This is a genomic window from Methanopyrus sp., from assembly GCF_053997775.1.
This window is the reverse complement of the sequence record NZ_JBMXXF010000052.1, coordinates 1-55,196: the sequence shown is the minus strand read 5'-3', so window position 1 is coordinate 55,196 and position 55,196 is coordinate 1. Positions and strand designations below refer to the sequence as shown.

Here is a 55,196-nt window from a genome sequence, read left to right as displayed (position 1 = left end):
CGCTCGAGGGCGCGCTCGGCACGCGGGTGCGGCCGGATGGGCGAACCCCGGGATAAAATCGTGGTCATCGGCGCGGGCCCCAACCGCATCGGTCAGGGGATCGAGTTCGACTACTGCACCGTGCACGCGGTCTGGGCCATCCAGGAGGAGGGCTACCGGGCCATCATCGTCAACAACAACCCGGAAACCGTCTCCACGGACTACGACACGTCGGACAAGCTCTACTTCGAGCCCCTCACCCTCGAGGACGTGCTCAACGTCGTCGAGAAGGAGCGCCCCCTGGGCGTGCTCACCCAGTTCGGCGGGCAGACGGCCGTCAACCTCACCGTGCCGCTGGCGGAGCGCGGCGTCCCGATCCTCGGCACCGACCCGAAGGACGTGGACAAGCTGGAGGACCGGGACAAGTTCTCCAAGCTGCTTAAGCGCCTGGGTATCCCACAGCCCGAGAGCGGGACGGCCCGGGAGCCGGACGAGGCGGTCGAGATCGCGGAGCAGATCGGGTACCCGGTCCTCGTACGCCCGTCCTACGTGATCGGCGGCCGGGCCATGGAGATCGTGTACGACGAGGAGGAGCTGCGCCGGTACATCGAGGAGGCCGCGCGCGTCTCGCCCGAGCACCCGATCCTGATCGACAAGTTCATCGAGGGTGGGATCGAGTGCGAGATCGACGGGGCGCGCGACGAGGCCGGGCACCTCCTCGTCCCGCAGATCATGGAGCACATTGAGGAGGCGGGCGTGCACTCGGGCGACTCGGCCTGCGTGGTGCCCCCGCAGACGCTGCCCGAGCACGCGCAGGAGACGATCCTCGAGTACGCGCGCGACATCGCCGAGGCCGCCAGCGTGGTCGGCCTGATCAACATCCAGTTCGTGTACGACCCGGAGGACGACACCGTCTACGTGATCGAGGCGAACCCGAGGGCGAGCCGCACGGTCCCGTTCATCAGCAAGGCCACCGGGGCGCCCCTGGCCAAGATCGCCACGAAGGCGATCCTCGGCCGTGAGATCCCGGACATCGTGGAGGAGATGGGGCTGAAGTACCCGGGCGACGCCCGGACCTTCGACCTCGACGTCGTCGCCGTGAAGGAGGCCGTCTTCTCCTTCGAGAAGTGGCCGGGCGTGGACCCGGTTCTCGGCCCGGAGATGAAGTCGACGGGCGAGGTGATGGGCATCGACCGCACCTTCGGCGCGGCCTACTGGAAGGCCCAGCTGGCCGCCGGCCACGAGCTACCGCTGGAGGGAACGGTCGTACTCTCCGTCGCCGATCGGGACAAGCCGGAGATCGTGCCCGTGGCCCGGAAGCTCAAGGAGCTCGGGTTCGACCTGCTCGCCACCCGCGGGACGGCCAGGTTCCTGCGGAACCACGGGATCGAGTGCGGGGTCGTGAAGAAGGTCTCTGAGGGGCACCCGAACGTCGTCGACCTGATCCGCGAGGGTGAGGTCGACCTCGTGATCAACACGCCCACCCGGGGCAAGGACGCGCGCCGCGATGGCTACGCGATCCGGCGCGCCGCGGTCAAGTTTAAGGTCCCGTACATCACCACCGTCGCCGCCGCCAGGGCCGCCGCCGAGGCGATCGAGATGGTCAAGGAGAAGGGCGTCGCCGTGAACTGCCTGCACGACCTGCACGACGGGACCTGGACCCCGAAGCGCGTCAGCCCGGAGGAGCTCCGGGGGGCCTCCGATTGATCGTCCTCTCCACGGCCGAGGGGAACCGGCTCGCCCGCCGGCTGGCCGACGCGCTGGACGCGGAGCTCGCCCCGGTGGAGGAGGACCGGTTCCCGGACGGGGAGCAGATCGTCCGGGTGCCGCCGGAGCTGGAGGGGACGGCGATCCTGGTCCACTCGATGGTACCGCCCCAGGACGAGAACCTGGTCAAGGGCCTCATCGCGCTCGACGCCGCCCGCGAGAACGGGGCCGACCGCGTCATCGCCGTGATCCCCTACGTGGCCTACTCCCGACAGGACCGGCGCTTCGAGCCGGGCGAGCCCGTGTCCTTCCGCGCCGTGGCCCGCGCGATCTCCGCCAACGCCGACGCGTTCGTGACCGTGGACCTGCACGAGCCCCGCACGCTCGAGTTCTTCGACGTGCCCGCCGAGAACGTGACCGCGGCCGAGGAGATCGGGAGGCACCTGCGGGAGCGGTTCGAAGGCGAGGAGCTCGCGGTCATCGCCCCGGACGAGGGCGCCCGGGAGCTGGCGGAGCGCGTCGCCTCCGTCTGCGACGCGGAGCACGATCACCTGGAGAAGGAGCGGATCAGCGGCGAGGAGGTGCGCATTCACCCCAAGGAGCTGGACGTGGAGGGGCGGACGGTGGTGCTCGTGGACGACATGATCGACACGGGCGGAACCATGATCGAGGCCGCCAGGGCGCTGCGGGAGCAGGGGGCCGGAGAGCTCTACGCCGCCTGCACGCACGCGCTGCTCACCCGGAACGCGGCGTCCCGGCTGCTGGCGGCCGGCTTCCGGGACATCATCGCCACGGACACGGTCCCCACGCCGTACGAGCGGGTCAGCGCCGCGGGCCCGGTCGCGGAGGCGCTCCGCCGCCTGACGGGGTAAACCTTTAAAGCCTCCGTGGGGCACCCGGGGACGGAGGACGCCGGGGCGGCCGAGCCCGGTCCAAGGCGCGGGACTGCTAATCCCGTGGCCCGTATGGGCCGCCCGGGTTCAAATCCCGGCCCCGGCGCCACCCGGGATCGTTATGACAGACATAACGTTTGGATGGGGGTGTCCCCGATGGCCCTCAAGGTGGGTGACTACGCCCGCTACGTCCGGACGGGCACCGTGGGCAAGATCGTCGACGTGAAGGAGGAGGGCGGACGGCGCTGGTACAAGCTCGACTCCACGGGACTGTACTACCGGGAGGACCAGCTGGAGCGCGCGGAGCGGGTGAAGCGTAAGGAGCGCCGGGAGGACGTGCAGGACGTTCTGAAGAAGATCAAAGAACTCGAGGAGGCGTTCAGCGAGGCGACGGGCGACCACGTCTGCGAGGGCGGTTAACCGCCCCGCTCCTGCCGGAACCTGATCTTCTCCTCGTCCGCCAGGATGTACTTGCCCACGGCCAGCACGGAGCTCCACGGCACCTCCACGAACCCACGCCTGCCGGACCTCTTTTTCAGGTACTCCTTCGAAGGCTCGACCAGCAGCGCCCGAATGCACTTGTCCTTCCACGCCAGCTCCACTTCCGTCACCACCCCCAGATCGTTCCCCTTGTTCGTGATCACGTGCTTCCGGATGAGCTCAGAAACCCTCATCTCCCGCTTCCTGTTCGTCAAGGCCGAGGAACCCCCGCACGCGGTTTAGGTCGTGAACGGTGTTAACGTTGCACGCGAGCCTGGGATCGTCGATCAGCACGCGATCCTCCGGGGTCTCCCGGACGCCACCCACCACGTTGATCCCGGCCGGGACGGCCGGCACCCCTCCCACCCGGTCCGGGAACCGGCCCCAAAGGCTGAGCCCCAGCCGCACGACCCGCCGCACCGGGACCCAAACGGACATGGACGGGCGCGGGAGCGACGCCCACAGCCGCACGATCCGCTCGACGAGCCCGGGCGTCAGGGCGGGCAGGTCCGACCCGACCGTCAGCGCGGGCGTCCCGGTCCGATCGAGCGCCTCGCGCAGGTCGCGCACGTACCCGCGACCGGGGGTGAGCACGACCCCGACCCCCAGCTCCTCCGCGATCCTCCTCGTGACCCGGTGCCCGGGCGTGGTGACCACGTACACCTCGGACACGAGCCGACACCCGTCGAGAGCCCGGAGGACGCGGGCCAGCAGCGGCTCTCCACCCAACCGCACCGCCGGCTTTTCAACTCCGCCCATTCGACGGGCTCGTCCCCCGGCCATCACCAGGGCAGGCAGCTGAGGGGGATCCCACTCAACGCCCGTGCGAGCCATACCGCGGCACCCAGCACGTCCCCGTTCACGCCTCCGACCACCCGCTCCGCCAGCAGCAGGGAGAGCCACGAGGACGCGAGCGCGCACAGCGCGCAGACCAGCGTCGCCTCGGGCGAGTAGGGCAGGGAGAGGAGGATGGACACGACGCCGCCGAGCAGCACCTGGTCCGCGTCCACGTGCTCCGTGAAGACCCGCCCGGAGACGCTGTACCTCGGGGGTTCGCCCGCCGCGGCCAGGGGCAGCGCCGCGTACCGGGACCACACCTCCAGCGGCACCAGCGCGTAGAACGGGATCGAGGAGAGGCACGCCGACAGCGTGATCAGGGCCAGCGCGCCTGCGGCCAGCCCGCCCACCCCGACGCGCGCGTCCTTCATCGCCCGCTCCGGATCCCCGCCGGCCATCCAGGCCAGGATCGCGTCCCCGAGATCGACCAGGCCGTCCAGGTGCTGCGCCCCTTCCAGCAGGACGAGCGCACCGACCACCGCCGGGCCCGCGGCCGGGCTGCTCCTGAGCAGCCAGGCCACCACCCCCGCGATCAGGCCGCTGATCAGGCCGACGGTCGGTAACCCCAGCCACGCGCGCCTGCCGACCTCCTCGGGCTCCGGATGGGGACCGAGCGGGAGCACCGTCAGGAACCGGATCGCGCCCAGCGGCATCGTCCGAGCCCCTCACTCCCGCTTGAACGCCGCGGCCATCGCTCCCCCGATCAGCCCGGCCAGCACGTCGTCGAGCGTGAGCCAGCGCTCGTCCACCTTCCTCAGGATCCCGGGCTTCTCCCGATCGTACCGACCGAAGTTAAAGAGCCCCGCGAACCCGCCCAACTCCATCGCCACGAACTGCCCGAGCACCTCGTCGAAGTAGATCCACCCGGGGTCCTCCTCCACCCCCTCGCACTCCCGCGGTCGGGATCCCAGGCGCAGGAACCGATCCACGATCACGGCCGCGAACACCGCCAGGGCCACGTTGGGGTTCCTCAGGGCGCGTTCGAGCTCCTCCCGCACCCGCTCCTCGCACTCCTCCGACCACTCTCCCACGAAGAGCGCCCGGCCCGCCTCGACGAGATCGTCCAGCGTGATCCCCTCCCGCTCCAGCAGCTCGGCGACCGACGGGGTGGGCGAGTACCCGGCGCGCTCGGCCGCGGTGACCACCGCCTCCTCCACGGCGCTCATCAGCCGCTCCCCGAGCCCGGTTGCGGGCCCGCAGAACACGTCCCGGTGCTCGCCCGGCGGGCACGCGACGAGGACGGAGTCCGTGGTCGTGCCGAGGCAGGGCCCCTCGTTCCCCAGCAGCAGCCGGAGGACCGCATGGCACTTGGCCTCCGTCGCCCACGCGAGCGCCTCGACCAGCGAGCGGCGGGAGAGCGGCCGCCCCACGACGACGATCACGTTCACCGTCCCGGGCCCGCACGACCCGGGCTTAGACCGGGAGCAGTAGGCGTTGCTGAACCCGGCCGTGGCCAGCGCGAAAACGTCACCCTTTTGAACCGTCGCCGCCCGCCCCACGTCCGCCGCGGTCAGGAAGGCGACGGTTTCTTCCGGATCCAGGTCCAGCTCCCGCAGCCGCTCCCGCACGTACGACCGCGGGTCCTCGTGCCTCCAGTCCCTCTCCACCCGCAGGTTCGCCACCCACCGGGCCCGACCCGTCCCCCGGGAGTAGAAGGCACTCGAAACGTACTTCACCGGTTGGTCGAACTCCACCACGACCGCGCGCTCGTCCTTCACCACGTGAAAGAACTCCAACGAGCGAGCCCCCTGGGGGTTAACCGCGTGGCCGAGTCCGAGCGGCCCGAGGACGCCGGCAAGGAGTACACCACCATTTCTGAAATCTCCGGACCGCTGATGGTCGTTGAGGGCGTCGAGGGGGCCAAGTACGGGGAGGTCGTGGAGGTCGAGCTCCCCACGGGCGAAGTCCGGCACGGCCAGGTCCTGGAGACGCGCGAGGACGCCGCCGTCGTGCAGGTCTTCGAGGGCACGTCCGGCATCGACGCCACCTCGACCAAGGTCCGGTTCACCGGTGAGACGCTCAAGATCCCGGTCTCCACGGACCTGCTGGGTCGCATCCTTAACGGTCGTGGAGAACCCATTGACGGCGGCCCCGAGATCGTTCCGGAGGACGAGTTGGACATCCACGGCGCCCCGATCAACCCGGCCGCGCGCAAGTACCCGAGCGACTTCATCCAGACGGGCATCTCCGCGATCGACGGCATGAACACCCTGGTGCGCGGTCAGAAGCTGCCGATCTTCTCCGGCTCCGGACTCCCGCACAACGAGCTCGCCGCCCAGATCGCCCGGCAGGCCACCGTGCCCGGCGAGGAGGAGGAGTTCGCGGTCGTCTTCGCCGCGATGGGGATCACGCACGAGGAGGCGGCCTTCTTCCGCCGAGAGTTCGAGGAGACCGGCGCCCTGGACCGGGCCGTGCTGATCCTGAACCTCGCGGACGACCCGGCGATGGAGCGGATCATCACGCCGCGGATCGCCCTGACCATCGCCGAGTACCTGGCCTTCGAGAACGACATGCACGTGCTGGTCATCCTGACGGACATGACGAACTACTGCTTCGCGCCCGGCACCAGGGTGATCACCGCGTCCGGCGACGTCGTCGAGATCGATGAGATCGTCGAGAGGGCCGTCGAAACCGCCGTCGACGGCGGTCTGAAGGAGGGGTCAACGGAGGTTACCGTCGGGGTGACCGACGTCAAGACCCTGGCGTCGTGGAACGGCGATCTGACCACCAACAACGTGGTGGCCGTGGAGAAGATCAAGGCCCCGAACCGCGCCGTCAGGGTGAAGACGAGGAGCGGCGCCGAGCTGGTAGTGTCCGAGGACCACAAGTTCCTGGTGGACACGGAGGACGGCCCCAGGATGGTCGAGGCGTCCGAGCTGAAGCCCGGCGACGAGCTGTACTCCGTGAGGGAGCTCCGGGTCAGCGAGAGGGTTCCAACGTACCTGGAGCTGCTCCTGGAGGCGGAGGACGAGTTCTACGTGCACCCGACCGAGGAGTTCGAGGAGGCCGTGGCCGAGCGGTACGGGAGCCTGGCCGAAGCGTGCCGGGAGGAGGAAATCCCGTACAGGGACAGGGAGGCCAAGGGACGGAGGTACTACGAGCTGTCCGAGTTCGCCAGGCTGGCGACGGCCGTGACCGAGAGCGTTGACGAGGCCACGGAGTACATCGACTACGTGACCGCCGGAGGCAGGAAGAAGGTCAGGTTCGCGTCGCCGAGGCCCGGAGAGGAGGTGATGTACGTCGCCGGATTGGTGGCGTCGGACGGGACCGTGGACACCGACCGAGGGTTCGTGATGTTCTCGAACACGGAGGAGGAGCTGCTGTCGGCGTTCGAGGAGATCGTGGCGGAGGAGTTCGACGTCGACGCCCTCGAGACGGAGAACCGGAACGGCGTGACGATGCTCCGGGTCAACAGCCGCGTACTCGCCCGGGTGTTCGAGAGGCTCGCGGACCCGAAGACGGTCCTGAAGATGCCCCGGAAGCTCGTCGCCGCTTACCTGGCCGGCTACGTGGACGGCGACGGTCACCTGAAGGACGGCAAGATCGTGATCACCACGGCCGACAGGGAGCGGGCCGGGGACCTACAGCTCCTGCTGAAGAGGCTCGGAGTGCCGAGCGTGCTGCGCGAGCGGGACGGCGTCTACGACGTTGTCGTGACCGGTCACGACGCCGCGGAGCTGGCCGAGGAGCTGCCGCTGAGGCACCCGCGGAAGGCGAAGGCCGCGGCGTCGATGTCACCCGGGCGAAGGTCGTCCAGGTTCGACCGGGTGTCGCGCAGGTTCGGCAGGCTGCTCCGGGAGATTAGGAGGAAGTACGGCGTCAGGGCCTCGGACCTGGGGCCGTCCAGCACGATCTCGCAGATCGAGGGCGGCGAGAGGCGCGCGACCCGGCGCCTCGCGCTGAGGATCGTGGAGAGGCTAGAGGAGATCGTCGGCGACGTCGAGGAGGTCCGTGAGCTGCGGAGGCTGGCGGAGGGCAACTACGTGCTGGACGAGGTGGTGGAGGTGGAGACCGTGGGGTACGAGCACGACTACCTCTACGACGTGACCGTGATCCCCGACCACACCCTGGTGGTGGAGAACGGCATCATCACGTCGAACTGCGAGGCCCTGCGTGAGATCTCGGCGGCGCGCGAAGAGGTGCCCGGTCGACGCGGCTACCCGGGCTACATGTACACGGACCTGGCCACCATTTACGAGCGGGCCGGCTGCATCCGGGGCCGGAAGGGCTCGATCACGCAGATGCCCATCCTGACGATGCCGCACGACGACATCACGCACCCGATCCCGGATCTAACGGGCTACATCACCGAGGGTCAGATCGTGCTGAGCCGGGACCTGCACCGGCGCGGTATCTACCCGCCGATCGACGTGCTGCCGTCGCTCTCGCGGCTGATGGACGAGGGTATCGGTCCCGGCAAGACGCGGGAGGACCACGCGGACCTGGCGAACCAGCTGTACGCGGCTTACGCGGAGGGTCGGGACCTGCGCGACCTGGTGGCGGTGGTCGGCGAGGAGGCGCTGACGGAGCGCGACCGGAAGTTCCTGAAGTTCGCGGACGAGTTCGAGCAGCGGTTCGTGAAGCAGGGCCGCGACGAGAACCGGGACATCGAGGAGACGCTGGACCTGGGTTGGGAGCTGCTCGCGATCCTGCCGGAGCGGGAGCTGAAGCGGGTGAGTGAGGAGTACATCAAGAAGTACCACCCGAAGTACCGGGAGAAGCGGGAGGAAGAGGAGGGGTCCGAGGGGTCGGAGGAGTAGTCCCGGCCCCCTCCCACGCTCCGTTTCCCGGGGGTGTTCCCGGTGACCCAGGAGGAGATCTTGGAGGACGTGAATCCGACGCGGATGGAGCTGCTTAAGCTCAAGGACCGAATTGAGCTGGCCAAAAAGGGCCACAAGCTGTTGAAGGAGAAGCGCGACGCACTCATCATGGAGTTCTTCGATTTGGTGAAAAAGGCCTCGGAGGTGCGGGAGCGGGCCGTTGAGAGGCTGATGAAGGCCTACGAGAAGCTCGCGGCGGCGAAGACCACGGTCGGCGCGGCGGGCGTGAGGTGCGCGTCGATGGCCGCGGCGGAGGAGGTGCGGGTCGACGTGGGGTCCCGCAACGTGATGGGCGTCGTCGTCCCCATCCTGGAGCGGGTGAGCGGGGACGGCGGGGTGCGGCTGGCCTACGGCTTCGCGGACACGTCCGGGGCCCTGGACGAGGCGGCGCGCGCGTTCCGGGAGGCCCTGGACGCCGTCCTGGAGCTGGCCGAGATCGAGGAGACGCTGCGGCTGATGGCGGAGGAGATCGAGCGGACGAAGCGGCGCGTGAACGCGCTGGAGCACATCGTGATCCCGCGGCTGGAGAACACGGAGAAGTACATCGAAATGAAGCTGGACGAGCAGGAGCGTGAGAACTTCGTCCGGCTGAAGCGGGTCAAGAGCCTGATCGAGCGGAGGCGCGTGGAGGAGCTCGAGGAGCGGCTGCGCGAGTCCGGGGCCGAGCTGCCGGAGCTGGAGTAGGGGGATCCGGCGTTGGTCTTCGTAACCGTGGCCAAGCGCCGCGTGGCCGAGCGCGTTCGGCGGCAGCGGGAGCCGTACGATTTCAGGACAGATACGTTCAAGGGCCAGTTCCGCCCGATCATCTCGGCCGAGGACGTGACCGTGGAGGAGGGTGAGGATCTGGTCATCGAGGTGGAGCCCATCGAGATCCCACCGCACACGATGGTGCTGCTGTCCCCGTACGCCCGTAACCCCTACGGTCACGTGATCGCCGTCGGCGAGGAGCACCCCAAGATGATGGAGATCGGGCGGAAGGTGGAGCGGGTTTACTTCGCCGCCGTGAGGCACGGGAGGATCCGGAAGGGCGACGTGCTGGGCGTGCTCATCCTAATCGACCTGAGAGGTGAGTAGGGTTGCGCGACTCCTCCCCCTCCTCCCGCGACGCCCTCGATCGAAAGTTGATTCAGGAGATACTGCGGATCAACCGGCACCTGCCGCGCCGCCGGAAGACCCTGGACGAGCTCCTGCGGGAGGAGCGACCCCACGTCGTCAATCGCGACGGGACCCGGCACTACTTCCGGCGCGAGGAGCTCGAACTGCTCGCCGAGCTGCTGCCGAAGTACCTGCACGGTCGGCTGAAGCTGCCCATACTCATCGAGCTCGGGTACTCCGGCACGGCCATCGTCCGCGGGAGGGCCGAGGTTCGCGTCGTTTGCGAGATCCTGGGGGAGGAGTGGAAGTTCGGCCAGGAGCGGGTGGAGTTGAACTACCTGGACGTTCGGAAGGTGCGCCGGAGGCTGCCCACCACGACGCAGTACATGTTCAGCACGGAACCGCTGAGGCGGGCCGATCGCGTTGCGCGAGAGGGATAAGCGGCGGCTGCTCGCGCTCGTGGTAAGGGTCGCTCCGCTGGCCGCCACGATCACGCTCGTGGTGGGTTTCCTCGTTCTGATCCTGCTGCTCCTAACCGGGCACGCGAAGCTGCCCGCGCGTTGATCGGGTCAGATCCGAACACCCCGGATACGGACGGAATGCACCCAAAACCTAAAGAACCCTGATTCCACGGAGGTACCGGACCCTGGCCCGGGAACACCGGATCCGGGGTGATCGTGATGGCCGTGGAACTACCCAAGGCCGCCATCGAGCGGATCTTCCGGCAGGGTATCGGCGAGAGGAGGCTGAGCCAGGAGGCTAAGGACGTGATCTACGAGTTCGTCCCGAAGATGGCCCGGTACGCCGCCGACTCCTCCAAGGCCATCCTGGACGCTTCGGGCAAGAAGACGCTCATGGAGGAACACCTGAAGGCGCTGACCCAGGTCCTGATGGTGGACGGGGCCGAGGAGTACGACGGGGAGCTGTTCGGCCGGGCTACCGTGCGGCGCATCCTCAAGGAGGCGGGCGTCGAGCGGGCGAGCGCCGACGCCGTGGACCTGTACAACAAGCTGATCTGCCGGATCACCGAGGAGCTGGGCGAGCGGGCCGCCGAGTACGCCGACGAGGACGACCGGAAGACCGTGCAGCGCGAGGACGTGGAGCGGGCCATCACCTGCATCATGCCGCGCGCCGACGAGTTCCTCTAACCCCCGCTCCCCTCACGCCCCCACAGGAATCTTCTGATCTTCCTGGCCCTCCGCTCGCCGATCCCCTCCACCCTCTTCAGCTCGCTGACCTCCGCCGTGACCACCCGGCCCACGGATCCGAACCGTTCCAGCAACCTCCTCGCTAGTTCCGGCCCCACCCCCGGGATGCACGAGAGCATCTCCACCCTCAGGTCCTCCACGTCCCTCCTGCGCCGGGGCTGCGCGGGACGCTCATCCCGGGCCACCCGGCGCGCCATCCGGTACAGCAGCTCGGCCGTCTCACCCGGGCCCGACGACTGCAGCACGGTCAATCCGAAGTCCACCGCCAGCGCCGCGAGCGCCCCGTCCACGGACTCCGGCTCCACCTCCCGGCGCGGGTTCCCCTCCACGATCAGCACCGGACGCTCGAACTCCCGGGCCAGCTCCCGCGCCTGATCCATCAACCGCCCGTCCTTTAGCGACTCCGCGAAGTCCCGCTCCGACTTCCGCTCCACCCCCACCCGCTCCCCGATCATGTAGTCCGCCACCTCCAGGTTATCACGCTCCAACCTCACCGGCCGCCGCCGAAGGTGCTCCACCACCCGCGTGTTCATCTCACGGGAATCCACCACGATCGTGGGCACGTGCGGCGGGACCCCGTCCTCCTCACCGCCCTCACGCTCCCCCGAGGTGCCTTTTTCCTTCAGGAACCGCGTCAGGGAGACCGCCCGATCGCCGCCCCGCCTCCGGACCCTACGACCGCCACCGGAGGGACGGTCCGATCGCTCGGACCGTAGCCGCCGCTGCACCCGCCGGACCGCCTTCAGCATCCTCCGCTCCCGGGCCCTGGACACGTGGAAGTAGATCTCGTCCAGCGTGGGGAACCGGCCCCGAGACACGAGCACGTAGGCCGTGCCCGAAGACCCGTCCCTAGCCGTGCGCCCGATCCGCTGCACGGTCCGTATCTCCGAGGGGACCGGCTCGTACAGGATCACCCGGTCGCAGGCCGGTAAGTCGAGCCCCTCCTCACCCACGCTCGTGGAGACCAGCACCCGGGCCTCCCCGGACCGGACCCGCTCGACCGCCTTCATTTGCTCCTCCTCGCCCATGTGCTGCTTGCCGAGCAGGAGCGATGCGGGCACGCCCTCCTCGCTCAGGAACCGGTGCAGGAGGCGGGCCGTGTCCACGTACTGGGTGAACACTAGGACCGTCCCCGACCCGCCCACCAGCTCCAGCACCCGGGGAAGCTTCGGGTGGTCCGGGCGCCCCCGGTTCACGGCCCGCTTCGCCACCCGCACGGCGCGCTGCAGGTCCGGGTCCCCGAGCACGCGCCGGAGTGCCAGGCCCCGCTGCCTATCCCTCAGCCGCTCCACGTACCGGAGGAATGGTCGCGTCCCCTGCGTCTCCAGGATCTCCCGGCCCTTGGCCAGCCGGATCGCCTCCGCCACCACCCCGAGCGCTCGGGCGTAGAAGTCCGACCGCTCCCGCCTTCGGGCCTTCAGCTCCCGCAGTTCCTCCCGCAGCGAGAGCAGGCGACCCGTCCAGACCCCGGAGATTCGATCCAGGACCCCCATGTCCCGGAGCGTCTCGAGCCGGCGCCGGTACGCCCGGTGCAGCCCCTCCCGCGCCTCCTCGAACCAGTCGGGTAGCTCCACGTCCACCCACTCCACCCGCACCCGGCCCAGGTAGGGCTTCACGTCCGGATCCTCCTCCGTCTTGACGATGATCCGCTCGATCCCGAGGTTCCGCACCACCTCGTTGATCCGGTCGACGTCGGAGCCGGGCGAGGCGGTCAGGCCCACGATCAGACCGTTCAGCTCCCGGGCCACGTACACGTACGGGTACCCTCCCACGGCCCGGTGCGCCTCGTCAAAGACCGCGACCGTAAACCGGTCCGAGGAGACCCGTCCCTCGATCACGTCGTTCCGGACGACGTGCGGCGTGGCGACCACCACGTCCGCCCGCTTCCATAGGGTACCGCGCTCGTCCGGCCGGACCCTCCCTGTCAGCGCCAGGACCTCCAGCCCCTTCGTCACCCGCTCGATGAGCCGGGCGTGCTGCTCCACGAGCGGCACGGTGGGGGCCAGCATCAGGGCCTGACCGCCGCGCTCCTCCAGCGCGCCGGCGATCGCCAGCACCCCTACGACCGTTTTCCCCAGGCCGGTGGGCATCACGACGAGGGTGTTCTCCCAGCTCTCCAGGATCTCCCGGGCCGAGTTGACCTGGTACCTGCGCCGTTCCAGCACGTCCCAGCGGATCAGTCTCCACCTGACCATCGTCTCAGGACCTCCTCCGCCCGCTCTCGAAACCGCCTCACGGCCTCCTCCGGGTCGTCGCACTCGGACGCGATCTCCCGGCGGATGCGGCTCAGGATCTCCCCCAGCCTTTGAGAGGCCTTCCCCTCCCTCGCGGCCCTTTTCATGATCTCACCCATCGCCCTCCTGGTGGCCCGGTCGACCTCGTCCACGGACTCCGGGTGAGGTCGGCGCTCGCGCTCCTCGGGCCGGTGCACCGAGAGTCCCGATCGGACGAACCTCAGGACCCGGTCCGTGACCTCCGGCTCGGTCAGTCGCAGCGCGCTCCGCTCCCACCACCGGTCCGGGTTCGGCGGCTCGAACCGCTCGTGCAGCCGGCGCACCACCTCGTCGGGGACGGGGCGGCCCCGGTCGGCGTTCCGCCGGAGGCACTCCTCCAGCGGCACGTCCAGCCACGCGATCCCCCACGGGACCTCCCGCTCCAGGGCCAGCCGGGCCAGCTCCCGGCGCATGCTGGCGTAGTAATTGGTGTCGTCGGCGATGACCAGGTCCAGCCCCTCCTCCAGCAGCGCTCCCACGGTGCGGAGGAAGGTCCTGCGGGCGACTCCCTCGAGCCGGGGCCTGAACCTGTCCCGCCAGAGGAACCCGCGGATGGCGTCCGCCTCGACGTGCGCCACGTCCCAGCCCCTCCGGCGGAGATAGGCGGCCAGCTCGGTCGCGAAACACGTTTTACCGGAGGCCGGTGGTCCCGCCAGGATCAGCAGCCTGGTCACGCGCCGTCACCCCGGGGTGGTGCGGCTTGGGCATTCGCGAGAGGCTGAGGGGCTCGCGCGACCCCCGGTACCTGTTCTTCGGCGGTAAGGGTGGCGTGGGCAAGACGACCTGCGCGGCCGCGACCGCGGTCTGGCTGGCGGAGCAGGAGGGTAAGGAGGTGCTCGTGGTCTCCACGGACCCGGCGCACTCGCTCTCGGACTCGTTCGACCAGGACATCGGCTCGGAGCCGACGCCCATCGAGGGCGTGGAGGGGCTGAAGGCGATCGAGATCGACCCGGAGAAGGCGGCCGAGGAGTACGTGGAGACGATGCGCCGCGTCTACGAGATGACGGACGACGAGAGCCTGAAGGAGATGTTCGGCGGCGAGGACATGCTGAAGGAGCAGGAGGAGCTGCTGAAAAGCTCGCCCGGTATCGACGAGGCCGCGGCCTTCCAGAAGTTCATGGAGCTCATGCGGGACGACTCGTACGACGCGATCGTGTTCGACACGGCGCCCACGGGTCACACGCTGCGGTTCCTCTCCATCCCGGACACGCTGGAGCGTCAGGTTAAGACGATGATCAAGGTGCGGAAGACGCTGCGGCAGGTTAGCAGGATGCTCAAGTCCATCATCCCGTTCGCGGGGGGCGAGGACGAGAGCGAGGAGGACGAGATCCTGGACAACCTGGAGCGGATGAAGGAGGAGATCGAGGAGGTGCGGGAGATCCTCAGCGACGCCTCGCAGACGGCGTTCCGGCTGGTCGTGACGCCGGAGGAGATGGCGATCTACGAGGCCCGGCGGGCCCTGAGGACGCTGAATCACTATGAGATCCCGGTGGACATGATCATCGTGAACAAGGTGATGCCGAAGCGGGCGGAGGAGTGCGAGTTCTGCCGGACGCGGCGCGAGATGGAGGAAAAGCGGTTGGAGCTGGTTGAGAAGTACTTCGGCGACAAGGACATCGTGCAGATCCCACTGTTCGCCGAGGAGGTGCGCGGGCTCGAGCGCATCCGCGAGGTGGCGGAGGTGCTGTACGGGGAGTAGGTGCGGGAGCGCCGTTGCGCCGGTACGAGCTGCACGTTCACACGTACCTTACGGACGGGGAGCTGCTGCCGGCGGAGCTCCTCCGGCGGGCTGAGGAGCTGGACCACGAGGTGCTGGTGTTCGCGGAGCACGTGGACCCTTCGAACCTGGAGGACGCGGTGACCCGGCTGGCCGAGGCCTGCGACCGGCTGCGTGGCCACTACAGGACCGAGCCGGTGCCCGGGGCGGAGCTGACGCACGTCCCGCCGGGTCTGATCCCGGACCTGGCGGAGGAGGCCCGGGACCACGGGGCCGAGCTGGTCCTGGTGCACGGAGAGACGCCGGCGGAGCCCGTGAAGGAGGGAACGAACCGGGCCGCGGCGGAGTGCGACGCGGTGGACGTGCTGGCCCACCCGGGGCTCATCGACCTGGAAACGGCCCGGATCGCGGCGGAAAACGGGGTGGCGTTGGAGCTCTCCACGAAGCACGGGCACTGCCTGGCCAACGGTTGGGTGGCTCGAGTCGCCCTCGAGGTGGACGCGCCCCTGGTGCTGAACACGGACGCGCACCGTCCCGACGACCTGATCTCGCCCGAGGAGGCCGAGGTGATCGCGCGCGGGGCTGGAATCCCGAGGAAAATGACGCGTTGGGTGCTGGAGGAGGTGCCCCGAAGGCTGCTGCGCTAGCCCTTGACCACGCCGATGGGTCGCAGCCGGACGACCGGGTCCGAGATGCCCGCCTCGTCGACCGCCCTCACGACCTCGTCCACGTCCTTGTACGCCGGTGGGGCCTCCTCGGCCACCACCGGCATGCTCGCCGCCTTGACCAAAATGCCCCGCCGCTCCAGCTCCTTGGCGACGTCCTCGCCCCAGAACTTCCGCTTCGCCGCGGCCCGGCTCATCGTCCGGCCCGCGCCGTGGCAGGTGCTGCCCCACGTCTCCTCCATGGCCTTCTCGGTGCCGATCAGGATGTACGAGCCCGTACCCATGTCACCCGGGATCAGCACCGGCTGCGGCAGGCCCTTGAACGGCACCGGCTCGCCGTGCCGCTTCAGCGCCTCCTCCGTGAACGCCCGCGTCGCACCCTTCCGGTGCACGACCAGCCACCGCTCCTCGCCGTCGACCGGGTGCCGCTCGATCTTGGCCATGTTGTGCGCGATGTCGTAGATCACCTCGATGCCCATGTCCTCCGCGTCCCCGTACTCGTCGCCGAACACCTCCACGAAGGACTCCCGCGTCCAGTGCGAGATCATCTGCCGGTTCGCGAACGCGTAGTTCGCCGCCGCGTTCATCGCGTTGAAGTACCGCTTAGCCTCGTCCGTGCCCATGGCCGCGCACGCCAGCTGCCGGTCCGGAATCCTCACCCCGAACCGCCGCTCCACGTCTCGCATCGACCGCTCCATGATCCTCAAGTGATCCGAGCAGATCTGGTGACCGAAGCCTCGCGAGCCCGTGTGGACCATGATCGTGACCTGGCCCTCCTCCTCGATGCCCATCTTCTCGGCGGCCTCCTTGTTGTAAATCTCGTCCACTACCTGGATCTCCAGGAAGTGGTTACCCGAGCCCAGCGTACCCAGCTGCGGCCGGCCACGCTCGATCGCCCGCTTGCTCGCCACGTCATCCCGCGGCCCGTACTCCTCCCAGCCGATCTCCTCGTACGCGTGCGACATGTTGCCCCGCGACTCGATCCGCTCCAGGTCCTCCTCGTAACCGTAGCCCTCCTCTACCGCCCACTCGGCGCCGTACAGCATCACCTGCCGCAGCTCCTGCGTGGTCAGCCGCACCTTCCGGTGCCGGGAGCCCAGACCGGCCGGTACGTTCCTGAAGATCGTCTCCAGCAGCTCCCTCAGCTTCGGCCGCACGTCCTCCTCCGTTAGGTCCGTCTTCATGACGCGCACGCCGCAGTTGTGCACCACGACGCCCTCGGCGATGAAGTTGTGAGCCTCATGGCAGACGCCGATGTCGTAGAACCTGTCGTACTCCGGCTCGACCCTCCTAACCTCCACCACCTCCTCGACGACGAACCCGCCCTCGAGCACCCTCTCCTCCTTGAACCTCTCGAACGTCGGGAAGTCCTTGGGCACCCTGACGCTTGAGATCCCTCCGTCGTAGACCACCCTCTCGACGAAGCGCCTGTTGACGACGTCCGCTACGGCTTCGTGCGCCTCCGTGATGCTCCCCGTCTCCTCGTACACCTCCATGGCGACCTCCGCGGCCTTCCCTCGGTCCCTCTTAACCCGCTCCTTAAGCTTCAGGTACGCGTAGGCGGCGAGCCCCTCGGTCTTCTTCCTCGGATCGTACTCGTAGCCGATCTTCCCTAAGAACCGCTTGATGTTCTCCTCGCCGACGATGGCCAGTCTGTAGACGACATTCTTCCTAGACTTTACCTTATACAGTGTCGTCTCGATTCCGAACTCCCTCAGAAGCTCCGCGACGTCATTCATGAACTCACGCAGGTTCTCCTCGAGCTCTTCCACCTTCGCTTGGGTGAGGCTGATCGGTAGCGGTGTGTAGCGCTTGAACTTGATCGCGCTGCCATCCGCCGCGAAGAGACCCGCCAGGAAGTTCCTCTTGACCCACAGGGGAGCCTCCTTGATCCAATCGGGCACCCTGTACGGCGTTTCGACCTTCCGACCCCTCGGCATGCCCAGCTTCTCCATCAGAAGGGCGAAGGACCTCGACGCCACCCTTAGCTCGGCCGAGGTCGCCTCGCCCTCGTAGCGCCCGCTGGTCGTCTCGATCTCGTACCTCCGCTCTCGAGTGTGGAGGCTGGCCTTCACGCCGAGGCTCTCCAGGTCCCTCTTCAGCTCCTGAAGCGTTCTCTCGTCGCCGTAGAAGGACAGCGTGAGCCTTCCGGCCTGCTCGCCCAGGTGACCGTCGCCCATGGCGAAGCCCAGGATCCTGGCGAGCGTACCCACCTTGGGATCGTCCCAGCGCAGCGGAATCAGGCCGCGTTCCTTGAGGTACCTCAGAACCTGCGGGTTCACGTCCTCGAAGTCGCTCTCGTCGAGTATCGTTCCCCTCTTCTCCTCGTACTCCACGCCTTCGAACGGGTACACGACGACCAGGTCTCCCTCCTCGATCTCACCCAGCTCGACGTACCCTTCGGGCGTCAGGACCGGGTGATCCTCGCTACCCTCGATGGTCAGACCGCTCTCCGTGACGAGCACTACCGCCCTTTCGCCCTCCTCGATCTCGCGCTCCATCACGAACTTAATCTCCGAGTCGTCCTCGCGTCCCTCGTCCACGTCGTACACCTTCAACTTCTGATCTGCTAACATCTTCGGGAGGTCCTCAACCTTCACCCAGCAACCGTGCTCGGTGAGGATCTTCGTGCCCGGCGCTAGGCAGTTAATGTCGTAGCCCACGCCTCCGGGACTGACCACACCATCCTCCACGTCGAACGCCGCGACGCCGCCGATCGGGAAGCCGTAACCGTAGTGAGCGTCCGGCAGCGCGATCGAATACTTGTAGATGCCCGGCAAACAGGCCACGTTCGCCACCTGGTCGAACACGCCCTTCTCCATCTCATCGATCAGCCGCTCGGTCGCGTAGATGCGGCCGGGAACCCTCATGCAGCCCTTGTAGTCCTCCGGAAGCTCCCAGACCACGTTGTCACGGATGTGCTTCAGCATCGACTTCGGGGCCATCTCGTCACCCCCGGGCCAGGATTTCCACCTCTCCGGAGGTCATGGCACGCGCGCCTTCTTTCAAATATTGAACGGCCCGCTCCAGCGCCTCCTTCAGGTACTCGGGCTCTACACCCGGCGCCCCGTGGGCCACCAGCAGCACCCGCTCCGTGTCCTCCCGCACCGCCGTCCGGCGCGAGTCCCGGTACGGCGAGACCGACACCGGACCCTTCTCGTCCGCCAGTACCACCATGTCCCTCGACAGCTCCACCTCCTCGCCGGCGATGTCCACCATCCGCTCGCCCTCACGCGCAGGTCGGATCACCAGGTCCCCGACCAGCGCGTCCCGGTCGAAGCAGCTGATCGGCACCCGGTACTCCGCGGACGCCAGGTTGTAGGAGTCCACCACCGCGTTAATGCGCGGGAACCGGCCCCGCAGCGCCCTCCGCAGCAGCGCCTCCCCGGCCGGCCGCGTCTTCGTGGGATCGATCCCGACGGACCACAGGTAATCCCGGTACGCCCGCACCACCGGGTCGTCCTTCAGCCCCTCCAGGTCGAACCGCTCCCGCAGCCGCTCCGTCACCCGCTCCACCAGCGCGCCCGCGTCCGCCGTCGGGTCCACCCCGTCCACCTCCACGTACGCGAAGGACAGGCCCCGCTCCAGCACCTCCTCCCGCACCCTCACGCGCAACCGGGATCACCCCCGGACCGGTCCAGGACGATCATCACCCGGTCCCCGTAGCGTTCGAACTCCGAGACGCTCCACTCGCGGCCGAAGGCGGCGGCCACCTGCTCGCCCGACACCCACTCGTTGTTCCCGGTGATCAGGTGGATCAGGGCGGTCGCGACCCGGGCCACCGCGCTCCTCGGGTTCGGCAGCACGACCACCGCCCGGGCCCCGGGGGTCGTCACCCTGGTGATCTCCCGCGACGCCCGGCTCAGGTCCAGGTGCTGCAGCACCTCGGAGAGCACGACCCCGTCGAAGTGGCCGTCCGGGAACGGGAGCTCGTGCGCGTCGGCGCGGACGAACCGGAGGTTCCCACCGTCCGATCTGGCCTGGGAGACCCGGATCATGCGGGCGTTGACGTCCACCCCTACGACCTCCGAGCAGTGCCGGGCCAGCCGGCGCGCGAGGTACCCGGTGGCGCACCCGACGTCCAGGACCCGACGGCGCCCCTTTAGACGGTCCACCACCTCGCGAACCAGCCGTCCCGGGAGCGAGAGTGGGGACGCCTCGTACACCGCGGCCAGCATCGAATAGAACACTTTTTGTCGCAGGCGCTCGCGGCCCCGACCCACCGGAAGCCCCCCTGGACGGGGTGCGCGCGGTTGAACGCGGCGATCCTCGCGATGATCGCGATAGCGCTGACGGTGCCGATCGTCTCCGAGATCAAGGAGATCGAGGACGCCATCACCAAGTACCTCCCGGTGCCGAAACCGCCGGAGATTCAAGAGAAGCCGGAGACCGGCGAGACCATCGAAGAAACCGCGGAGGAGACGCCCGAGAAGCGCGAATTGAAGCGGACGAGGGAGTTGCGAGAGGGCCAGCAGGTCCGCGGCGAGGTGGTGGGGAAGTCCGTGAGCGGGCGGCGGGCCGTGATCTACGTTCGCCCGCTCCAGCGCTCGGCGAGGGAGGTGTACAGAGTGGAGGTGCCGAGGAGCGCCGCCAGGGAGGTTCGGAAGGGCACCGTCGTGGAGGTTCGACGGACTGAGCGAGGGACCGTCGTCAGACCATCGACCCCGACCACGACGACCGCTCGAGCGGGCCGGGGCGGTGGGACCGCCCCCTCGGGCCGGGCCGGTCCCGCTGGAACCGCCGCCCGCACCGTCACCCATGGGGCGCCCTCTGGCGGCGGTGGTTCCGCCGCCGGTGGTGGTCGCACCGTCGCTACGAGCGCCGGGGGTTCCGCCGCCCCCACCGAGCTTCAGAAGGCACCTCCGAGCAGGCCCTCCCCGCCGGCCTCACCCTCGGTGACCGGCCGCCCGAGCGGTGGTGCGGCGACGGGCGGAGGTGGGGCCGGGACCGCGGGGAAGGGTGGCGGGCACGGTGGAGGCGCCGGAAAGGGCGGCGGTAAGAAGGGTGGTGGGAAGCCGAAGCCGGCCGGAGGTCCCGGCGGGGAGCAGGGTGGTCCGGCGTCGTCGGCGTTCACCCGGGAGAGTCCGTCGACCGGCGGAGGATGGTGGCCTTACGTGGTCGCGGTGGTGTTGTTGGGCGCGGTGGTCGGTGGGGTGTGGGCCGTGAAGCGGAGGAGGAGGTTCTACCGGGAGTTCGAGTTGGAGATATGAACGGGCGACGATTCGATAGGGTTGGGGGTGCTAGGTCTTGTCGAGGTTTGAGGACACGGGGTTCGGGTGGGTAAGGTACGGGGGCGAGCGGTACGATCACGACGTGTACGTGGACACGGAGGGGAACGTGCACCGGCGGGAGAAGGACCTGTCGCGTCGGAAGTTCGGAACCAGCCACCGGCTCGCCGCGGACGAGATCGAGCGGTTGTTGGAGCTGTGCGATGAGGAGCCGGAGGTGATCGTGGTGGGTACGGGGCAGAACGGGGTGTTGACGGTGACGGATGAAGCCAGGGAGTTCTGCGAGGAGCGTGGGATCGAGCTGGTGGACCTGCGGACGCCGGAGGCGATCGAGCGGTTCAACGAGTTGAAGGAGGAGGGCAAGCGGGTCGCGGCGATTATCCACACGACGTGTTAGCCGGGGCCGAACTCGACCTCGATGTACTCCTGGGTTCGCTCGTCCTGCGGGTTGTTGAACAGCTCCTTGGTCTCGTTCGCCTCCACCAGTTCTCCCTTCAGGAAGAAGGCCGTGTAGTCGCCGATGCGGTAGGCCTGCGGGAGGATGTGGGTCACGAAGACGATGGTCACTTCGCCCCGCAGCTCGAGCACGGTCTCCTCGATCTTCCGGGTGGCGATGGGGTCCAGGTCGGACGTCGGCTCGTCCATGAGGAGGACGTCGGGGTCGACGGCGAGGGCGCGGGCGATGCAGAGTCGCTGCTGCTGACCGCCGGAGAGCGCGGAGGCGGGGTCGTCCAGCCGGTCCTCGACCTCGTCCAGCAGGGCCGCCTTCTCCAGGGCCTCGTGCACGCGCTCCTCGATCTCGTCCTCGTCCATCCCCATCAGCCGTAGTCCGTAGGCCACGTTGTCGTAGATGGACATCCACGGGAAGGGGTTGGGGTGCTGGAACACCGTGGCCACGCGGCGCCGGTGGTGGATGATCTCCTCCTCGCTCTCGTACTCGAGGATGTTCTCCCCGTCGAACTCGACGACGCCCTCCGTCCGGGCGTAAGGGATCTCCTTGATCATCAGGTTCAGGCACCGGATGAACGTGGACTTGCCGCAGCCCGAGGGTCCAATGATCGTGGTGATCTTCTTCTCCGGGATCTCCAGGTTGATGCCCTTCAGCGCCTCCTTCTCCCCGTAGTACACGCGCAGGTCGTTCACCTTGAACGCGACCATGGACTACACCTCCCGCCCCACCTTGCGCTCGAACCGGTCGCGCATGTAAATGGCCAGGAAGTTCAGGCTCAGGGTCACGGCGACCAGGACCAGGGCGGCCGCGAAGGCCACCTGCCTGGCCTCCGGGACCATGAGGTACTCCTTCGCTATTAGGTATATCCGGAACGCCAGCGCGTCCGTGGGCTGCAGCACGTGCACGAACGGGTTCGACGTGACCAGCCCGATCATGACCGCGGTCAGGATGATTGGGGCCGCCTCCTCCGCGGCCCGGCACATGGACAGCGTGATGCCGGCGGTGATCCCCGGCTTGGCCATGGGCAGCAGCACGTCCTTCACAACGTGGTACCACGAGGCGCCCGCGCCGCGCGCCGCCTCGATGTACTCCCGGGGGACGGACCGGAAGGCCTCCTCCGCCGTCCGGACCACCACCGGCAGGTTCATCGTCGCCAGCGTGAGCGCGCCCGCGAGCACCGAGTAACCCATCTTCATGTACACGACGAAGAGCGTCGCGCCGAACAGTCCGTACACGATCGACGGCACGCCCGCCAGCGTGTCGATCGCGAACCGGACCGCCTGCGTGAACCGGCTCTCGCCCGCGAAGTGCGCCAGGTAAAGGGCCGTCGGCACGCCGACCAGCACCGCGAACACCGTGGAGTAGAACATCAGCGCCAGCGTGCCCAGCAGCGCCGGGTACAGCGCGCTGTGCACCGGGTCCCCGATGTGCACCGGCCCGAACAGGACGTTCCAGTCGAGCGCCCGGACCCCGTTCACGAAGATGTACCCGGTGATGCCCACCAGCGCGCCCGCCGCGATCACACCCGCCGCGATCATGAGCCCCGTCATGAGCCGGCTTACGAGCACCGGGTTCAGTCGTCCACCTTTCACCCGCCGCTTCCGGGGCCGGCCGGGGCGCCTTCGCACCCGGTGCGCGGCCACGATGACCGCGGTGACCATCAGCATCAGAATCAGTCCAGCGAAGTACAGCGCGTAGTACCCTGGGGAGCCCACGGGCAGGACCGTCGCCTGCAGGAGGATGTGCGCCGAGAGCGGTCGGCACGGGTCCAGCGGGGACTTCGGGATCATCAGCGCGCCGCCGGAGACCAGCGCGACCGCGACCGTCTCACCCATGGCGCGCAGCGTGCCCAGCATGCCGCCCGACGCGATCCCGGAGATGGCGGCCGGCCACAGGACGGTCCGTACGACCTGCCACCGGGTGGCTCCCATGCCCCGCGCGGCCTCCACGTACTCGCGCGGGACCGAGCGAATGGCCTCCATCATTACGCTGGTCATGTACGGCAGGATCATGATCGCGACGATGATGCCGGCGACCAGGACCGAGTAGCCCGAGGGCGAGCCCAGGTAGTACCGAGCGAACGGGACCAGGGTGAGGATGCCGAACAGTCCGTACACGACCGAGGGAATCCCGGCGAGCATGTCGATGGCCGGCCGGAGCGTGCGCCTCAGGAACGTCGGGGCGAACTCCGCCAGGTACGTGGCGCAGAGGAGCGAGATCGGGAAGGCGATAGCCACGGAGATCGCGGTAACGTACAGGGTCGAGACGATCATCGGCAGCAGTCCGAGCCTGGGCGGGGTCGACTCTGGGTCCCAGGTCGTCCCCAGCAGGATCTGACCCAGCGAGTTGAACTGCAGCGCCTTCACGCCGTTCACGGTCAGGAAGAAGTAGATTCCAACCACCGCGGCGATGGACAGCGCCGCCGCGATCGTGAGGGAGGTGAGCATCCGGCGCGTCGTCTGCGCCTGCCTCACGGCCACCTCCCGCAGCGCGACCACCCCCGCAACGTTAGCCATCGTCTAACGATAGGCCGAACCGCGATGGAGCACTCACCCGCCGCTCGAAAAAATGGTGGGTGGTGAGGGGGGTCTACACCAGGGGCTTGATCTCCACGTACGGCTTCTTCATGAACAGCGGCGCGTTCGGTGGTACCGGCACGTAGCCCAGCTTCTCCGCGATCTTCTTGTTAACGTCCGGCTTCCGGACCCACTTGATCAGCGCGATCGCCGTCTTCGGCGCGCTGGACCGGTCGATAATCAGGTACTCGGCCCGCGTCAGCGGGTACTTCTTCGACTGGATCGTGCTCTTGTTCGCCTCGATCCCGTTCACCTTCAGCGGCTTGACCTGGCCCGGTACCTTCTTCTCCTTCTGCGCCTTCACGATGTACACGTAGTCCACGTAGCCGATCGCGTACGGCGTCTTCTCCACCTTCTCCAGCACCTCCGCGTTGGAACCGCACAGGATCGCGTCCTTCCGGTAGTCCTTCAGGTTCAGGTACTTGTCGAACGTCGCCCGCGTGCCCGAACCCTTAGCTCGACCGATCACGATGATCCGCTTGTGCGGCAACCCCGGCTTCACCTGGTCCCAGTACTGGATCTTGCCCTCGTAGATCGCCTTGAGCGTCTTCACGTCGATGTTGTCCAGCTGACCCAGCGTCTTCCCGTTCACGATCGGCACGATGCCGGACATCACTACCGGGCACATCACCGGGTCGCTCAGCTGCTGCGCCTCCTCCGGCTTGATCGGTCGCGAGGCCATCGCGATGTCGAACGACCCGTCGATCAGACCCTTGATACCCGCGCCCGAGCCACCGTCCGTGACCATCAGCTGCACCGGCTCGTTCGGCAGCCCGTGCACGCCCACTTGATCACCCAGCTGCTTCCAGGTCAGGTGCTGCTTCTCTCCGACCTCGCTTGCCACCTTCATCATGAACGGCATGAGGCTCGTTGAGCCACCGATCTTCAGCTGGGTCTTCACCTGCGACGCCGAGTAATAATAAGCCACGCCGCCACCGATCGCCGCCACGACGGCGACCGCGATCGCGACCGCGACGGACTTCCTCATGCGCCTCCCCCCGGCCTCGCCCCTCCCTTCGGTTTTTATAAGGATAACGGAGCGGGACATCGATTTCACATGATAGGAAGAGGGGTTCCCGATTGAAGCACTGCCGCGTCTGCGGGATTCCGGCCCGCGTGGAGGGGGTGGAGCTGGACGAGGACGGCGTCTGCCGGGCCTGCCGGCGCCAGCTTCCCCACCTACCGGACCCGGGAGAGCTGCGCGAGCGCACGATCAAGGAGCTGAAATCCTGCGATCGGGTGGCCGTGGCCGCCTCCGGAGGTCTCGACAGCCTCGCCGCGCTCGCCCTCGCCGCCCGCCATTGCCGCGAGGTCGTGATGCTCACGGTCGACACCGGCACCCTCCACCCGGAGGCCTGGCGGCGCCTGCACCTCGCCCGCCGCCGGCTCGACGTGGAGTGGCGCGTGGTGGGGGACGTGGATCCCTTCCTCCGGCTCTTCGAGCGCCGGCTCTCGAGGGCCCAGTCCCCCTGCGGCCCCTGCTCTCGGATGATCGAGCGCCGGTGCGTGCGGGCCGCCCGGAAGCTCGGCGTTGACGCTCTCGTGACCGGGCACGAGCTCCCGCACGGGACCGACCCGGTCGTCCCGAAGGACCCACCCGTGATCCGCGCCATGTGCGGGTGGACGGAGCGGGAGAGGCGGGAGCTGGTTAGGGAGGAGCTCGGGATGGAACCGAAGAAGCTGGCCGGCTACACGTCCAACTGTGTCGTGCTACCCTTCGCGCTCCGGCGCTTCCACGAGGAGCACGGTTACAGCTTCGAGGCGCCCCGGCTCGCCGCCATGGTTCGGCTCGGTTACCTCGGCAAGCGGGAGATGTGGCGGAGGCTCGAGCCGCCCGGTGAGGAGGAGTTGAGGGGACTGCTGGAGGAATGCCGGGGCTGGATCCCGAGGCGGCTGGAGCGGGTGCTGCGGTAGACGTTGCGTTCAGCCGGTGGGCCCGGAAGTGGGGGATGACCAGTCTAAGGCGGCTCCTGAACCTGCTCAGGGAGCGGCTGGATGGACGGCGCGTCCACCTAATGCTCTCCGGCGGTCAGGACAGCGCCGTCGCGGCCCGCGTCCTTCGGCTCGCCGGACTCGAGGTGGTCGCCGTGCACGTGACCCACCGCTGGACGTGGCCCACCCCGGGGCTCGAGGCGCGGCGGATGGCCCGCCGCCTCGGGCTCAGGCTGCGCGTCGTCGACGTCACGGACCGGCTGCTCGAGAGCCTTCCCGGGGCCAAGGGTCGGTCGGTGTGCAGGATCTGCAAGCACGCGATGATCGAGGCGGTGCTCGAGGAGCTGGGGCCGGAGGTGTTGGCCACGGGCGAGTGCGGGCTCGACACGATCGCCGGGGCGGTCCTGGACCTCGCCCGGAGGACCGGCGAGGAGCCGGAGTTCGTCCAGGTGCCGAAGCGGTTCTTTGGGGGCGAGACGCTCGTCGTCCGGCCTCTCATCCGGCTGCACGAGCGGGACGTGCTCCGGCTGGCCGAGAGGCTGAACGTCCGGGTACGCAGGGTCGGGGAGACGGGGGACCTCAGGCGCGGGCGGCGCGAGGGGTGCCCGCTGCAGCACCTGGACCCCGAGGTGACGGTCACGGAGGAGTTGCTGGAGGAGGTCTGGCGGGTCAACCTCGCGGCCCTGCGCGCCGCCCGCCGGCTCGGCCGCCGGGTCGCGGTCAAGTGGCCCTCGTTTCGGCTCCTCCTCCCGGGATCCGGGGAGTGCGAGCGGAGGCTGGTGGCGGAGCGCGCCTGGGGGGAGGCGGTCCGGTCCGGATCCTCGGCTCGGCTCGAGAAAGATACTTAACGGCGTTAGGGCGCCCTAACGGCGGGGTGATCGAAAATGGCCCGGTACCGGTACGTCGGACCCTGCCGGTGCGGGTTCGGACCGCACGCGTTCTACGAGGACACGGAGACGGGAGAGATCAAGCACGCCTGGGAGATCCTGGGAGAGAAGGGGGTCCCCGTGCCGCCGGCGTGGCCCGGTGGCTGGCGCGGAGGACCGGGATGGAGAGGCGGTTGGGGAGGCGGCTGGTGGTGGGCGGCGATGACGGACGAGGAGACGCGGGAGAAGATGATCGAGGCCATGCGGAAGGCCTTCGGCGAGGACTTCGCCGAGACCATGAAGGAGCTCGCGGAGAGCTTCAGCAGGGCGGCCGCCGGCGAGGTCGAGAGGGACGAGCTCAGGGAGCTGCGGAAGAAGCTTGAGGAGCTGGAGAGGAAGCTTGAGGAGCTAAGCAAGGACGAGGACTAAGGGGACGGTCGGGCGTGCCCGCCGCCACCCGGAGCGGCGTGAAGGTCTTCCGGTGCTCGAGGTGCGGTGAGCTCATCGAGGTGCCCTACGGCGCGCCCAAGCCGGCCAGCTGCCCCAACTGCGGCGCTCCGGCCGTCTTCATCCACCGCGTGAACCCGGGCCCGGGTACCTGGGGAGGTTACGCGGGCATCGGTCGCGGGATGGGCCGCGGTGGGCCGGGACGCGGTGGCCCCAGGCGCGGTCGCGGGGGTCCGTGGTAGGTGCGCGTGGCGGTGATGGTCGAGGGCGACGGCGTCTCGGCCCGGTTCGCCCGCGCCCCGGAGATCCGGGTGTACGAGGTCGAGGGCGACGAGGCCGAGCTCGTGGAGTCCCGGGAGAACCCGGCGGCCGGTCTGCCCCGAGGGGCCGGTCGGCAGATCGTCGGCGTGCTCGCCCAGCTCGACGTGGACGCGACCGTCGCCGGCCGGTACGGGCCCAACGCCCTCCAGGGGCTGAAGGCTCAGGGTATCAAGGCCTACATCGCCGAGCCCGGCACGGACCCGGAGGAGGCCGCGCTTAAGGCGGCCCGAGGCGAGCTGCCCGAGGGATGACGGTTGAGGCTCGCGGTGACCGGCGGCAAGGGCGGCGTGGGCAAGACGACGATCGCGGCGCACGCGCACCGGCTGTTGGGCTGGACCACCGTGGACCTGGACGTCACCACGCCCAACCTGCACCTGTACCTGGACTGCGAGGAGGAGGCCCGGAGTAGGGTATGCCTGATCGGCCCCGAGGTCGACCCGGACCGGTGCACGCTGTGCGGCGAGTGCGCCCGGGTCTGCCACTCGGGTGCCGTGATCGTGGGTCGGTCCTGGGACCTGGACCCGGGCCTGTGTCACGGGTGCGGCCTGTGCCTGGATGCCTGCCCGCGGGACGCCCTAACGCCCCGGGAGATCGAGATCGGTGAGGTGCGCGAGTACCGGGTGCGGGAGACGGGGGCCCGGCTTCTCTCCGGCCGGCTTAACGTCGGGGACCGCCGCTCCCGGCACCTCGTGCGTCACCTGCTGGACCGCACCGAGGATCGACCTCGGCTTTTGCTGGACACCCCCGCGGGCGCCGGGAAGGAGGTGTACGACGTCCTCAGGGCCGTTGACGCAGCGCTCGTCGTCACGCAGCCCACGCCCGCCGCGCTCCGGGACCTGCGCCGCCTACTTCGGGTGATCCGGGCCGCGCGCGTGCCGCACGTCGTGCTGATCAACCAGGCGGACCTCTCCGAGCGTTGGACGAGGCGGGTCGAGCGGGAGGTCGAGGTCCCCACGTGGAGGGCGCCCCGGGTGGATGACCCGCTGGGGTCCGACGAGCTGCGCGACGTCGTCCGGGAGGCCCTGGACGGGCTGAGGGAGGAGGCCGCTTGAGGATCGCCGTCCTGGGCGGGAAGGGCGGCGTCGGGAAGACGGTGCTCTCCATCGTGCTCGCGAGCGAGCTGGGGGCCGTGCTCGTGGACGCCGACGTTACCGAGCCCGACACGCCCGCATACCTGAACCTCGAGCGGGAGCGGGACGTCACCGAGGTGAGGGCGCGGTACGCGGTCCGGACCGACGGCTGCGCCGGGTGCGAGCGGTGCCTGGAGGTCTGCCCCTGGCGGGCCGTGGACGACCCGATCGCCTGCGACGGGTGCGGGGCGTGCGCGATCGCCTGTCCCGAGGACGCGATCGAGCTCCGCGAGACCGAGCTGGGACGCATCGCCGAGTCCCGGGAGCCCGAGCTGGGACTTCGCGTCGTGCACCCGGAGACCGAGCCCTGGGCCCCGGAGCTCGCCGACATCGTCCATCGGATGATCCCGGAGGATGAGGACTGCGTGATCGACTGCCCGGCCGGCCTGGGGTGCCCCGTGATCGCCGCGCTCAGTGCCGCCGACGCGGCGGTGCTCGTGACCTCACCCGACCCCGCCGCCCTCCACGACTACCGTCGCGCCGAGGCCCTGACCCGCGAGTTCGGCCTGCCCGCCGTCCGGGTGCTGAACCGGGCCGGCTCCGACGAGCGTGAGGGGTTCGACGTGGTCATCCCGGAGGACGAGCGGGTGCTGCGGGCGGCGCTGGATCGGGACCCAGGGAGGCTGGTCCACGCCCTGAGGGAGCCCGCGCGGAGGGTCGCCGAGCTGCTCCCGGACGGGGGTTAGCGTCCGAGGTCGTCGGGGACGCTCTCGGTCTAGTTCTCCCCGAGATCCCGGACCACGCCGACCGCGGCCGGTTCGGTCCCCACGGTCAGCAGGAACCGGTCGCCCGGTTCCGCCACGACCTCACGGTCCAGCCGGAGCCTAGCCCGGGCCACGTTGTGCCCCTCCGCGTAGGGCCGGAGCGTGTCCGTGCCCGCGTCCGTCTCGATCTCGGTGAACCGAGCGTTCGCGGCGGCCGAGAGCACGTGCACCTTCACCATGCTGCCCGGTCGGAGCTTCGCCCCGATGGATAGTACCTCCGCCTCCAGCGACTCGGTCGTCGTCAGGTCCTCCCCCAGGTGCATGCCCCGGGTCACCGAGACGTCCTCATCCACCCTCAGCCTGGCCCGGAAGGGCACGCCCGGCCGGGGCTCGGGGTCGAGCTCTACCACCTCCGCCTCCTCTCCGCCCGGGTAGACGCGGACGGTGCCACCGAGGCGGCCGCGGTCCAGCACGCAGAACGCGTCCACGAGCCTGTCCTCCACCCGCCGGGTCGACTCGATGGGGGCCCGGGGCGGGCCCTCGGGCTCGGGTCGCGGGGGCTCCTCGAGCCCGGCCAGCGCGTCCAGGAGCTCCTCGGCTCCCTCCCCGGTCTTCGCCGAGACGAGGATTGGTTCGCACACGGTCTCCGCGCCCAGCAGGTCGAGCAGTTCCGTGGCGTCCTCGGCCACCTTCCGCGCGCGCTCGTCGCTCACCAGGTCGACCTTGTTCACGACCGGGACGATCCTGGCCCCGTAGAACGAGACGATGAGCGCGTGGTCGATGGTGCCGGGGCACGGGCCCTCGTCGGCCGCGATGACGAGGATCGCGTAGTCCGCGCTCCAGGCGGCGGCCAGCATGTTGCGGATGTAGTCCCGGTGCCCCGGCACGTCCACCAGGGAGATCGTCGTTCCCTCCAGCTTCAGGAAGGCCCGCGCCGGTTCGATGGTCACGCCCATCTTCCGCTCGTGGGGTAGTCGGTCCAGCCACTCCCCCGTGAGGGCCTTGATCAGCGTCGTTTTACCGTGGTTGAAGTGCCCGCAGACGACCACGTTGACCAGCCTCATGCGGGGCCCTCCCCGGTCCGCCGCGCGACCGGGTTTCGTTATGGTGGTCGTAACGATTGGTCGGGGGCGTTGGGGGCCTACTTCTCGATGATGGTCTCCTCGACCTCCATGCCGAAGTGGCGGCCCTTGCGCTCGTCGGTCTCGACGTAGGCGAGGACCTTGTCGCCGGGCTTGAGGTCGACGACGGAGACGGGCTCGCCGTCCTCGCGGACGAGGTGGATGGTCTCGGCGTTCTGGACGATGGTCTGGAGCTCGATGCCCTCGTACTCGGCCTTGATCAGTAGGAGTGGGCGCTTCTCGATCTTGAGGCGGCCGACGACGGCGGTGCGGGCGTTGCCCTCCCGGTCGACGACGAGGACTTCGTCGCCGGGCTCGAGTTCGGCGAGGTACTTGGTTCGGCCGCCGGGGACGCGGATGTACGCGTGGACGGGGCCGGCGTTGACGCGGAAGGGTCGGGGCTCGACGTAGGGGTTGTCGAGGCTCTCGCTGTGGATGAGGAACATGCCGTGGGCGGTGGAGCCGACGAGCATGCCCTCGCCTTCCTCCATGAGGGTGCAGGTGTCGACGCAGACGCGGTCGCCCTTGCCGATGGGCTCGATCTCCTTGATCTCGACGGGGACGAGCTCGAACCGCTCGGCGGTGACCTCCTCGGCCACCTCGGCCGTCTTCTTGATCTCGCCCGGCTCGATGCGCTGGGCGTCTAGGAGGACTCCGTCGGCGCCGACCTCGAGGGTCTCGAAGGCGATCTTGGCCTCCTCCGCGTCGCGGGCGCCGGCGATGAGTCGGGTGGGCTCGTCCTGGAGCTCGGCGATCAGGTTCTCGAGGGGGATGATCTTCCAGTCGCGGCCGATGGTGATGAGGTACTCGGGCTCGAGCTCCCGGGCGATCTCGGCGGCGAAGCGCTCGTAGGGCTTGTCCCGGATCTCGACGTACTCGGCGACCTCGTACCCCTGCTCCCGGGCGCGCCGGAGGAGCTCCGCGTCGACGGACTCGCTCACGTCCTCCGGCAGGTCGATCGTGCCGTCACCCTCGCCCCGGACGCCGACGATGACGAGGTCGGCGTCCACGTCTTCCAGCTCGTCGAGGGCGAGGTCGGGGGAGCCGCCCTCGGCGGCGAGCGGGACGGCGACCTTGACGTTGCCCAGCTCCTTGACCTTCTCCACCTCCTCCGGGAGGCAGACGATCACGTCGGCGCCGGCCTCGAGGGCCTCGGTGACGAAGGGCTTCTTCTCCTCCCACGAGGCCTCGTGCGCGATGGAGACCCAGATCTCCTTCTCGGCCATTCGATCACACCCGCTCGAGCTCCTTCTTGGCCTCCTCCACGTCGGCCTCCTCGTGGATGATGCGCGCGATGGCCCGCGTCATCGCCTCGCGCATGCGCGGGGACTTGTGCGCGAAGATGTTCCGGCCGATGGCCGCGCCCGCGGCGCCCGCCTCGATCGCGCCCTTCACCATCTCGAGGATCTCCTCCGGCGTGTCCGCCTTCGGCCCGCCCGCGATGACCACCGGGACCGGGCAGCCCTTCACCACTTCCTTGAAGGAGTCGGGGTCGCCCGTGTAGTTCGTCTTGACGATGTCCGCGCCCAGCTCCGCGCCCACGCGGGCCGCGTGCTTCACGTACTCCACGTCGAACTCATCCTCCACCTTCGGGCCGCGCGGGTACATCATCGCGACCAGCGGCATGCCCCACTCCTCGCACTTCCGGGCGACCTCACCCAGCTTCTGCAGCATCTCCGGCTCCTCCTCCGCCCCCACGTTCACGTGCACGCTGACCGCGTCCGCGCCCAGCCGGATCGCCTCCTCCACGTCCGCCACCTGCACCTTGTAGTTCGGGTCCGGGCCCAGCTCCGTGCTCGCGGAGAGGTGCACGATCAGCCCCACGTCGCGCCCGTACCCGCGGTGACCCGCGCGCACCATCCCCTTGTGCATCAGGACCGCGTTGGCGCCGCCCCGGGCCACCGCATCCACCGTCTCCTCCAGGTTCTTCAGGCCCGTAATCGGCCCCATCGTCACCCCGTGGTCCATCGGCACGATCAGCGTCCGGCCCGTCTCCCGGTCCATGATCCGCTCCATCCGAATCCGCTTCCCGATGTGACCAACCGGACCCTCCAACCTAACCCTCCCCCTGCGTGCGATCCATACGATCCAGCAGGAGCTCGTAGCGCCGTAGGAGCGCGTCGAACCGCTCGCGCAGGTCCCGAAGCTCCCTGACCAGGTCTCGCACCCGCTCCGGGGCCTCCTCCGTGAGCACGGCCCCGCGCGGGGAGGGCCGAATGATCCCCTCACGCTCGAGCGTGCGGAGGGAGTAGCGGACCTTGTGCCACTCCATCCCGGAAAGCTCGGAGAGGCGCTCGATCCCCACCGGCTCGTGGTCCGAGACGAGCTCCAGCACCCGGGCGTGCCGCTCCAGGACCCGCAGCGCCTCCCGGAGCGACTCCAGCACCGCTGAGCTCCCCGGACCCTGCTCCGTGCTAGCAAGTAGCATGGACGATGCTAAAAAAATTATGCCACGGAGAGCGCCAGGTGCGCCAGCCCCCCGACCAGGGTGGCCACGCCCAGGTTCAGGGCGACGGAAAGCGCGGTTAGGCGCGCCGACCCGGTCTCCGAGTAGATCGCGCCGATCGTGGACGCGCACGGGATGTAGAGGGTGCTCACCAGGGCCAGGACGTACGCCTGGGCCGGGGCCAGCCGCAGGTGCAGGGTCTTGATCGTGGAGACGACCGTCTCCTTCGCCAGCACCCCCGTCAGCAGGGCCACCGCGCTGCCCCAGTCCAGCCCGAAGAGCGCCCCGGTCACCGGCTCCAGAGCCCTTCCGATCACCTCCACCGCGCTACCGTGGCCGAGCGGGGCCGGGTACTGGGTGAGCGCCCAGATGGCGACCGAGGCGGCGAGGATTACGGTGCCCGCCTTCCGCAGGAACTCGTTGGACCGCAGCCAGGTCACCCGGAACACGGTCCCAGGGTGCGGGCGCCGCATCCTCGGGAGCTCGACCACCGTCCCCGCGTGGGGCTCGATTGGCCCGTACAGGAGCCGGTGCAGGAGCGCGGCGGTCCCGAGGAAGGTGAGGAGGGCGATCGCGTAGATGGAGACGGCCGCGGGCACCCGCCACGGGTCGGGGAGGTGGCCGGTGAGGTAGGCGATCACCGTGAGCCGGGCGCTGCACGGCACGGCGGGGAGGGCGAGGACGGTCACCGTCAGCGCCCTCGGGTCGTCGATGATCCGGGCGCCCGTGACCCCCGGCACGTTGCAAGCGAGGGAGAGCGCGGCGGGGAAGACGGACTTTCCGTGCAGGCCGAACCGGGAGAGCGGCCCGGAGAGGAGCGCGGCGACCCGGGCCGTGTACCCCGTGTCCTCGAGCGCGGTGAGCAGCAGGGTCATGATCAGGATGTACGGGTACATGGCCAGCACCGCGCCCACGCCCGCGAAGACCCCGTCCCCCAGGAGCCCGCCCCAGGGGTCCGGCAGGGCGCGCCTCGCCCAGTCTCCAAGGGCGTCGAACGCGTCCTCCAGCGGCTCGGCCAGCAGGTCACCCAGGTAGAAGGAGAGGGCGAACACGCCCGACAGGACCACGCCCGCGAGGAGCCCGCCCCAGAGCGGGTGGACGAGCACGCGGTCCAGCCGCGCCTGACGGTCGAGCGCGGGGCGCCCGGAGACGGCCGCGCGCACGATCTCGGAGGCCAGGTCATCCCGCGCCCGCTTGATCTCGGCGCGGGGATCCCGGCCCAGCGCCTCGCTCAGCTCCCGGTGCAACCGCTCGACCCGCTCGGATAGATCCCCACCCAGCCGCTCCGCCAGGTCCACGTCACCCTCCAGGAGCTTGATCGCGAGTCCCCGGGCCCGCTCCCGGGGCTCTCCCAGCCCGCGCTCCAGCTCCTCTGCGAGCCGGCGCACGGCGACCAGGATGGGTCGAGGGTACTCCACCCGAGGCGGGTCCGGCTCGATTCGGCCCTCCGCCACGTCGGCGATCGCCCGCTTGAGCCGCCGGATCCCGGTCCCGCACTTGGCTGAGAGTGGCACGACAGGCACGCGGAGCCGGCGCTCCAGGGTCTGGGCGTCCACGCTCAGGCCCAGCCGCTCGGCCTCGTCCATCATGTTAACCGCGAGCACGAGGTGAGTGTGCCCGAGCTCGGCGATCTCTAGGAGGAGGGAGACGCCCCGGACGAGGTTCAGCGCGTCGGCCACCACGACGATCACGTCCGGGTGCTCGTCGAGCCGGCCGAGGAGCACGTCCCGCGTGATGCGCTGGTCCTCCGAGGTCGTGACGAGGCTGTACGTGCCGGGTAGGTCGACCACCCGGTACCGGGCGCCCCGGAACTCGTACACGCAGGTCCGGCGTTCGACGGTGACCCCGGCCCAGTTCCCCACCTCGAGGGAGGTGCGGCAGAGCCGGGACATGATCGTCGTCTTGCCCACGTTCGGCGGTCCCACGAGCGCTACAACCCGCATTCCGGTCCCCCTACTCCTCTTCCTCCACGAGAACCTTGAACGCGAGGCCGCGGCCGATCGAGAACGTGCCCCCCTCGGTGCGGACCACGACCGGGCCCGGGCCGGAGCGGATCACCTCCACCCGAGCGCCCGGCCGTAGCCCGAGGTTGTACAGCATGGCGGCCGCGCCCCGGCCCGCCACCACGTCCACGATGCGGACCGTGCGGCCCTCCTCCACCTCCGCCAGCGACTTCGGCAAGCTCCCGGCTCCCCGCGATGTGTTAGGCCGCCCTAACGGAACCCCATTATATGATCTTCGCCCACAGGGCCGCGTTCCGCAGCGCCCGCACCGCCCGCTCCGGCGAGGGGAACGTCGGCACGCCCGCCTCCTCCAGCGTCCGCACGCCCACCGCCACCGAGTGCCGCCCCATCCACACCCCCAGCACGGGTCCGGGGAACTCCTCCGCGAACTCCGCCACCACCCGGGCCGTCCGCGCCGGCTCGGTCACGCTCTGCGGGGTCAGGATCACGATCACCGCCCCGTACCGGTCCGGGTCCGCGAACTCCTCCAGCGCGACCCGGTACCGCTCCGCGTCCGCGTCCCCCAGCACGTCCACCGGGTTCCCCGTCGCCGCCTCCTCCGGCAGGACGGACGGGTCACCGTCCGGCTCCGGCAGCCTGAACCCCGACTCGTGCAGCGCGTCCGCCGCGAGGATCCCCCCGCCCCCCGCGTTCGTCACCACGAGCACCCGGTCCGAGCGCGGCGGGCCCGCCTTCGCCAGGAGCTTCGCCGTGTCGAACGCCTCCTCGAATCCCTCCACGAAGATCCCGCCACACTGCTCGATCACTCCCCGGTACACCTCGCCCGAGCCCGCCAGCGAGCCCGTGTGCGTGCTCACCGCCTCCGCGCCCGCCTCCGTCCGACCTCCCTTCAGCACGATCACCGGCTTCCGTCCCGCGCACGCGGACAGCGCCTCCGCGAACGCGTCCCCGTCCTTCACCCCTTCCAGGTAGAGGACCACCACGTCCGTCTCCTCATCCCCGGCCAGGTACTCCAGGAAGTCCGGGAAGTCCAGGTCCGCCGCGTTCCCCAGGCTCACGAACTTGCTGAACCCCACCCCGATCGCGCCCACGTCCCCCGAGGAGAACCAGTCGATGACCGACGTCGCCAGCGCCCCGCTCTGCGACACGAACGCGATGCTCCCCGCCGGCGGCATCTCCGCCGCGAACGAGGCGTTCAGCCCGGACCGCGCGTTGATGATCCCCAGGCAGTTCGGGCCCACGATCCGCACGCCCGCCTCTCGCGCCGCCCGCACCAGCTCCCGCTCCAGCTCCTCGTTCCCCGCCTCCGAGAAGCCCGCCGAGATGACCACGCAGTACTTGACGCCCGCTTCCCCCGCCTCGCGCACGATCTCCGGCACGATCGGCGCGGGCACGACGATCACGGCCAGGTCCACCGGCCCCGGCACCTCCGAGAGCGACGGGTAGCACCGCACGCCCAGGATCTCGTCCGCGTGCGGGTTGACCGGGTACACCTCACCCTCGAACCCGGCGAGCAGGTTCCGCAGCACGCTGTGCCCCACCTTCCGCGGGTCCCGGGACGCCCCCACGACCGCGACCGCGCGCGGCTCGAACAACCGCTCCAACTACCCCTCCCCCAACAGCGCCCGGATCGCGTCCAGCACCGTCACCACGCCCACCACGCGACCCTCCTCCACGACCACCGCCCGATCCTGACCCGCCGCCGCCATCCGATCCAGCACCACCTCCAGCGGCTCGTCCGGACCCGCCTCCACCGCCCGACGCGCCACCTCACCCGCCCGCAGCTCCCGCCACTCCCCGCTCGCCAGCGCCCAGACCACGTCCACCGACGTCACGATCCCGACCAACCGCCCGTCCTCCACCACCGGCACCCCGTGAATCGACGCCTCCGAGAGCGCCCGCAGCACCCGCTCCAGCGGTTCGTCCGGCTCCACCGCGATCACGTCCTCAACCATCACGTCCCGCACGCGCACGCCCGGAACCCCCGCCCACCCGCGCCGGCGGATCATATAAGGTTAGGCGCGCCGAACCCCGGGCGGGGGCTCCCGTTGGGCGAGACCCTCGAGGTGGAGACCCCAAGCGCCCGCTTCACCCTCGACACCGACCGGTGCACCGGGTGCGGCGAGTGCATGGAGGCCTGCCCCACCGGCGCCCTGCTCGTCGCCGAGGCGTACCTCGAGGTCGACGAGAGCCGGTGCCGAGCCTGCGGCAGCTGCGCCCGCGCCTGCCCCACCGGAGCCCTCCGGATGCAGCCCAGGGCGTGATTACTTACCAGCCCCCGGCCCGGCGGGGCCGGGGTGGCCCGCCCTGACCGCGACCCGCAGGCCCACCAAGGGGGAGCTTCGGGAGCTGGAGGAGGTCCTGCGGGAGCTCACCGGCTCCGACCTCGGGATCCGGGACCGCGAGGTCACGATCGAGCGCATCCGCGGCCCCATCCGCGCCGAGCGCGTGTTCCTGGACGGCCGCCCCATCCTCACGATCACCTTCGACCCCTGGACCGCCTCCTGCGCGTACACCCTCACCCCGCACGGCGCCCGCGAGGCCGAGCGGATCACCGGCGAACGACCCGAGCGCCGCCACCTCGTGCGCAAGGATCCCCACGGCCTCCTCGACTTCGAACTCACCGGAACCAAGCGCGACCTCGAGCGCGCCATCCACCGCACCCTTGAGGCCTGCGACGTGGACGTCCTCGAGCTCCGGACCGCGACCGAGCGCGTCCACGGGGTCGAGCTCACCGGCCTCGCCCTCTACACCGCCCGCGAGTACCTGTACGTCGACGTCATCCCACCCGACCCGGCCGGCCGCCCCAACCCCGTCAACGCCGTCGCCCGGCTCCTCCACGCCTTCACCGGCGAGGAGACCGAGCCCTGGACCCACCCCGAGTACCGCTTCCTCGGCGTCCGACCCGTCCAGGACGGTAAGGAGGCCACCGCCGCCCTCCGCGACGCGACCGTCACCTTCCGCGCCACCCTCACCCCGCGCGGCCTCCAACTCCGCGCCCACCGGGGGTAACCCCGTGTACAAGCAGCGCTTCGTCCTCGACACCACCGCCTTCACCCACCAGGACGTCGTCGACCGTCTCGGTGACGGCGACCTCTGTCGAGCCGCCTCCCGGCTCCTCGACCTCATCGCCCACGCCCGCCTGAAGCTCCACGTCAGCTGCTACGTCCCCTACCCCACCGTCTACCGCGAGCTCAAGGGCTTCCTCAACCGCCACGGGTGCCCCGACCTCACCACCCGCATCGACACCTGGATCGTCAAGAAGACCCCCAACCGCTACGAGGTCCGCGTCCCCGCCCGCCTCTTCATGGCCTACGTCAAGGACATGCGCGAGCGCCTCGACCGCGGCCGCAAGCGCGCCGAAAAGGCCATCTGGGAAGCCGCCCTCGAGACCTACGAGATCATGCTCCGCGAGGAGGCCGACGTGCCCAAGGAGAAGATCATCCGCGAGGTCATCGGCGAGACCGTCCGCCGCTTCCGCCGCAAGTACCGCCGCACCGTCCGCCACGGCACCCTCGACAGCGCCCCCGACCTCGACGTCCTCCTCCTCGCCAAGGAGCTCGACGCCGCCGTCGTCGCCCAGGACGAGGGTATCGAGCGCTGGGCCCGCGAGCTCGGCCTCCGCTACATGCCCGCCACCTCCTTCCCTCACATGATCCAGGAGTACCTAGAACTCGCCCGGGAGGAGGACTGATGCGCCTCGCGCACCATCTCAAGCCCGCCTTCGCCGTCCCCGGCGACGACCTCCATGAACCCTACCTCGAGCTCGCTGAACGCGACGAACTCGTCCGCACCAACCGCGAGGACACCGCCGCCTACGCCGCCATCGGCGCCGCCGAGGTCTCCAACGAGCCCGCCGCCCTCCTCGCCACCCGCGGCCCCGGCCTCGCCCACGCCCTACCCGGCCTCGCCTGCGCCCTCGCCGATCACGTCCCCATCCTCTGCATCACCGGCGAACCCCTCGACCAGGGCTTCCAATCCCTCCTACCCAGCCTCGAGTCCAACCGGGCCCGGCTCACCGTAACCCGCGACCCCCGAGAGGCCGCGCGCGCCCTCGCCCGCTCCCAACCCGCCGTCCTCACCCGACCCCAAACCCCCGACGAGCTCGAACCCCACCTCCGCGAGACCCGCCCACCGCAGCCCACCGACGGGGAGATCGAGGAGGTCCGACGCCGCCTCCAGGGCAGGAAGGTCGCCCTCCTCGTCGGCCGCGGCTGCTACCGCGCCCGCGCCACCGAACACCTCGAACGCCTCGCCGAACGCTTGAACGCCCCCATCGTCCAGACCATGCGCGGCCGCGGCGTCGTCCCCGAGTACCACCCTCGCAACTACGGCGTCGTCGGCCTCCGCGGCTGGGCCAACCACGTCCTGCGGGAGGCGGACGTCATCCTCGCCCTCGGCGCCCGCCTCACCGAGCGCACCCTCCCCGAGGAACCCGACGCCGAGATCATCGCCGTCACCCTCCACCTCAACGGCCCCGCCGACCTGCACCTCGAGTGCGACCCCGCACCACTCCTCCGAGCCCTCCTCAAGCAACCGCCCGAGACGCGACCCTGGAGGCCCGAGCGCCGCGAGCCCGACGAGCCCGACCTCCACGCCTACCGCGTCGTCAAAACCGCCCTCCGCGCCTGGATCGGCCCCGTCACCCTCGACTCCGGCCAGCACACGCCCCTCGCCCTCCTCGCCGCCCGCCTCTCCGCCCCCAACGAGCTCATCCACTCCGGCGCCTTCTGCCCCGTGGGCTTCGCCCTCCCCGCCGCCCTCGGCGCCGCCACCCGCACCCCCGAGCCCGTCCTCGCCATCACCGGCGACGGCGGCTTCCTCGCCACGCACCACGAGCTCGAGACCGTCGTCCGCGAGGACCTACCCGTCACCGTCCTCGTCCTCCGCAACCGAGAGCTCGGCTTCACCCGTCAGACCGCCGGCCTCGACGACCCGGAACCCGCCGGGATGGACCTCCCCACCGACCCCGCCGACCTCGCCGAGGCCTACGGCACCGAGGTCCACCGCCTCGAACGCGACCGGACCGACGAGCTCCACCGCATCCTCCGCGACGCCGAGATGCAGCGCGAACCCACCGTCATCGTCGTCGAGCTGCCCCGGGAGGACGTCCCGCTCCCCGACCGGCCCGGCTGAAAGTCGAGCGGACGCGGGGTGCACCGTCGCTCCCCGGGATCGGGCGCGGTCGGGCGGCCTCGGGGCCCGCGACTGCGATCATCCCCGGCGGTCGCCGTGGGTCCACCTCCTCATCGGCCGATCGTTCCGATGGTCGTAACGATTGGGTTTTGTTTTTCGGTCTCGGGGGACCGCGGGGCGCCTCGAGATGGGGAGAACCCCGGTCTCTGAGCGGTGATGAGGGATTGGCGTGCCGACGGGTTCACGGGGTGATGAGGCCGAGCTGCCGGGCGCGTTTGAGGAGGGTTTTGAGGGGTGGGTCCCGGGGTTCGAGCCGGAGTGGGTCGTCGAGGTCGTGCTCTTCCCGGAGCCATTCGAGGGCGCGCTGGGCGGATCGGTGGGTCTCGCGGTCCCAGGCCCAGGGTAGTGGGATGAGGATGGGGTACGCGGTCCGGCCGTCGTGGAGGACGATGGCGGTGTCGTAGTGGTAACCGCAGTGGACGCCCTCCTCGGTGAGGAGGCGGTGGAGCTCGTCGTTGAGCCGGGCGGTGGTGAGGACGCCGTCGGGGTCCGGGGTCTTGCGGAGGTAGTCGCGGACGCCGCAGCCGCTCTCGTTCTTCCACCATTCGAAGCGGGGAAAGTGGAGGTCGGCCTCGCGCAGGGCGGCGACGATGTGGCCCTTGTCGAGCTTGAGGTCGAGGAGCGGGCGGTACTCGAGGGCCGTGGGGTGCCGGGTGGTTGGAGGCATCTGGGCGCGGTGTGGGGCCTCGCCGTAGTTGGCGCCGCCAAGGATGAGGGAGCCGGGAAAGGCGTGGGCGGCGGCCTCGAAGCGGAGCTTGCCGCACTGTTGGCAGAGGTCGCGTTTGGCGTTGTGGGGCGGTGGTGGGACCTGGAGGTGGTAGAAGCTGACGGGGGTCTCGTGGTGTTGGTCGAGGTGTCGGGCGACTAGGTGGGCGCGGGCGTGGACGAGGGCGCGGGGCATGCCGGGGAAGAAGCCGACGGTGTAGAGGATGAGCTCGACGCCGTACTCCTCGCAGGCGCGGGCGGCGGCGACGGCCAGGACGGCGCTGTCCATGCCCTCGAGGGCGACGCAGACGCGGTTGGGCTCGGTGCGGTGGAGGGTGCGGAGGATGGCCTGGGTGATGCGGTCGAGTAGGCCCCGTTCGTGGCGGTGGTGGGGGTAGACGGCGTCCCAGACGGGGGCCTCGTGGGTGGGTGGGGCCTCCTTGACGGTCTGGAGGTCGCGTTTGGGGGGTTGGATCTCGTGGATTTCGATGCGGTCCAGGGAGTTCTCGCCCCCCTGCGGAGGTTATTTGGGTGGGGCCCCTGTGCCCGGGCGTCGGCGCGCGCGTCATCCCACCTGGGTGGTCGGCCGTGGGTGTCCCGGGCGTTGGGCCGGGCCCTCATCGGCGGCCCGGTAGGCTTCCGTCGGGCCCGGGTCGCGGCGTTTGGGGGCCGGCGTGCATGGCCTTGTTGGAGGTTAAAGACCTGAGGGTGAGCGTGGGTGAGGAGGTGATCGTGCGGGACGCGTCGTTGCGGGTGGAGTCGGGGGAGATCGTGGACCTCGTGGGGCCGAACGGGTCGGGGAAGAGCACGCTGGCGCGGGCGATCATGGGCAGTGAGGGGTACGAGGTGGAAGGGGAGATTCGGTTCAAGGGGGAGGAGATCTCGGACCTGCCGATGCACGAGCGGGCGCGGCGGGGGTTGACGCTGTGCTGGCAGGAGCCGGCGCGGTTTGATGGGCTGACGGTGGGGGAGTACGTGATGGCCGGGTGCGAGGAGGAGGAGTGGGCGCGGCGGTGCCTGAGGATGGTGGGGTTGGATCCGGACGAGTACTGGGAGCGGGAGTGCGGGGAGGGGTTGAGCGGGGGCGAGCGGAAGCGGGTGGAGTTGGCGGCGGTGATGGCGATGCGGCCGGAGTTGGTGATCCTGGACGAGCCGGACGCGGGGTTGGACATGTCCTCGTTGGAGGACTTGGCGCGGTTGATCGAGTGGATGCGGGAGCAGGGGTCGTCGGTGCTGTTGATCACGCACAGTCGGGATCTGGCGGAGGAGGTGGGGGATCGAGCGTACCTGATGCTGGACGGTCGGATCGTGGAGGAGGGTGATCCGGAGGAGATCGTGTACAAGTGTCGGATCTGCGGGGGCGATCTGGTGTGCGGGGCGGAGTGAGCGAGGAGGAGGTGTTCGGCCCGGCCGGTTACCACGCGGATCCGGACGCGCCGCGGGTGGTGGTGCTGGAGAATCGGGTGGTGAACGTGCGGGAGCGTGAGGGGCTGGTGATCGAGGCGGAGGAGCGGGAGGACGGCGTGCGAGCGGAGCTGGTGGTGAGGGAAGGGGTGCGGTTGGAGGAGCCGGTGCACTTCTGCGTGGGGATACCGTGGGAGGAGGGGGTGCAGCGGATCGAAACGCGGGTGGTGGTGGAGTCGGGGGCGCGGGTCACGCTGTTGTCGCACTGTTCGTTCCCGCGGGCGGAGGACGTGCTGCACGAGATGGTGGCGGAGTTCGTGGTGGAGGATGGCGCGGAGTTGGAGGTGCGAGACGTGCACTATCACGGGGAGCGGGGCGTGCGGTTGCGGGCGGAGTACGAGCTGGAGGTGGGCGAGGGGGGCCGGTTGTCGAGCGAGTTTCGGTTGACGCGGGGTCGGGTGGGTGAGTTGGAGTGGGTGTCGCGGGGCGTGGTGCGTCGGGAGGGTTCGTTGGAGAGCGTGGTGCGGGTGATGGCGAGGGGAGAGGACGTGGTGGACGTGGAGGAGAGCGTGCGGTTGGTGGGTGAGGACGCGGGGGCGGTGTTGGACTCGCGGTCGGCGGCGATCGATGGGGCCCGGGTACGGTTCGTTGGTGAGATCTCGGGGGAGGCGCCGGGGGCGCGGGGCCACGTGGAGTGCTCGGAGATCATTCGGGGGAACGGTCGGGTGGAGAGCGTGCCGAAGCTTCGGGTGGTGGATCCGGACGCGCGTCTGACGCACGAGGCGGCGTTGGGCACGCTCGAGCGCCGGGAGATCGAGGCGCTCATGTCTCGGGGTCTGTCGGAGGAGGAGGCGGTCGAGCTGCTCGTGGAGGCGATGCTGAGGGGGTAGCTGGTTTGGCCGTGGAGGAGGGCGACTTCGTGAAAATCCACTACACGGGTCGCGTGAAGGAGACTGGCGAGGTAATCGACACGACGCGGGAGGAGGTGGCGGAGGAGCACGATCTGGACGTGCGGCCCGGTCCGGTGGTGGTCGTGGTGGGCGCGGGGATGGTGTGGGAACCGGTGGAGGAGGAGTTGAAGGGTCGGAAGCCCGGGGACTCGTTCGAGGTGGAGGTGCCGCCGGAGAAGGCGTTCGGCGAGCGGGACGCGTCGTTGGTGCGAACGTATCGTCGGTCGGAGGTGCGGGGTGAGGTGCGGCCGGGCGGTACGGTGGTGACGCCGGAGGGTCGTCGCGGCCGGGTGGTGAGCGTGGACGGTGGCCGGGTGCGGGTGGATCTGAACCATCCGCTGGCGGGGAGGACGCTGGTGTACGAGGTGGAGGTGGTAGGCGTGCTCGAGGACGTGGTGGAGCGCGCGGAGGGGTTGTTGGAGACGTTGGCGCCTGATGTGGACGCGGAGGTGGAGTGGGACGGTGAGGGGACGCTGCGGGTGCGGGTGGAGGGTGAGGATGCGGTGCGTGGTGACTGGGTGGGTGCGAAGCGGCGGTTCGCGGAGTTGATGCGGGAGTACGATGAGCGGGTGGAGGAGGTGGTCGTGGAGGAGGTGTTCAAATAACGCCGGTCTCGCGGGCGGCGCGCTCGGCGGCCTCTGGGGTGAGGCCGCGGTCGCCGAGGATGGTGTAGCGCTCGGGGCGGATCTCGTGGGCGGTGCAGAGGGCCTCGATGAGCTCGTCCTCGCTGACGCCGAGCTCCTCGGCGGTGGTGGGGGCGCCGGCTCGCCGTAGGGTGTCGCGGATGCGGCGCCAGTCGCCGCCGTGTAGGTACTCCATGATGATGGTGCCGACGCCGCACTGCTCACCGTGGAGGGCGGGGCGGTCGGCAACGACGTCGAGGGCGTGGCTGAAGAGGTGCTCGGAGCCGCTGCAGGGGCGGGAGGAGCCGGCTATGCTCATGGCGACGCCTCCGCTGATGAGGGCCTGGACGAGCTTCTTGATGCCCTCGGGCAGGAGCTGGCCGATGGGCTTGGCGTTCCTCATGACGATCTTGGCGGCCATGAGGGAGAGGCTGGAGGCGTACTCGCTGTAGGGCTCGTTGCGGAGGCGGTGGGCGAGGCGCCAGTCCTTGACGGCGGTGACGTTGGAGACGACGTCACCGACGCCGGCGCGGATGAGTCGGGCGGGGGCCTCGCGGATCACGTCGATGTCGGCGAGGATGGCGAGGGGGGCCTGGGCGGGCTCGGAGTAGGGTCGGTCCTCGCGGCGGATGGAGGCGAAGGGGGAGGCGATGCCGTCGTGGGAGGCGGAGGTGGGGACGCTGATGAAGGGGATGCGCAGCCGGTGCGAGGCAACCTTGGTCACGTCGATGACCTTGCCGCCGCCGACGGCGATCGCGACGTCGGCCCGAGCGTCCCGAAGCTCCTCCAAAGCCTTTTTCACGTCCTCCTCGGTGGATCCCCGGACGATCATGAGGTCGGTCTCGTACCCGGCCTCCTGCAGGTGTTCCTCGACGTCTCGGCCCGCCACCTTCTTCGTGGTGGGGCCCGTGAGGACGGCGGCCGTGCCCTCGGGGATGCCGACGCTGCGCAGGAGGTCGGGGGCGTCGGGTAGGACGCCGGTTCCTACGAGGACCTCGCGCGGTAGCTGCATTCTCTTCTTCGGGATCTTCACGTTCACCGGCCCCGGTGGGGTGATCGGTTGGAGTTCTCGGAGTGGTACGCGGAGGTGTTGAGGAGCGCAGAGGTCATGGACGTGCGGTACCCGGTTAAAGGCCTGTACGTGTGGCTGCCGTACGGGTTCGAGATCCGGCGTCGGGTGATCGAGCGGCTGCGGAGGCGGCTGCGGGAGACGGGGCACCGGGAGGTTCTGTTCCCTACGCTGATTCCGGAGACGCAGTTGGAGCGGGAGTCGGAGCACATCGCGGGGTTCGAGGACGAGGTGTTCTGGGTGACGCACGGTGGGCTGAAGGAGCTGGACGAGAAGCTGGCGCTGCGGCCGACGAGCGAGACGGCGATCTACCCGATGTTCGCGCTGTGGATCCGGTCGCACGCGGACCTGCCGTTGAAGGTGTTCCAGATCGTGAACACGTTCCGGTACGAGACGAAGCACACGCGACCGCTGATCCGGATGCGGGAGATCACGACGTTCAAGGAGGCGCACACGGCGCACGCGACGCGGGAGGAGGCGGAGGAGCAGGTGCGGGAGGCGTTCGAGCTCTACTCGTCGTTCTTCGAGGAGCTGGGCGTCCCGTACGTGGCCTCGGTGCGGCCGGAGTGGGACAAGTTCCCGGGCGCGGAGTACACGGTGGCGTTCGACACGCTGATGCCGGACGGGCGGGCGCTGCAGATCGGGACGATCCACATGCTGGGGCAGAACTTCTCGCGGACGTTCGAGGTGACCTTCGAGACGGAGGAGGGGGAGCAAGAGTACGCGTACATGACCTGCTACGGCGTCTCGGACCGCGTGGTGGCCTCGGTGATCGCGATCCACGGGGACGAGCACGGGCTCGTGCTGCCGCCGGACGTGGCCCCGTACCAGGTGGTGATCGTGCCGATCCTGAAGAAGGGCGTGCGGAAGAAGATCCTGCGAAAGGCCCGGGAGGTGCGGGAAGAGCTCTCCGAGGTGGCGCGGGTCAAGCTCGACGACCGGGACGTGAGTCCGGGACGAAAGTTCCATTACTGGGAGCTGAAGGGTGTACCACTGCGGGTGGAGCTCGGGGCGCGCGAGTTAGAGGAGGGGACGGCGGTCGTCTTCCGGCGGGATGAGTTGGAGCGGGAGACGTACTCGCTCTCGGAGCTGCCGGACGTGGTGCCGCGGCTGCTGGAGGAGGTGCAGGAGAACCTGCGTCGGCGCGCCTGGGAGCGCTTTGAGGAGCGCCTGTACCGGGCCGAGTCGTTGGAGGAGGTGCGCGAGTTCGTCGGAGAGGGGATCGTGGAGACGGGTTGGTGCGGGTCCGAGGAGTGCGGTCGCCGGTTGGAGGAGGAGGTGGAGGGGGACGTGCTCGGGACGCCCTACCCGGAGGAGCGGGAGCCCGAGGTTGAGCGGTGCCCCGTGTGCGGGGAGCCCGCCGAGCGCACGATCCGGGTGGCCAAGACGTACTGAGCCGGGGTGTGATCGTTGCAGCTGACGGACGTGATGCGTGAGCTGGATCAGCTGATGAAGGGCACGACGACGGTGGGGATCAAGGCGAGGGACGCGGTGGTGCTCGCGGCGGATCGGCGCGCGGTGATGGGCAACCTGATCGCGGGCAAGGAGGTCCGGAAGATCTTCCGGGTGCACGACCGCGTGGGCGTGACCACGGCGGGCTCGGTCGCGGACGCCCAGAAGATCGTGGACCTGATGCGGGCGGAGGCGCGGCTGTACCGGCTGCGGCACGGGCGGGACATCAGCGCGCGGGCGATCGCGAACGTGACCTCCCACGTCCTGCACTCGAGTCTCAAGTCCTTCCGACCGTACCTGGTGCAGCTGATCATAGGGGGGTTCAACCAGGAGGAGCCCGCCCTGTACAACCTGGACCCCAGCGGCTCGATCATCGAGGAGGACTACACGGCCACGGGCTCGGGCTCTCCCACGGCCTACGGCGTCCTGGAGGCCGAGTACGAGGAGGACATGGACCTGGAGGACGCGATCGAGGTGGCCGTGCGCGCCGTGCGCTCGGCCCTGGAGCGGGACACGGGCACGGGTGAGGGGGTGACCGTGGTCACGATCACGCGGGACGAGGGGTACCGGGAGCTGCCGGAGGAGGAGGTCGAGAGCTACCTGTAGGCGCCCTCCGGCCCTCCCGGACGCCAACACCGGTGACGCCGGGGCGGCCACGTTGAACGAGGCGAGTGGCAGGAAATCTCTGAGCGAGGTGAAGAAGGAGATCAAAGAGAAGGTGGAGGAGGTCCTACCCTCGGACATCGTCGTGACCGACGTGGACCTGGAGGGACCGGAGGTCGTCATCTACACGAACTCGCCGCACTCCTTCGTCAAGAACGACTCCGACCTCATCACCCGGCTGGCCAAGGCCCTGCGGAAGCGCGTGAAGATCCGGCCCAACCCCAGCGCCCTCTCCCCCGCCAAGGACGCGAAGAAGGTCATCCTGGACATCATCCCGGAGGACGCCGGCGTCAGCGAGCGGGACCTGATCTTCCTGGACACGGGCGAGGTCGTCATCTTCGCCAAGAAGCCGGGCCTGGTCATCGGCAAGCGCGGCAAGAACGTGCACCGGATCTCCCGAGACACGGGCTGGGTTCCCAAGATCTACCGGAAACCGCCCATCCCCTCCAAGACGGTCAACACGACCCGCCGGCTCATCCTCTCCGACGACTCCCGCCGCCGGTTCCTTAAGAATGTCAGCGAGCGCATCTTCTGCGGGCGCACGCGCAGCCGCGGCAGCGAGTCCCGCTGGGCCCGCGTCAGCGCGCTCGGCGGGTTCCAGGAGGTCGGCCGTTCCGCCCTCTTCCTGCACACCGAGGAGAGCCGCGTGCTCCTGGACTGCGGCGTGAACGTGGCCGCCAACGGTCGGGACGCGTACCCGCACTTCAACGTCCCGGAGTTCCGCATGGACGATCTGGACGCGATCGTGATCACGCACGCGCACCTGGACCACTGCGGCTTCCTCCCGTACTTCTACCGGCACGAGGTCATCGAGAGCCGCGTACCCGTCTACTGCACGCCCCCGACCCGCGACCTGATGTACCTGCTCCTCCTCGACTACATCAAGGTCACCGAGAAGCGCGGTCAGGAGCCCCCGTACACGGAGAAGGACGTCAAGAAGGTGATCAAGCGCACGATCACCCTCGACTACCGCGAGCCCACCGACATCACCCCGGACATCAGCATCACCTTCTACAACGCCGGCCACATCCTCGGCTCCGCCTCCGTGCACGTGTTCCTCCAGGACAAGGGTTTCAACTTCGTGTACACGGGCGACATCAACCCCACCCCTTCCCGACTCCTCGAGGGCGCGGACAACCAGTTCAAGCGCGTGGACTGCATGGTCATCGAGGCGACCTACGGGGACTCCCGGCACGGCAGCCGACGCAAGGAGGAGGCCCGCTTCCGGAAGATCGTGCGCGACACCGTCCGCAAGGGCGGGAAGGTCCTCATCCCCTCCTTCGCCGTCGGGCGCGCCCAGGAGGTCATGCTCGTCCTCGAGGACATGTACCGCAAGGGCGAGCTCGAGTGCCCCGTGTACCTGGACGGCATGATCTACGAGGCGACCGCCATCCACTCCACCTACCCAGAGTACCTGAACAAGCGCCTCCAGCACCGCATCCTCCACGAGGACGACGACCCGTTCACCTCCGAGGTGTTCCGTCCCGTCGAGGGCTCCGACCACCGACGCGCGATCATCGAGGACGACGACCCGGCCGTCGTCCTCTCCACCTCCGGCATGCTCGAGGGCGGCCCCATCCTCGAATACCTCAAGGAGCTCTCAGAGGACCCGAAGAACACGCTCGTGTTCGTCGGTTACCAGGCCGAGGGCACCCTGGGCCGGCAGATCCAGGAGGGGTACCAGGAGGTCCCCCTGCCGACCCCGGAGGGCAAGACCGAGACGCTCCGGATCAAGCTCCGCGTCGAGACCGTGAGCGGGTTCAGCGGGCACGGGGACAAGATCGAGCTGACCAAGTACGTCCGCACGATCAAGCCCGCGCCCCCGTCGAAGATCTATACCAACCACGGGGAGCCCAAGGCCTGCAAGCACCTGTCGAACCACCTGCGCCGCACGTTCCGCAAGGTCTTCTCCATGGCCCCGGAGAACCTCGAGTGCTTCCGGCTGACGTGAGGGGGAGGGCCCGTGAGCGAGCGGATGACGTACAAGGACGCGGGCGTGGACCTCGACCGGGAGGCCCGCGCCGTCCGGGCGATCCGAGAGGTCCTGGAGCGGTACCGGATCGAGCCCGAGGGCGTCGAGGAGGTCGAGGGGATCGGGCACTACGCCGCGGTCCTGCGCGTGCACGACCGGCTCCTGACGCTCAACGTGGACGGGGTCGGCTCGAAGGTCCTCGTCGCCCAGCTCGCGGACCGGTACGACACCGTGGGCATCGACGCGATCGCGATGAACGCGAACGACGCGGTGTGCCTGGGCGCGCGCCCCATCGCCTTCCTCGATTACCTGGCCATGGAGGACCCGGACCCGGACGTGTGCCGGGAGATCGCCGAGGGGCTGGCCAAGGGGGCCCGGGAGGCCGGCGCCCCGGTCGTGGGGGGCGAGCTCGCCACCCTGCCCGAGATCGTGCGGGGAGAGCGGGAGGGCCGTGGGTTCGACCTGGTCGTGGTCTGCCTGGGCCTGCTGGAGGGCGAGCCGATCACGGGCGAGGAGGTCGAGCCGGGCGACGCGATCGTCGGGCTCCGCAGCTCGGGGATCCACAGCAACGGGCTCACCCTGGCCCGGAAGGTCCTGCTCCGGGAGTACGGACCGGACGACGAGCTGCCGCACGGTCGGACGGTCGCGGAGGAGCTGCTCAAACCGACGCGGATCTACGTGCGGCCGGTCCTGAGGGTGCTGGAGGAGTTCGAGGTGCACGGGATCGCGCACATCACGGGCGGTGGGTTCGAGAACCTGAAGCGGCTGCGGGGGGACGTGCGGTACGTCATCGACGACCCGCTGGAACCCCAGCCGATCTTCGAGGTCATCCGGGAGCTGGGGAACGTGCCGCTGGAGGAGATGTACCGGACGTTCAACATGGGGATGGGCATGGCGCTCGTGGTCCCGGAGGAGGTGGCGGAGGACGTGGTGGACGCGGTCTCGGGTGAGGTGGAGGCGAAGGTGGTGGGCCGCGTGGAGGAGGGTGAGGGCGTGGTCGTGGAGACGGATGAGGGGGAGGTGCGGCTGTAGCCCGCCCCGCGGGAATCGTTACGAGAGTCGTAACGATCGGCCGCAAGAACGGGGCGTCGGGCGTTCAGGCGTTCAGGACCACGATGCCCAGCTCCTTCGCCCTCTTGAGGATCTCGCGCCGCTTGCGCTTGCCGACGCGGGAGGCGATCCGGGCCGCCTGGCGCTCCGGGTCGATCTTCTCCAGGTCCTTCGGGTTGTAGACGAGCACCTCCTCGTACCCGGACGGGTGCAGGCCGCGCACTTTCTTGGGGGATCGGTAGCCGGGGTTGGGCATCTTGGGCTTGCTCTTGAACTTGCGGCGCATCTTGCTGTGCCGGCCCTTGGGCCGGCGCCACTTCTCGCCCAGCCGCTTGTACCGGTGCCACTCCTGGCGGCGGAACTTGGGCTTCTTGCGCTTGAGCTCCTCCCGGAGCCGGAGCAGGCGCTCCTCCTCCTTGGATAGGTTGGGGTTGCGGACCAAGGTTCGCACCCCTTAGACGCGGGGCTCGATCTTCTTACCGTCCTTCTCGACGATGTAGATACCGTCCTGGAACACGCGCGGGTCTCGGTCCTTGATCTCGGTCGCCTGCTCCAGGTTGGCCGCGGTCTGGCCCACGGCCTCCTTGTCGATGCCCCGGACGATGATGTCCTGGCCCTGGACGATGACCTCGGTGTTCTCGGGGTCCACGATCTCAGCGACTCGCGGCACGTTCTCTCCCATGAAGTTCTCGATGTACACCTTGCCCTTCTCCTGGTCCACCTTGACCTCCGGCGGGAAGTGCGAGTACACCAGCTTGAGCCGGTACTCGTGGCCCTCGGTGACGCCCTTCTGCATATTCTCAATGTAGGACTTGATCATGCCGAGAATGGCCTTGGTCCGCCGGTTGTGTCGCGTGGTGGCGATGACGACCTCGTCGTCCTCGAGCCACATGTAGACGTCCGGGTAGTAGAACTCCTTCGTGACCTCGCCCTTGGGCCCCTTGACGGTGACCTCGTACCTCCGGTCGTGCCGCCGCCGGATCTCGACCTCGACGTCGTCCTTGATCTTAACCCGCTCCTCCATCACGATGACGCCGGGGATGGCGTCCTCGGCGGGCTCGAGCCGGGCCTCGGACACGGCCCGCCGCCCCCTAGTACACGTAGGCGAGCAGCCGGCCGCCGATGCCGCGCTCCTTCGCCTCGTAGTGGGACATCACGCCCTCGGGCGTGGTGACGATGAGGAGGCCGAAGTCGCGGGCGGGTAGGTAGCGCTGCTCCCAGTACTCCCACTCGTCCTTCTTCACCGGGTGCCGGGGCTTGATCACGCCGCAGTCGTTGATGCGGCCGACCAGTCGGACCAGGAACTTGCCGGAGCGGCCGTCGTCGATGAACTCGAAGCTACCGATGTAGCCGTGCTCCTGCATGACCTTCAGGACGCGGCCGATGAGCTTGGAGGCGGGCTCGATGACGCACTCCTTGTTGCCGACCATCTCGTTGTTCTTGATCGTGGCCATGGCGTCGGCCAGCGGGTCCATCAGGGTCACGCGCCGGACCCCCAACTAGTGGTACTTCTTGAACCCCATCTTCTCGGCCACCTCGCGGAAGCACTGCCGGCAGAGCATGATCCCGTACTTCTGGATGACCCCGTGCGTGTCGCCGCAGCGTCGGCACCGGCGGGCACCCTTCCCGAACTCACGCTTGGCCATGCGGCATCACCCCGGGAGGACCTCCACGTCGAACTCCTCCTCCATGTAAACGATACCCTCCTCCTTCGTCAGGCGGTGCCGACGCGGGATGGGCCGTCGGCAGCGGCGGCGCCGCATCACGCGGAACCCGGGGCGCTCCAGCACCACGGCGATGTCCATGCCGAAAATACCGATTTCGGGGTCGTACTCCACGCCTTCGAGGGCGATGTGCTCCTCGAGGCCGAAGGAGACGTTGCCGAACTCGTCGAACTGGCTCTCCCGCAGCTCCCGGTCGACGGCGTCCAGGACCCAGTCCAGGAACTCGCGGGCCCGGTCGCGGCGTAGGTCCACCTTGACGCCGATGGGCTGACCGCGGCGGATGCCGAAGCTCGGGTTCGTCTCCTTGGCGACCGTGTACACGGGCTTCTGACCGGTGAGGTCCTGGAGCAGCTGGTAGGCCTTCTCCAGGCGCTCGCCCGACTCACCGACGCCGATGTTGACCGTGACCTTGCCGAGCCGGGGGCGGCGCATCGGGTTGCTCTCCCAGTCCTCCAGGATCCGGCGCCGGGTCTCCTCGTCCACGACGGACACGCGCTACGCCCCCTCCTCCGGCTGCACGGTGACGAGCGGCTCGTCCTCGCCGATGACGATGAGCCGGTCCTTCGTCGTCTGGAACCGGTCGCCCTCCTCGTTCTCGATGGTCACGACGTCCTCCTGCGGGCCCTCCGTGACGTGGATCTCGACGATGCGACCGACCTCACCCGCGTGCCGGCCCGTCATGACGTACACGTAGACGCCCTCCTCCAGCGGCAGGTGATCCTCCACCTCCCACCGCTCGTCGCTGTCCGGCTCCGGCAGCCGCAGGACCAGGCTGTCGCCGACGCTGTACACGTCCTCCTTCGGGTCCGTCGGGTCCTCGATCTCCACGAGCCAGTTCTTCCCGTCGTGCAGCGTGATCTGGAGGTTCCCGCCCTTCACGTACGTCTTGTTCTTGATCCGACAGACCTTGACGCGGGCCTCGTCCTCGTCGATGGGGACTACGTCGATCCGGTGGTACCGGTTCATGATCACCCGGTAGCACTCGTTCACCCGCGGGATCTCCACCACGTCCATGATCCCGACCGGGTACTTGGGCTCCTTCCGGGGCACGCCGTCGACGTAGATCTCTCCCCGGGTGATGATCTTCCGCGCCTCCCGCGCGTAGTCCGCGTAGCCCAGGATGTCGCGGACGAGGATCAGCAGCGGCACGCTGGTGTCCATAGTGTGCGGGCCCGGGTACGGGCGCGGGGCGAACTTGCCGCCCTCCTTCCTGGGGATCGGCCAGGCGTACGGGGCGGCCAGGCGCTTGACGTGGCGCTTGGGTCCGCTCCGGGAGCGACCCATTCGAGCCTACCCCCGATCCCGCTCTTCGGATCTCCCGCGCTACCCTTCCTCCTTCTTTTCTTCTCCCTCCATCTCCCGCGCGTCAAGCTCCTCGGGGGTGCCGCCGGACCGCTCGATGATCTTGCGGCGCATGGGATCGTCGAGGTTGGGCTTGACGATCATGACGTTGGACGGGTGAATGGGGTAGTACACCTCCTCCCCGTCCGCGCGCTCGATCGTGGCGCCCTCGACGTAGATACGCATGCGTTTCAGGTCCACCTCCACGACCTCGCCCTCGTGGCCCTTGAAGTCGCCGCGCATGATCCGGACGATGTCACCCTTCCGGACGGGCAGGCTGCGCCGGTTGTACCGCTCCCGGAGGGCCGGGTGTAGGGTCGCGCTCATCAGCTTCTGGCGCTTGTGTAGGGGCGCGTTGAAGAAGGCCCGGCGCTGCTTGCGCGGCTGCCGGGACTTGGTCCAGCGCACGGACCGGTCCCCCTACACGATGATGCTCGCGATGCTGCCGATGCGCGGCCAGCGCTCGGCCGCCTCCTTGGCCACGGGGCCGCGGATCTCGGAGCCGCGCGGGGCGCCGTCCGAGGTCGTGATCACGGCCGCGTTGTCCTCGAACTTGACCCGGGTTCCGTCGGGCCGGCGGTACTCCTTCCGCTGCCGGATGATCACCGCGTTCACGACCTCCTTCTTCATGTCCGGCGTGCCCTCCTTCACCGAGCAGACGACCATGTCCCCGATCCCGGCGTTCGGCAGCCGGCGCCGGACGCCCTTGTAGCCCTTGACCGCGATGATCTGGAGCTCCCGGGCGCCCGTGTTGTCCGCGCAGACGAGCCGGGCGCCCACCGGCAGCGCGGCGCGCGGGGATTTGGCCTTGATCGCGCGCATTACCGCTCACCCGCCCGCTCCAGCACCTCGATCACGACGAAGCTCTTCGTCTTGCTCAGGGGACGGCACTCCGCGATCTTGACCCGGTCACCCTCCCGGGCGTCGATGCACGGTGGGTTGTGCGCGGGGATCCGGGATCGGCGGCGCTCCCAGCGCTCGTACTTCTGATCGTACTTGTAGTACTCCCGCTCCACGATCACGGTCTTGTCCATCCGGTCGCTCACCACCACGCCCTCCAGGATCGTCCCGCGGACCCTCAGGCTGCCGTGGAAGGGACAGTTCGGGTCGTCACACTCCCGCTTGGGGGGCGTGACCCCGAGCCCGAGGTCCTTCGCCTTCCCCAACCTTCGGCGCCCCCTCAGTCCAGGTAGTCCTCCGGGTCGAAGCGGCCTCGGACGGTCTCCGCGTACCTGAACCGCTTAGTTAGCCTTTCCTCCGGTCGGCCCACGAGCAGGGCGCCGTCAACGCGCACGCGCTCGCCCGTGGGCAGCTTGAGCTCGAGCAGCACCTGATCTTTCACTATAACCTTTTCACCGGAGCCCGTATCCAGGACGAGCGTGTTCCTGGTCTCGTCCACGATCACGCCCTCCAGCCCCTCGTACGGCGGGCCCAGCGACTTAACCACCCGGCACTCCAGCCCGATGAGCTCGTGCCGCAGTAGGTTCCTCGGGGTGATCGGCACGTGGCGGACCCCCGGGTTCGGGTCTTCCGGTCGGAGACCTGCCGCCGGCTCCTCGCGCTGGCCCTCCGGGAGGCCCGGCGGATCGAGCGAGGCCGGGACGACGTGCGGTACGACGCGGACGGGCGCGTACTGCGGCTGTCGGACGGGCCGGAGAGGCTCACGATCGTCTCGGAGCGGGCGGCGGAGCTGCTGGGCGGGGAGGGGCGCGTCGAGCTGACGTTCAACGACCCGGCCGTGGCCGAGACGGAGCGGTGCTGCTTCCTGGACAAGATCCGGCTGGCCGAGGAGCTCGCCCGGCTCCTGGTGCGTGGGGAGTTCGAGCGCTTCGCGGAGCGGGTTCGCCGCCTGCCCCGGCCCGCCCGGATCGAGCTGTCCGGGGACCCGGAGTACGAGCCGGTCGCCCTCCGGTCACCCCTCACGCAGTCGTGAGAGGACGGCCTCCGTCACCTCCTCCGTGCTCGCCCGCCCGCCCAGGTCCGGCGTCCGCACGCCGTCCCGCAGCGTCGCCTCCACCGCGCGCTCGATCGCCCGGGCCTCCTCCCCGTACCCCAGCCAGTCGAGCATCATGGCGGCGGAGAGGATGGCGGCGAGGGGGTTGGCGATGCCCTTGCCGGCGATGTCGGGGGCGGACCCGTGCACGGGCTCGAACAGCGCGTGCTCGTCCCCCACGTTCGCGCTCGGCG

General features: G+C 69.3%; 65 protein-coding genes and 1 tRNA gene. 33 read left to right on the top strand and 33 right to left on the bottom strand.

The window, feature by feature from the left end; translation table 11 throughout:
- Window positions 1–36 precede the first annotated feature (36 nt).
- From carB to ACXJJV_RS06705, 4 genes are all read left to right on the top strand, one after another.
- Window positions 37–1,686, top strand: a complete 1,650-nt coding sequence (gene carB, locus ACXJJV_RS06720; RefSeq protein ID WP_456467413.1) for a carbamoyl-phosphate synthase large subunit — start codon at window positions 37–39, stop codon at window positions 1,684–1,686.
- Window positions 1,683–2,558, top strand: coding sequence for a ribose-phosphate diphosphokinase (locus tag ACXJJV_RS06715; protein ID WP_456467412.1), 876 nt, complete (start codon window positions 1,683–1,685; stop codon window positions 2,556–2,558). The genes carB and ACXJJV_RS06715 overlap by 4 nt, the downstream gene beginning before the upstream one ends.
- A gap of 39 nt (window positions 2,559–2,597) precedes the next feature.
- A tRNA-Ser gene (locus tag ACXJJV_RS06710) sits at window positions 2,598–2,688 on the top strand.
- Between the two features lie 47 nt (window positions 2,689–2,735).
- On the top strand, window positions 2,736–2,999 hold the full coding sequence (locus ACXJJV_RS06705; RefSeq protein ID WP_456467411.1) for a DUF2098 domain-containing protein: 264 nt from the start codon (window positions 2,736–2,738) through the stop codon (window positions 2,997–2,999).
- Here ACXJJV_RS06705 and ACXJJV_RS06700 read toward each other — a convergent pair.
- The 4 genes from ACXJJV_RS06700 to cbiS are packed head-to-tail and all read right to left on the bottom strand — an operon-like array spanning window position 2,996 to window position 5,632.
- Complete coding sequence (locus ACXJJV_RS06700) at window positions 2,996–3,253, bottom strand: PRC-barrel domain-containing protein (RefSeq protein ID WP_456467410.1); 258 nt, start codon at window positions 3,251–3,253, stop codon at window positions 2,996–2,998. The two genes, ACXJJV_RS06705 and ACXJJV_RS06700, sit on opposite strands and share 4 nt — an antisense overlap.
- The gene (locus tag ACXJJV_RS06695) at window positions 3,240–3,818 is read right to left on the bottom strand and encodes an NTP transferase domain-containing protein (RefSeq protein WP_456467409.1); all 579 of its coding nucleotides are present in this window, start codon (window positions 3,816–3,818) and stop codon (window positions 3,240–3,242) included. The genes ACXJJV_RS06700 and ACXJJV_RS06695 overlap by 14 nt, the downstream gene beginning before the upstream one ends.
- A gap of 23 nt (window positions 3,819–3,841) precedes the next feature.
- Window positions 3,842–4,549 carry an adenosylcobinamide-GDP ribazoletransferase gene (locus tag ACXJJV_RS06690; protein WP_456467408.1) on the bottom strand — a complete coding sequence of 236 codons (708 nt, stop codon included), beginning with the start codon at window positions 4,547–4,549 and terminating at the stop codon, window positions 3,842–3,844.
- A gap of 12 nt (window positions 4,550–4,561) precedes the next feature.
- A complete protein-coding gene (gene cbiS, locus ACXJJV_RS06685; protein ID WP_456467407.1) occupies window positions 4,562–5,632 on the bottom strand; it encodes a bifunctional adenosylcobinamide hydrolase/alpha-ribazole phosphatase CbiS in 1,071 nt (356 codons plus the stop codon).
- 27 nt (window positions 5,633–5,659) lie between these two features.
- Here cbiS and ACXJJV_RS06680 point away from each other — a divergent pair, with 27 nt between their 5' ends.
- From ACXJJV_RS06680 to ACXJJV_RS06655, 6 genes are all read left to right on the top strand, one after another.
- The gene (locus tag ACXJJV_RS06680; protein WP_456467406.1) at window positions 5,660–8,656 is read left to right on the top strand and encodes a V-type ATP synthase subunit B; all 2,997 of its coding nucleotides are present in this window, start codon (window positions 5,660–5,662) and stop codon (window positions 8,654–8,656) included.
- A gap of 42 nt (window positions 8,657–8,698) precedes the next feature.
- Window positions 8,699–9,400 carry a V-type ATP synthase subunit D gene (locus ACXJJV_RS06675; RefSeq protein WP_456467405.1) on the top strand — a complete coding sequence of 234 codons (702 nt, stop codon included), beginning with the start codon at window positions 8,699–8,701 and terminating at the stop codon, window positions 9,398–9,400.
- A gap of 12 nt (window positions 9,401–9,412) precedes the next feature.
- Window positions 9,413–9,790, top strand: a complete 378-nt coding sequence (locus ACXJJV_RS06670) for a DUF22 domain-containing protein (RefSeq protein ID WP_456467404.1) — start codon at window positions 9,413–9,415, stop codon at window positions 9,788–9,790.
- 2 nt (window positions 9,791–9,792) lie between these two features.
- Window positions 9,793–10,251: a DUF61 family protein gene (locus ACXJJV_RS06665; RefSeq protein ID WP_456467403.1), complete on the top strand. Its 459-nt coding sequence runs from the start codon at window positions 9,793–9,795 to the stop codon at window positions 10,249–10,251.
- Window positions 10,235–10,375: a hypothetical protein gene (locus ACXJJV_RS06660; RefSeq protein WP_456467402.1), complete on the top strand. Its 141-nt coding sequence runs from the start codon at window positions 10,235–10,237 to the stop codon at window positions 10,373–10,375. Before ACXJJV_RS06665 ends, ACXJJV_RS06660 begins: the two co-directional genes overlap by 17 nt.
- A 116-nt stretch (window positions 10,376–10,491) precedes the next feature.
- Window positions 10,492–10,959: a histone-like protein gene (locus tag ACXJJV_RS06655; protein ID WP_456467401.1), complete on the top strand. Its 468-nt coding sequence runs from the start codon at window positions 10,492–10,494 to the stop codon at window positions 10,957–10,959.
- Here the strand turns inward: ACXJJV_RS06655 and ACXJJV_RS06650 are convergent.
- A complete protein-coding gene (locus tag ACXJJV_RS06650) occupies window positions 10,956–13,214 on the bottom strand; it encodes a DEAD/DEAH box helicase (protein WP_456467400.1) in 2,259 nt (752 codons plus the stop codon). The genes ACXJJV_RS06655 and ACXJJV_RS06650 overlap by 4 nt on opposite strands.
- Window positions 13,196–13,966, bottom strand: a complete 771-nt coding sequence (locus tag ACXJJV_RS06645) for an AAA family ATPase (protein WP_456467399.1) — start codon at window positions 13,964–13,966, stop codon at window positions 13,196–13,198. Before ACXJJV_RS06645 ends, ACXJJV_RS06650 begins: the two co-directional genes overlap by 19 nt.
- Before the next feature lie 26 nt (window positions 13,967–13,992).
- Here ACXJJV_RS06645 and ACXJJV_RS06640 point away from each other — a divergent pair, with 26 nt between their 5' ends.
- A complete protein-coding gene (locus ACXJJV_RS06640) occupies window positions 13,993–14,991 on the top strand; it encodes an ArsA family ATPase (RefSeq protein WP_456467398.1) in 999 nt (332 codons plus the stop codon).
- A 14-nt stretch (window positions 14,992–15,005) separates the two neighbouring features.
- On the top strand, window positions 15,006–15,656 hold the full coding sequence (locus ACXJJV_RS06635) for a histidinol phosphate phosphatase domain-containing protein (protein ID WP_456467397.1): 651 nt from the start codon (window positions 15,006–15,008) through the stop codon (window positions 15,654–15,656).
- Here the strand turns inward: ACXJJV_RS06635 and ACXJJV_RS06630 are convergent.
- Genes ACXJJV_RS06630 through ACXJJV_RS06620 form a run of 3 tightly spaced genes read right to left on the bottom strand, consistent with a single transcriptional unit; the run spans window position 15,653 to window position 19,897 of the window.
- Window positions 15,653–18,619, bottom strand: a complete 2,967-nt coding sequence (locus ACXJJV_RS06630; protein ID WP_456467396.1) for an intein-containing RtcB family protein — start codon at window positions 18,617–18,619, stop codon at window positions 15,653–15,655. The two genes, ACXJJV_RS06635 and ACXJJV_RS06630, sit on opposite strands and share 4 nt — an antisense overlap.
- Before the next feature lie 4 nt (window positions 18,620–18,623).
- A complete protein-coding gene (locus ACXJJV_RS06625) occupies window positions 18,624–19,283 on the bottom strand; it encodes a B3/B4 domain-containing protein (protein ID WP_456467428.1) in 660 nt (219 codons plus the stop codon).
- On the bottom strand, window positions 19,280–19,897 hold the full coding sequence (locus tag ACXJJV_RS06620; RefSeq protein ID WP_456467395.1) for a class I SAM-dependent methyltransferase: 618 nt from the start codon (window positions 19,895–19,897) through the stop codon (window positions 19,280–19,282). Before ACXJJV_RS06620 ends, ACXJJV_RS06625 begins: the two co-directional genes overlap by 4 nt.
- Window positions 19,898–19,927: 30 nt before the next feature.
- On the opposite strand from ACXJJV_RS06620, the gene ACXJJV_RS06615 reads away from it, so the two are divergent.
- Window positions 19,928–20,884: a hypothetical protein gene (locus ACXJJV_RS06615; protein ID WP_456467394.1), complete on the top strand. Its 957-nt coding sequence runs from the start codon at window positions 19,928–19,930 to the stop codon at window positions 20,882–20,884.
- A 37-nt stretch (window positions 20,885–20,921) separates the two neighbouring features.
- Window positions 20,922–21,299, top strand: a complete 378-nt coding sequence (locus ACXJJV_RS06610) for an Mth938-like domain-containing protein (protein ID WP_456467393.1) — start codon at window positions 20,922–20,924, stop codon at window positions 21,297–21,299.
- Here ACXJJV_RS06610 and ACXJJV_RS06605 read toward each other — a convergent pair.
- From ACXJJV_RS06605 to ACXJJV_RS06595, 3 genes are all read right to left on the bottom strand, one after another.
- Entirely contained in the window at window positions 21,296–22,060 is a 765-nt protein-coding gene (locus tag ACXJJV_RS06605) for a phosphate ABC transporter ATP-binding protein (protein ID WP_456467392.1), read from the bottom strand. The two genes, ACXJJV_RS06610 and ACXJJV_RS06605, sit on opposite strands and share 4 nt — an antisense overlap.
- Window positions 22,061–22,063: 3 nt before the next feature.
- Entirely contained in the window at window positions 22,064–23,869 is a 1,806-nt protein-coding gene (gene pstA, locus ACXJJV_RS06600; RefSeq protein WP_456467391.1) for a phosphate ABC transporter permease PstA, read from the bottom strand.
- A 73-nt stretch (window positions 23,870–23,942) separates the two neighbouring features.
- Complete coding sequence (locus tag ACXJJV_RS06595; protein WP_456467390.1) at window positions 23,943–24,917, bottom strand: phosphate ABC transporter substrate-binding protein; 975 nt, start codon at window positions 24,915–24,917, stop codon at window positions 23,943–23,945.
- Window positions 24,918–25,009: 92 nt separating this feature from the next.
- On the opposite strand from ACXJJV_RS06595, the gene ACXJJV_RS06590 reads away from it, so the two are divergent.
- The 7 genes from ACXJJV_RS06590 to ACXJJV_RS06565 are packed head-to-tail and all read left to right on the top strand — an operon-like array spanning window position 25,010 to window position 29,311.
- Window positions 25,010–25,843, top strand: a complete 834-nt coding sequence (locus ACXJJV_RS06590; RefSeq protein WP_456467389.1) for a hypothetical protein — start codon at window positions 25,010–25,012, stop codon at window positions 25,841–25,843.
- Window positions 25,844–25,878: 35 nt separating this feature from the next.
- Window positions 25,879–26,709 carry a PP-loop family protein gene (locus ACXJJV_RS06585; RefSeq protein ID WP_456467388.1) on the top strand — a complete coding sequence of 277 codons (831 nt, stop codon included), beginning with the start codon at window positions 25,879–25,881 and terminating at the stop codon, window positions 26,707–26,709.
- A gap of 36 nt (window positions 26,710–26,745) precedes the next feature.
- Window positions 26,746–27,156 (top strand): hypothetical protein, encoded by a 411-nt coding sequence (locus ACXJJV_RS06580; protein WP_456467429.1) that lies wholly within the window; start codon window positions 26,746–26,748, stop codon window positions 27,154–27,156.
- Window positions 27,157–27,170: 14 nt separating this feature from the next.
- The gene (locus ACXJJV_RS07610) at window positions 27,171–27,416 is read left to right on the top strand and encodes a hypothetical protein (protein ID WP_498043502.1); all 246 of its coding nucleotides are present in this window, start codon (window positions 27,171–27,173) and stop codon (window positions 27,414–27,416) included.
- On the top strand, window positions 27,417–27,746 hold the full coding sequence (locus ACXJJV_RS06575; RefSeq protein ID WP_456467387.1) for a NifB/NifX family molybdenum-iron cluster-binding protein: 330 nt from the start codon (window positions 27,417–27,419) through the stop codon (window positions 27,744–27,746).
- A 3-nt stretch (window positions 27,747–27,749) separates the two neighbouring features.
- On the top strand, window positions 27,750–28,547 hold the full coding sequence (locus ACXJJV_RS06570) for a 4Fe-4S binding protein (RefSeq protein ID WP_456467386.1): 798 nt from the start codon (window positions 27,750–27,752) through the stop codon (window positions 28,545–28,547).
- Window positions 28,544–29,311 (top strand): nucleotide-binding protein, encoded by a 768-nt coding sequence (locus ACXJJV_RS06565; protein ID WP_456467385.1) that lies wholly within the window; start codon window positions 28,544–28,546, stop codon window positions 29,309–29,311. The genes ACXJJV_RS06570 and ACXJJV_RS06565 overlap by 4 nt, the downstream gene beginning before the upstream one ends.
- A gap of 29 nt (window positions 29,312–29,340) precedes the next feature.
- Here ACXJJV_RS06565 and ACXJJV_RS06560 read toward each other — a convergent pair whose 3' ends face one another.
- The 8 genes from ACXJJV_RS06560 to ACXJJV_RS06525 form a co-directional block, all read right to left on the bottom strand.
- Window positions 29,341–30,393, bottom strand: coding sequence for a GTP-binding protein (locus ACXJJV_RS06560; RefSeq protein ID WP_456467384.1), 1,053 nt, complete (start codon window positions 30,391–30,393; stop codon window positions 29,341–29,343).
- A 77-nt stretch (window positions 30,394–30,470) separates the two neighbouring features.
- Window positions 30,471–31,676, bottom strand: coding sequence for a 3-dehydroquinate synthase II (locus tag ACXJJV_RS06555; protein WP_456467383.1), 1,206 nt, complete (start codon window positions 31,674–31,676; stop codon window positions 30,471–30,473).
- 4 nt (window positions 31,677–31,680) lie between these two features.
- Window positions 31,681–32,505: a 2-amino-3,7-dideoxy-D-threo-hept-6-ulosonate synthase gene (locus tag ACXJJV_RS06550; protein WP_456467382.1), complete on the bottom strand. Its 825-nt coding sequence runs from the start codon at window positions 32,503–32,505 to the stop codon at window positions 31,681–31,683.
- A 1-nt stretch (window position 32,506) separates the two neighbouring features.
- On the bottom strand, window positions 32,507–32,836 hold the full coding sequence (locus ACXJJV_RS06545) for a hypothetical protein (protein WP_456467381.1): 330 nt from the start codon (window positions 32,834–32,836) through the stop codon (window positions 32,507–32,509).
- A gap of 59 nt (window positions 32,837–32,895) precedes the next feature.
- A complete protein-coding gene (feoB, locus tag ACXJJV_RS06540; protein ID WP_456467380.1) occupies window positions 32,896–34,839 on the bottom strand; it encodes a ferrous iron transport protein B in 1,944 nt (647 codons plus the stop codon).
- Between the two features lie 10 nt (window positions 34,840–34,849).
- The gene (locus ACXJJV_RS06535) at window positions 34,850–35,077 is read right to left on the bottom strand and encodes a FeoA family protein (RefSeq protein ID WP_456467379.1); all 228 of its coding nucleotides are present in this window, start codon (window positions 35,075–35,077) and stop codon (window positions 34,850–34,852) included.
- 46 nt (window positions 35,078–35,123) lie between these two features.
- Complete coding sequence (locus tag ACXJJV_RS06530; RefSeq protein ID WP_456467378.1) at window positions 35,124–36,464, bottom strand: acetate--CoA ligase family protein; 1,341 nt, start codon at window positions 36,462–36,464, stop codon at window positions 35,124–35,126.
- Window positions 36,465–36,833, bottom strand: a complete 369-nt coding sequence (locus ACXJJV_RS06525; protein WP_456467377.1) for a CBS domain-containing protein — start codon at window positions 36,831–36,833, stop codon at window positions 36,465–36,467. It lies immediately after the preceding gene.
- Window positions 36,834–36,908: 75 nt separating this feature from the next.
- Here ACXJJV_RS06525 and ACXJJV_RS06520 point away from each other — a divergent pair, with 75 nt between their 5' ends.
- The 4 genes from ACXJJV_RS06520 (at window position 36,909) to ACXJJV_RS06505 (ending at window position 39,996) form a co-directional block, all read left to right on the top strand.
- Window positions 36,909–37,124 (top strand): 4Fe-4S binding protein, encoded by a 216-nt coding sequence (locus tag ACXJJV_RS06520; protein ID WP_456467376.1) that lies wholly within the window; start codon window positions 36,909–36,911, stop codon window positions 37,122–37,124.
- A gap of 184 nt (window positions 37,125–37,308) precedes the next feature.
- Entirely contained in the window at window positions 37,309–37,872 is a 564-nt protein-coding gene (locus tag ACXJJV_RS06515) for a hypothetical protein (protein ID WP_456467375.1), read from the top strand.
- Window positions 37,873–37,876: 4 nt separating this feature from the next.
- Window positions 37,877–38,554 (top strand): RNA ligase partner protein, encoded by a 678-nt coding sequence (locus ACXJJV_RS06510; protein WP_456467374.1) that lies wholly within the window; start codon window positions 37,877–37,879, stop codon window positions 38,552–38,554.
- Window positions 38,554–39,996: a thiamine pyrophosphate-binding protein gene (locus ACXJJV_RS06505; RefSeq protein ID WP_456467373.1), complete on the top strand. Its 1,443-nt coding sequence runs from the start codon at window positions 38,554–38,556 to the stop codon at window positions 39,994–39,996. The genes ACXJJV_RS06510 and ACXJJV_RS06505 overlap by 1 nt, the downstream gene beginning before the upstream one ends.
- Window positions 39,997–40,237: 241 nt before the next feature.
- On the opposite strand, the gene ACXJJV_RS06500 is transcribed toward ACXJJV_RS06505, so the two are convergent.
- A complete protein-coding gene (locus tag ACXJJV_RS06500; protein ID WP_456467372.1) occupies window positions 40,238–41,050 on the bottom strand; it encodes a hypothetical protein in 813 nt (270 codons plus the stop codon).
- A 389-nt stretch (window positions 41,051–41,439) separates the two neighbouring features.
- Here ACXJJV_RS06500 and ACXJJV_RS06495 point away from each other — a divergent pair, with 389 nt between their 5' ends.
- Genes ACXJJV_RS06495 through ACXJJV_RS06485 form a run of 3 tightly spaced genes read left to right on the top strand, consistent with a single transcriptional unit; the run spans window position 41,440 to window position 43,720 of the window.
- The gene (locus tag ACXJJV_RS06495; protein WP_456467371.1) at window positions 41,440–42,147 is read left to right on the top strand and encodes an ABC transporter ATP-binding protein; all 708 of its coding nucleotides are present in this window, start codon (window positions 41,440–41,442) and stop codon (window positions 42,145–42,147) included.
- Entirely contained in the window at window positions 42,132–43,055 is a 924-nt protein-coding gene (locus ACXJJV_RS06490; protein WP_456467370.1) for a SufB/SufD family protein, read from the top strand. Before ACXJJV_RS06495 ends, ACXJJV_RS06490 begins: the two co-directional genes overlap by 16 nt.
- A gap of 11 nt (window positions 43,056–43,066) precedes the next feature.
- Window positions 43,067–43,720 (top strand): FKBP-type peptidyl-prolyl cis-trans isomerase, encoded by a 654-nt coding sequence (locus ACXJJV_RS06485; protein ID WP_456467427.1) that lies wholly within the window; start codon window positions 43,067–43,069, stop codon window positions 43,718–43,720.
- On the opposite strand, the gene ACXJJV_RS06480 is transcribed toward ACXJJV_RS06485, so the two are convergent.
- Window positions 43,713–44,771, bottom strand: a complete 1,059-nt coding sequence (locus ACXJJV_RS06480; protein WP_456467369.1) for an NAD(P)-dependent glycerol-1-phosphate dehydrogenase — start codon at window positions 44,769–44,771, stop codon at window positions 43,713–43,715. The genes ACXJJV_RS06485 and ACXJJV_RS06480 overlap by 8 nt on opposite strands.
- 27 nt (window positions 44,772–44,798) lie before the next feature.
- Here ACXJJV_RS06480 and proS point away from each other — a divergent pair, with 27 nt between their 5' ends.
- Genes proS through purM form a run of 4 tightly spaced genes read left to right on the top strand, consistent with a single transcriptional unit; the run spans window position 44,799 to window position 49,926 of the window.
- Window positions 44,799–46,202 (top strand): proline--tRNA ligase, encoded by a 1,404-nt coding sequence (gene proS, locus ACXJJV_RS06475; protein WP_456467368.1) that lies wholly within the window; start codon window positions 44,799–44,801, stop codon window positions 46,200–46,202.
- A gap of 15 nt (window positions 46,203–46,217) precedes the next feature.
- The gene (psmB, locus tag ACXJJV_RS06470; RefSeq protein WP_456467367.1) at window positions 46,218–46,865 is read left to right on the top strand and encodes an archaeal proteasome endopeptidase complex subunit beta; all 648 of its coding nucleotides are present in this window, start codon (window positions 46,218–46,220) and stop codon (window positions 46,863–46,865) included.
- 52 nt (window positions 46,866–46,917) lie between these two features.
- Window positions 46,918–48,873: a beta-CASP ribonuclease aCPSF1 gene (locus tag ACXJJV_RS06465; protein ID WP_456467366.1), complete on the top strand. Its 1,956-nt coding sequence runs from the start codon at window positions 46,918–46,920 to the stop codon at window positions 48,871–48,873.
- Window positions 48,874–48,885: 12 nt separating this feature from the next.
- On the top strand, window positions 48,886–49,926 hold the full coding sequence (purM, locus tag ACXJJV_RS06460; protein WP_456467365.1) for a phosphoribosylformylglycinamidine cyclo-ligase: 1,041 nt from the start codon (window positions 48,886–48,888) through the stop codon (window positions 49,924–49,926).
- A gap of 64 nt (window positions 49,927–49,990) precedes the next feature.
- Here purM and ACXJJV_RS06455 read toward each other — a convergent pair whose 3' ends face one another.
- Genes ACXJJV_RS06455 through ACXJJV_RS06410 form a run of 10 tightly spaced genes read right to left on the bottom strand, consistent with a single transcriptional unit; the run spans window position 49,991 to window position 54,513 of the window.
- Window positions 49,991–50,386: a 50S ribosomal protein L32e gene (locus ACXJJV_RS06455; protein WP_456467364.1), complete on the bottom strand. Its 396-nt coding sequence runs from the start codon at window positions 50,384–50,386 to the stop codon at window positions 49,991–49,993.
- 12 nt (window positions 50,387–50,398) lie between these two features.
- The gene (locus tag ACXJJV_RS06450) at window positions 50,399–50,986 is read right to left on the bottom strand and encodes a 50S ribosomal protein L6 (RefSeq protein ID WP_456467426.1); all 588 of its coding nucleotides are present in this window, start codon (window positions 50,984–50,986) and stop codon (window positions 50,399–50,401) included.
- Between the two features lie 49 nt (window positions 50,987–51,035).
- Complete coding sequence (locus ACXJJV_RS06445) at window positions 51,036–51,428, bottom strand: 30S ribosomal protein S8 (protein WP_456467363.1); 393 nt, start codon at window positions 51,426–51,428, stop codon at window positions 51,036–51,038.
- 15 nt (window positions 51,429–51,443) lie between these two features.
- Window positions 51,444–51,590 carry a 30S ribosomal protein S14 gene (locus ACXJJV_RS06440; protein ID WP_456467362.1) on the bottom strand — a complete coding sequence of 49 codons (147 nt, stop codon included), beginning with the start codon at window positions 51,588–51,590 and terminating at the stop codon, window positions 51,444–51,446.
- 6 nt (window positions 51,591–51,596) lie between these two features.
- Window positions 51,597–52,160: a 50S ribosomal protein L5 gene (locus ACXJJV_RS06435; RefSeq protein WP_456467361.1), complete on the bottom strand. Its 564-nt coding sequence runs from the start codon at window positions 52,158–52,160 to the stop codon at window positions 51,597–51,599.
- Window positions 52,161–52,163: 3 nt separating this feature from the next.
- Window positions 52,164–52,952: a 30S ribosomal protein S4e gene (locus ACXJJV_RS06430; protein ID WP_456467360.1), complete on the bottom strand. Its 789-nt coding sequence runs from the start codon at window positions 52,950–52,952 to the stop codon at window positions 52,164–52,166.
- 39 nt (window positions 52,953–52,991) lie between these two features.
- On the bottom strand, window positions 52,992–53,417 hold the full coding sequence (gene rplX / locus ACXJJV_RS06425) for a 50S ribosomal protein L24 (protein ID WP_456467359.1): 426 nt from the start codon (window positions 53,415–53,417) through the stop codon (window positions 52,992–52,994).
- Window positions 53,418–53,429: 12 nt separating this feature from the next.
- Entirely contained in the window at window positions 53,430–53,831 is a 402-nt protein-coding gene (locus ACXJJV_RS06420; protein ID WP_456467358.1) for a 50S ribosomal protein L14, read from the bottom strand.
- Window positions 53,831–54,175, bottom strand: a complete 345-nt coding sequence (locus ACXJJV_RS06415; protein ID WP_456467357.1) for a 30S ribosomal protein S17 — start codon at window positions 54,173–54,175, stop codon at window positions 53,831–53,833. Before ACXJJV_RS06415 ends, ACXJJV_RS06420 begins: the two co-directional genes overlap by 1 nt.
- Before the next feature lie 14 nt (window positions 54,176–54,189).
- Window positions 54,190–54,513 (bottom strand): ribonuclease P protein component 1, encoded by a 324-nt coding sequence (locus ACXJJV_RS06410; RefSeq protein WP_456467356.1) that lies wholly within the window; start codon window positions 54,511–54,513, stop codon window positions 54,190–54,192.
- Between ACXJJV_RS06410 and ACXJJV_RS06405 the strand changes: the two genes are divergently transcribed.
- Entirely contained in the window at window positions 54,514–54,942 is a 429-nt protein-coding gene (locus ACXJJV_RS06405) for a hypothetical protein (RefSeq protein WP_456467355.1), read from the top strand. It begins immediately after the preceding gene.
- On the opposite strand, the gene ACXJJV_RS06400 is transcribed toward ACXJJV_RS06405, so the two are convergent.
- The coding region (locus tag ACXJJV_RS06400) for an isocitrate/isopropylmalate family dehydrogenase (protein WP_456467354.1) at window positions 54,922–55,196 on the bottom strand (275 nt) is incomplete at its 5' end. The genes ACXJJV_RS06405 and ACXJJV_RS06400 overlap by 21 nt on opposite strands.

Excerpts from the sequence above, each read along its gene's own strand:
- ACXJJV_RS06420 (WP_456467358.1), bottom strand. The coding sequence starts at position 53,831 with ATGCGCGCGATCAAGGCCAAATCCCCGCGCGCCGCGCTGCCGGTGGGC.
- ACXJJV_RS06695 (WP_456467409.1), bottom strand. The coding sequence starts at position 3,818 with ATGGGCGGAGTTGAAAAGCCGGCGGTGCGGTTGGGTGGAGAGCCGCTG.
- ACXJJV_RS06650 (WP_456467400.1), bottom strand. The coding sequence starts at position 13,214 with ATGGTCAGGTGGAGACTGATCCGCTGGGACGTGCTGGAACGGCGCAGG.
- ACXJJV_RS06585 (WP_456467388.1), top strand. The coding sequence starts at position 25,879 with ATGACCAGTCTAAGGCGGCTCCTGAACCTGCTCAGGGAGCGGCTGGAT.
- pstA (WP_456467391.1), bottom strand. The coding sequence starts at position 23,869 with ATGGCTAACGTTGCGGGGGTGGTCGCGCTGCGGGAGGTGGCCGTGAGG.
- carB (WP_456467413.1), top strand. The coding sequence starts at position 37 with ATGGGCGAACCCCGGGATAAAATCGTGGTCATCGGCGCGGGCCCCAAC.
- ACXJJV_RS06505 (WP_456467373.1), top strand. The coding sequence starts at position 38,554 with ATGCGCCTCGCGCACCATCTCAAGCCCGCCTTCGCCGTCCCCGGCGAC.
- ACXJJV_RS06705 (WP_456467411.1), top strand. The coding sequence starts at position 2,736 with ATGGCCCTCAAGGTGGGTGACTACGCCCGCTACGTCCGGACGGGCACC.
- ACXJJV_RS06630 (WP_456467396.1), bottom strand. The coding sequence starts at position 18,619 with ATGGCCCCGAAGTCGATGCTGAAGCACATCCGTGACAACGTGGTCTGG.
- ACXJJV_RS06655 (WP_456467401.1), top strand. The coding sequence starts at position 10,492 with ATGGCCGTGGAACTACCCAAGGCCGCCATCGAGCGGATCTTCCGGCAG.
- feoB (WP_456467380.1), bottom strand. The coding sequence starts at position 34,839 with ATGCGGGTTGTAGCGCTCGTGGGACCGCCGAACGTGGGCAAGACGACG.
- ACXJJV_RS06560 (WP_456467384.1), bottom strand. The coding sequence starts at position 30,393 with ATGAGGCTGGTCAACGTGGTCGTCTGCGGGCACTTCAACCACGGTAAA.
- ACXJJV_RS06440 (WP_456467362.1), bottom strand. The coding sequence starts at position 51,590 with ATGGCCAAGCGTGAGTTCGGGAAGGGTGCCCGCCGGTGCCGACGCTGC.
- ACXJJV_RS06595 (WP_456467390.1), bottom strand. The coding sequence starts at position 24,917 with ATGAGGAAGTCCGTCGCGGTCGCGATCGCGGTCGCCGTCGTGGCGGCG.
- ACXJJV_RS06500 (WP_456467372.1), bottom strand. The coding sequence starts at position 41,050 with ATGGACAGCGCCGTCCTGGCCGTCGCCGCCGCCCGCGCCTGCGAGGAG.
- ACXJJV_RS06690 (WP_456467408.1), bottom strand. The coding sequence starts at position 4,549 with ATGCCGCTGGGCGCGATCCGGTTCCTGACGGTGCTCCCGCTCGGTCCC.
- ACXJJV_RS06580 (WP_456467429.1), top strand. The coding sequence starts at position 26,746 with ATGGCCCGGTACCGGTACGTCGGACCCTGCCGGTGCGGGTTCGGACCG.
- ACXJJV_RS06495 (WP_456467371.1), top strand. The coding sequence starts at position 41,440 with ATGGCCTTGTTGGAGGTTAAAGACCTGAGGGTGAGCGTGGGTGAGGAG.
- ACXJJV_RS06605 (WP_456467392.1), bottom strand. The coding sequence starts at position 22,060 with ATGGTCGCGTTCAAGGTGAACGACCTGCGCGTGTACTACGGGGAGAAG.
- ACXJJV_RS06555 (WP_456467383.1), bottom strand. The coding sequence starts at position 31,676 with ATGGCCGAGAAGGAGATCTGGGTCTCCATCGCGCACGAGGCCTCGTGG.
- ACXJJV_RS06430 (WP_456467360.1), bottom strand. The coding sequence starts at position 52,952 with ATGGGTCGCTCCCGGAGCGGACCCAAGCGCCACGTCAAGCGCCTGGCC.
- ACXJJV_RS06700 (WP_456467410.1), bottom strand. The coding sequence starts at position 3,253 with ATGAGGGTTTCTGAGCTCATCCGGAAGCACGTGATCACGAACAAGGGG.